General features: G+C 71.6%; 46 protein-coding genes (1 of these 46 only partly in view). 30 read left to right on the top strand and 16 right to left on the bottom strand.

Annotated features, from left to right (window positions below; translation table 11 throughout):
- The first annotated feature begins 7 nt into the window (after positions 1 to 7).
- Positions 8 to 955 (top strand): hypothetical protein, encoded by a 948-nt coding sequence (locus FS882_RS08660; RefSeq protein ID WP_158372665.1) that lies wholly within the window; start codon positions 8 to 10, stop codon positions 953 to 955.
- A 22-nt stretch (positions 956 to 977) separates the two neighbouring features.
- Here FS882_RS08660 and FS882_RS08655 read toward each other — a convergent pair whose 3' ends face one another.
- From FS882_RS08655 to FS882_RS08645, 3 genes are all read right to left on the bottom strand, one after another.
- Positions 978 to 3,083, bottom strand: coding sequence for a serine hydrolase domain-containing protein (locus FS882_RS08655; protein ID WP_262348162.1), 2,106 nt, complete (start codon positions 3,081 to 3,083; stop codon positions 978 to 980).
- Positions 3,084 to 3,330: 247 nt separating this feature from the next.
- Positions 3,331 to 3,756 carry a cytotoxic translational repressor of toxin-antitoxin stability system gene (locus FS882_RS08650; protein WP_158372663.1) on the bottom strand — a complete coding sequence of 142 codons (426 nt, stop codon included), beginning with the start codon at positions 3,754 to 3,756 and terminating at the stop codon, positions 3,331 to 3,333.
- Entirely contained in the window at positions 3,749 to 4,162 is a 414-nt protein-coding gene (locus FS882_RS08645) for a prevent-host-death protein (RefSeq protein WP_158372662.1), read from the bottom strand. Before FS882_RS08645 ends, FS882_RS08650 begins: the two co-directional genes overlap by 8 nt.
- A 290-nt stretch (positions 4,163 to 4,452) precedes the next feature.
- On the opposite strand from FS882_RS08645, the gene FS882_RS20945 reads away from it, so the two are divergent.
- The gene (locus FS882_RS20945; RefSeq protein ID WP_168216978.1) at positions 4,453 to 4,605 is read left to right on the top strand and encodes a hypothetical protein; all 153 of its coding nucleotides are present in this window, start codon (positions 4,453 to 4,455) and stop codon (positions 4,603 to 4,605) included.
- A gap of 29 nt (positions 4,606 to 4,634) precedes the next feature.
- Here FS882_RS20945 and FS882_RS08640 read toward each other — a convergent pair whose 3' ends face one another.
- The 3 genes from FS882_RS08640 to FS882_RS20940 all read right to left on the bottom strand — a co-directional run bounded on the left by FS882_RS08640 (position 4,635) and on the right by FS882_RS20940 (position 7,309).
- Positions 4,635 to 5,009, bottom strand: a complete 375-nt coding sequence (locus tag FS882_RS08640; RefSeq protein WP_158372661.1) for a hypothetical protein — start codon at positions 5,007 to 5,009, stop codon at positions 4,635 to 4,637.
- Positions 5,010 to 5,115: 106 nt separating this feature from the next.
- Positions 5,116 to 6,633 carry an alpha-N-arabinofuranosidase gene (locus FS882_RS08635; protein ID WP_158372660.1) on the bottom strand — a complete coding sequence of 506 codons (1,518 nt, stop codon included), beginning with the start codon at positions 6,631 to 6,633 and terminating at the stop codon, positions 5,116 to 5,118.
- A 232-nt stretch (positions 6,634 to 6,865) separates the two neighbouring features.
- Entirely contained in the window at positions 6,866 to 7,309 is a 444-nt protein-coding gene (locus FS882_RS20940; protein ID WP_187365225.1) for a hypothetical protein, read from the bottom strand.
- Between the two features lie 501 nt (positions 7,310 to 7,810).
- Between FS882_RS20940 and FS882_RS08625 the strand changes: the two genes are divergently transcribed.
- The 14 genes from FS882_RS08625 (at position 7,811) to FS882_RS08560 (ending at position 25,679) form a co-directional block, all read left to right on the top strand.
- Positions 7,811 to 8,527, top strand: a complete 717-nt coding sequence (locus FS882_RS08625) for a LytR/AlgR family response regulator transcription factor (RefSeq protein ID WP_187365224.1) — start codon at positions 7,811 to 7,813, stop codon at positions 8,525 to 8,527.
- 260 nt (positions 8,528 to 8,787) lie between these two features.
- A complete protein-coding gene (locus FS882_RS08620) occupies positions 8,788 to 11,169 on the top strand; it encodes a glycoside hydrolase family 3 N-terminal domain-containing protein (protein WP_158372658.1) in 2,382 nt (793 codons plus the stop codon).
- A 95-nt stretch (positions 11,170 to 11,264) separates the two neighbouring features.
- Complete coding sequence (locus tag FS882_RS20935; protein ID WP_187365223.1) at positions 11,265 to 11,675, top strand: hypothetical protein; 411 nt, start codon at positions 11,265 to 11,267, stop codon at positions 11,673 to 11,675.
- Entirely contained in the window at positions 11,672 to 14,623 is a 2,952-nt protein-coding gene (locus FS882_RS08610) for a glycoside hydrolase family 3 C-terminal domain-containing protein (RefSeq protein WP_262348159.1), read from the top strand. The genes FS882_RS20935 and FS882_RS08610 overlap by 4 nt, the downstream gene beginning before the upstream one ends.
- A complete protein-coding gene (locus FS882_RS08605) occupies positions 14,620 to 17,031 on the top strand; it encodes a glycoside hydrolase family 3 C-terminal domain-containing protein (RefSeq protein WP_158372657.1) in 2,412 nt (803 codons plus the stop codon). Before FS882_RS08610 ends, FS882_RS08605 begins: the two co-directional genes overlap by 4 nt.
- A gap of 64 nt (positions 17,032 to 17,095) precedes the next feature.
- Positions 17,096 to 17,749: a hypothetical protein gene (locus FS882_RS08600; RefSeq protein ID WP_262348158.1), complete on the top strand. Its 654-nt coding sequence runs from the start codon at positions 17,096 to 17,098 to the stop codon at positions 17,747 to 17,749.
- Entirely contained in the window at positions 17,746 to 18,774 is a 1,029-nt protein-coding gene (locus FS882_RS08595) for a glycosyltransferase family 2 protein (protein WP_158372656.1), read from the top strand. The genes FS882_RS08600 and FS882_RS08595 overlap by 4 nt, the downstream gene beginning before the upstream one ends.
- 121 nt (positions 18,775 to 18,895) lie before the next feature.
- Complete coding sequence (locus tag FS882_RS08590) at positions 18,896 to 19,678, top strand: ABC transporter ATP-binding protein (protein ID WP_158372655.1); 783 nt, start codon at positions 18,896 to 18,898, stop codon at positions 19,676 to 19,678.
- The gene (locus tag FS882_RS08585) at positions 19,675 to 21,606 is read left to right on the top strand and encodes an FtsX-like permease family protein (protein ID WP_158372654.1); all 1,932 of its coding nucleotides are present in this window, start codon (positions 19,675 to 19,677) and stop codon (positions 21,604 to 21,606) included. Before FS882_RS08590 ends, FS882_RS08585 begins: the two co-directional genes overlap by 4 nt.
- A 125-nt stretch (positions 21,607 to 21,731) precedes the next feature.
- A complete protein-coding gene (locus tag FS882_RS08580; RefSeq protein ID WP_158372653.1) occupies positions 21,732 to 22,952 on the top strand; it encodes a low temperature requirement protein A in 1,221 nt (406 codons plus the stop codon).
- Positions 22,953 to 23,078: 126 nt separating this feature from the next.
- Positions 23,079 to 23,342 (top strand): SAV_915 family protein, encoded by a 264-nt coding sequence (locus tag FS882_RS08575; RefSeq protein ID WP_158372652.1) that lies wholly within the window; start codon positions 23,079 to 23,081, stop codon positions 23,340 to 23,342.
- Entirely contained in the window at positions 23,339 to 23,626 is a 288-nt protein-coding gene (locus FS882_RS08570) for a hypothetical protein (RefSeq protein ID WP_158372651.1), read from the top strand. The genes FS882_RS08575 and FS882_RS08570 overlap by 4 nt, the downstream gene beginning before the upstream one ends.
- A complete protein-coding gene (locus FS882_RS08565) occupies positions 23,623 to 24,852 on the top strand; it encodes a hypothetical protein (RefSeq protein WP_158372650.1) in 1,230 nt (409 codons plus the stop codon). The genes FS882_RS08570 and FS882_RS08565 overlap by 4 nt, the downstream gene beginning before the upstream one ends.
- Positions 24,849 to 25,679, top strand: a complete 831-nt coding sequence (locus tag FS882_RS08560; protein ID WP_158372649.1) for a hypothetical protein — start codon at positions 24,849 to 24,851, stop codon at positions 25,677 to 25,679. Before FS882_RS08565 ends, FS882_RS08560 begins: the two co-directional genes overlap by 4 nt.
- A gap of 42 nt (positions 25,680 to 25,721) precedes the next feature.
- Here FS882_RS08560 and FS882_RS08555 read toward each other — a convergent pair whose 3' ends face one another.
- Positions 25,722 to 26,348, bottom strand: a complete 627-nt coding sequence (locus FS882_RS08555; protein ID WP_158372648.1) for a hypothetical protein — start codon at positions 26,346 to 26,348, stop codon at positions 25,722 to 25,724.
- 180 nt (positions 26,349 to 26,528) lie between these two features.
- Between FS882_RS08555 and FS882_RS21360 the strand changes: the two genes are divergently transcribed.
- Positions 26,529 to 27,161, top strand: a complete 633-nt coding sequence (locus tag FS882_RS21360; protein ID WP_222848174.1) for a helix-turn-helix domain-containing protein — start codon at positions 26,529 to 26,531, stop codon at positions 27,159 to 27,161.
- Complete coding sequence (locus FS882_RS08545) at positions 27,158 to 27,880, top strand: hypothetical protein (protein WP_187365222.1); 723 nt, start codon at positions 27,158 to 27,160, stop codon at positions 27,878 to 27,880. Before FS882_RS21360 ends, FS882_RS08545 begins: the two co-directional genes overlap by 4 nt.
- Positions 27,881 to 27,950: 70 nt before the next feature.
- Here the strand turns inward: FS882_RS08545 and FS882_RS08540 are convergent, their stop codons facing one another.
- The 6 genes from FS882_RS08540 to FS882_RS08515 all read right to left on the bottom strand — a co-directional run bounded on the left by FS882_RS08540 (position 27,951) and on the right by FS882_RS08515 (position 35,699).
- The gene (locus FS882_RS08540) at positions 27,951 to 29,060 is read right to left on the bottom strand and encodes a sugar-binding protein (protein ID WP_158372646.1); all 1,110 of its coding nucleotides are present in this window, start codon (positions 29,058 to 29,060) and stop codon (positions 27,951 to 27,953) included.
- 111 nt (positions 29,061 to 29,171) lie between these two features.
- Positions 29,172 to 30,467 (bottom strand): multiple monosaccharide ABC transporter permease, encoded by a 1,296-nt coding sequence (gene mmsB, locus FS882_RS08535; RefSeq protein ID WP_158372645.1) that lies wholly within the window; start codon positions 30,465 to 30,467, stop codon positions 29,172 to 29,174.
- Between the two features lie 22 nt (positions 30,468 to 30,489).
- Positions 30,490 to 32,040 (bottom strand): multiple monosaccharide ABC transporter ATP-binding protein, encoded by a 1,551-nt coding sequence (gene mmsA / locus FS882_RS08530; RefSeq protein ID WP_158372644.1) that lies wholly within the window; start codon positions 32,038 to 32,040, stop codon positions 30,490 to 30,492.
- A gap of 257 nt (positions 32,041 to 32,297) precedes the next feature.
- Positions 32,298 to 33,104 (bottom strand): ATP-binding cassette domain-containing protein, encoded by an 807-nt coding sequence (locus FS882_RS08525; RefSeq protein ID WP_158372774.1) that lies wholly within the window; start codon positions 33,102 to 33,104, stop codon positions 32,298 to 32,300.
- A gap of 16 nt (positions 33,105 to 33,120) precedes the next feature.
- On the bottom strand, positions 33,121 to 34,296 hold the full coding sequence (locus FS882_RS08520; RefSeq protein ID WP_158372643.1) for an ROK family transcriptional regulator: 1,176 nt from the start codon (positions 34,294 to 34,296) through the stop codon (positions 33,121 to 33,123).
- A gap of 146 nt (positions 34,297 to 34,442) precedes the next feature.
- On the bottom strand, positions 34,443 to 35,699 hold the full coding sequence (locus FS882_RS08515) for a phospholipase D family protein (protein ID WP_158372642.1): 1,257 nt from the start codon (positions 35,697 to 35,699) through the stop codon (positions 34,443 to 34,445).
- A gap of 475 nt (positions 35,700 to 36,174) precedes the next feature.
- On the opposite strand from FS882_RS08515, the gene FS882_RS08510 reads away from it, so the two are divergent.
- The 7 genes from FS882_RS08510 to FS882_RS08480 all read left to right on the top strand — a co-directional run bounded on the left by FS882_RS08510 (position 36,175) and on the right by FS882_RS08480 (position 46,637).
- Positions 36,175 to 37,467: an Eco57I restriction-modification methylase domain-containing protein gene (locus FS882_RS08510; RefSeq protein ID WP_158372641.1), complete on the top strand. Its 1,293-nt coding sequence runs from the start codon at positions 36,175 to 36,177 to the stop codon at positions 37,465 to 37,467.
- A gap of 414 nt (positions 37,468 to 37,881) precedes the next feature.
- Complete coding sequence (locus tag FS882_RS08505) at positions 37,882 to 39,108, top strand: aldose epimerase family protein (RefSeq protein WP_222848173.1); 1,227 nt, start codon at positions 37,882 to 37,884, stop codon at positions 39,106 to 39,108.
- A 348-nt stretch (positions 39,109 to 39,456) separates the two neighbouring features.
- Positions 39,457 to 42,084, top strand: a complete 2,628-nt coding sequence (locus FS882_RS08500) for a Z1 domain-containing protein (protein ID WP_158372640.1) — start codon at positions 39,457 to 39,459, stop codon at positions 42,082 to 42,084.
- Positions 42,081 to 43,094, top strand: a complete 1,014-nt coding sequence (locus tag FS882_RS08495) for a PD-(D/E)XK motif protein (RefSeq protein WP_158372639.1) — start codon at positions 42,081 to 42,083, stop codon at positions 43,092 to 43,094. The genes FS882_RS08500 and FS882_RS08495 overlap by 4 nt, the downstream gene beginning before the upstream one ends.
- Positions 43,091 to 44,980 (top strand): hypothetical protein, encoded by a 1,890-nt coding sequence (locus FS882_RS08490; RefSeq protein ID WP_158372638.1) that lies wholly within the window; start codon positions 43,091 to 43,093, stop codon positions 44,978 to 44,980. The genes FS882_RS08495 and FS882_RS08490 overlap by 4 nt, the downstream gene beginning before the upstream one ends.
- The gene (locus tag FS882_RS08485; RefSeq protein ID WP_187365220.1) at positions 44,977 to 45,876 is read left to right on the top strand and encodes a hypothetical protein; all 900 of its coding nucleotides are present in this window, start codon (positions 44,977 to 44,979) and stop codon (positions 45,874 to 45,876) included. Before FS882_RS08490 ends, FS882_RS08485 begins: the two co-directional genes overlap by 4 nt.
- Positions 45,873 to 46,637 (top strand): DUF6339 family protein, encoded by a 765-nt coding sequence (locus FS882_RS08480; protein ID WP_158372636.1) that lies wholly within the window; start codon positions 45,873 to 45,875, stop codon positions 46,635 to 46,637. The genes FS882_RS08485 and FS882_RS08480 overlap by 4 nt, the downstream gene beginning before the upstream one ends.
- Here the strand turns inward: FS882_RS08480 and FS882_RS08475 are convergent.
- Positions 46,582 to 47,100 (bottom strand): very short patch repair endonuclease, encoded by a 519-nt coding sequence (locus FS882_RS08475; RefSeq protein ID WP_262348157.1) that lies wholly within the window; start codon positions 47,098 to 47,100, stop codon positions 46,582 to 46,584. The genes FS882_RS08480 and FS882_RS08475 overlap by 56 nt on opposite strands.
- 79 nt (positions 47,101 to 47,179) lie before the next feature.
- Between FS882_RS08475 and FS882_RS08470 the strand changes: the two genes are divergently transcribed.
- The 3 genes from FS882_RS08470 to FS882_RS08460 all read left to right on the top strand — a co-directional run bounded on the left by FS882_RS08470 (position 47,180) and on the right by FS882_RS08460 (position 50,663).
- The gene (locus FS882_RS08470; protein ID WP_262348156.1) at positions 47,180 to 48,301 is read left to right on the top strand and encodes a DNA cytosine methyltransferase; all 1,122 of its coding nucleotides are present in this window, start codon (positions 47,180 to 47,182) and stop codon (positions 48,299 to 48,301) included.
- Between the two features lie 56 nt (positions 48,302 to 48,357).
- Positions 48,358 to 49,452: a DNA cytosine methyltransferase gene (locus FS882_RS08465; protein ID WP_158372635.1), complete on the top strand. Its 1,095-nt coding sequence runs from the start codon at positions 48,358 to 48,360 to the stop codon at positions 49,450 to 49,452.
- 182 nt (positions 49,453 to 49,634) lie between these two features.
- Entirely contained in the window at positions 49,635 to 50,663 is a 1,029-nt protein-coding gene (locus tag FS882_RS08460) for a protein NO VEIN domain-containing protein (RefSeq protein WP_187365219.1), read from the top strand.
- A gap of 65 nt (positions 50,664 to 50,728) precedes the next feature.
- On the opposite strand, the gene FS882_RS08455 is transcribed toward FS882_RS08460, so the two are convergent.
- Both FS882_RS08455 and FS882_RS08450 read right to left on the bottom strand, forming a co-directional pair.
- Complete coding sequence (locus FS882_RS08455) at positions 50,729 to 51,583, bottom strand: PRD domain-containing protein (protein WP_187365218.1); 855 nt, start codon at positions 51,581 to 51,583, stop codon at positions 50,729 to 50,731.
- Positions 51,584 to 51,663: 80 nt separating this feature from the next.
- Complete coding sequence (locus FS882_RS08450) at positions 51,664 to 53,556, bottom strand: beta-glucoside-specific PTS transporter subunit IIABC (protein WP_158372632.1); 1,893 nt, start codon at positions 53,554 to 53,556, stop codon at positions 51,664 to 51,666.
- Positions 53,557 to 54,002: 446 nt separating this feature from the next.
- Between FS882_RS08450 and FS882_RS08445 the strand changes: the two genes are divergently transcribed.
- A complete protein-coding gene (locus tag FS882_RS08445; RefSeq protein ID WP_158372631.1) occupies positions 54,003 to 55,421 on the top strand; it encodes a glycoside hydrolase family 1 protein in 1,419 nt (472 codons plus the stop codon).
- 611 nt (positions 55,422 to 56,032) lie between these two features.
- Positions 56,033 to 57,671 carry the 5' portion of an alpha/beta hydrolase gene (locus FS882_RS08440; protein WP_158372630.1) on the top strand. Its footprint extends 44 nt past the window's final position, so 1,639 of the gene's 1,683 nt are visible here — the first part of the coding sequence; it begins with the start codon at positions 56,033 to 56,035; its stop codon lies off the right edge, out of view.

Genomic DNA, 57,671 nt, shown 5'->3' with positions numbered 1-57,671 from the left:
TGCGCTTGTGCGGTCGATCCCGGAGAAGACGCTGGAGCACTGGGCGTCGATCTATGCGACGTACCGGTACCGGTCGTGGGCGGGGCTGTGGTGGCCGAGCTTCGACGAGGACATCTCCGTGGGAGATCTTGCCACGCGGTGGCCGGGAAAGGTCTTCAACCTCGAGCTGAAGACGACCGAATCGTACGGCGGAGCACACCGCGCCAAGGTCAGGGTGTCGCAGCTGCTGAAGTACCTTTCCAGCCCTGTGCCGACCTACTACGTGTTCCCCACCCCGCGATGGGACGGACCGATCCACGAGGCGGCTGCCGCCGTGTGGTTGGGCGGCACAGATAAGACGGAACTCGGATTCACGAGGTCGGCAGGCCAGTGGTTCGGCGAGTGGACGCGGGTCGTACCCGACTACGCACTCTACGGGGCGCTGGCGTCGACGTACTCGATCGGCACATCCGTTCCGTACCGTGTCCAGGAGAATCTGTTCACGTTCGATGCGGCTGCGGACACGATGACCTTGACCGGGCGCTATGCCGGCACGACGTTGCCGTGGTTGGGTTGGCGGGAGTTCTGGGACTCGATGGACTCCTGCGGTGGACCTAGTTCGCTGCCGTCGATGTTCGCCGTTCCCCAGGGAAATCATGGCCAGCGCGCGCGCCGTTCCGACTTGGTCGAGGACGTGCTGGCGTCCGGCCGCTCTGCCCGTTCCTCGCGTGCCGATCGGGAGATCGCCGACATGCCCCAGGAGCCGCAGACCTCTGTACGGGATGTCGACTTCTACGCTCCTGCGGACAGGACGGCAAGCCCGGAGGTGCGCCAGGAGTACGTCCGCGTTGACGAGTCGCTGCCGGCAGTCGCCCGACAGGAGCGCGCCGATGAGGACGTCGAGGACGCGCCGCGGGTCTCCACGGTGTACATCTCTGCCGAGAGGGTGGCCGACTTCCGGGACCGCGGGGCCTGACGGGTATCACGACGCCATCCGGTCAGTACGACAGGCTCGGCGCGACCAGCCGGTACGTCACCGCGAACCACGCCACGACGCCCAGCGCGAGCAGCACCAGCACCCCGCCGGCCAACCGCCACCCGCCGGCGCGGCGCCGGACGTCGCCGACCACGCGGACCGTCGCCGGCACCAGCCCGAGGATCCCCACGCCCTGCAGCACCTGCAGCACCCGGAGGCCGCCCTCGGGCAGGTCGACCAGCCCCATGATCGTCGTGATCGCGACGGCCCAGCCGGCGACGGCGAGCACGGCGCTCGCCGCGGCGACCCGGGTCAGCACCCGGGCCGTGCGCCCGGCGGCGTCGCGCGGGGTGCGGTGCCGGACCCGGCGGACCAGCGCGGCCACCGGCCCGGCCAGCGCGCCCACCAGCAGCACCGCGGTGGCGACGCCCAGCGCCGGCAGCGCCACGGCCGTCGCCGCGCCCGCGGGCAGCAGCGTGAACGCGGAGTCGTACCCGATGGCCGTGACCCGGCCGTCCTCGGCGCGCGCGGCGATGGTCCGCTGGCCGCCGACCTCCTGCCACACCCACGGCTCGACCTCCTCGTACAGGACCGGGCGGTCCGTCAGCGGGCCGGGCGCCACCAGCACGCGGCCGTCGTCCTCGGCGGTGACGTGCGTGACCGCGAGCAGCTCGGTGGCGTGCAGGAACGTGCTGCGCATCGCCCGGGAGTCGGTGTACGCGCCGGCGAGGGCCGCCGCGTGCTCGCGGGCGGTGTCGGCGTCGACGGCGGTGCCGGTTGCGGTGGCGGCGGCCGCGTCGGCGGCGTCTGCCGGCGGGAAGTAGCGGTCCGCGAAGCCCTGCATCAGCTGTTCGCGCAGCTCCAGGCTGTCGAGCGCGCCCGCGCCCGAGCCGTTCACGCTGACGAAGACGCCCGTGCGCTCGTCCGGGTAGAGCTGCAGGTGGGAGTGGAACGCGTTCGTGTCGCCGCCGTGGCCGACGACCCGGTGCCCGTTGCGGTCCTCCTGGAAGAAGCCGAGCCCCATCCGGAGCCCGCCGGCGAGCGTGCCGAGGTCGTCCTCGTCGAGCGCGGGTGCCTGCATCAGGGCGAGCGTGTCCGCGTCCAGCACCTGCTCGCCGGTCGGGGGCTCGCCGAGCAGTGCGAGCATGAACCGCGCCATGTCCGCGGCCGAGGCGGACAGCGCACCGGCGGGCGCGACGCCGACGACCTCGAACCCCGTCGACGGCCCGGACGCCGTGCCGTACCCGAGCGCGAGCCGGTCGCGCAGGTCGGCGGGCACCGGCTGGCCGAACGTCGCCGTCGTCATCCCGGCGGGCTCGAGGACGTGCTCCCTGACGTACTGCTCGAACGGCTCGCCGCTCACCCGCTCGACCACGTAGCCCGCCAGCGCGTTGCCGTAGTTCGAGTACGCGGGCACGGTCCCGGGCCGGTAGACCTGCTCGGGCGGGTCAATGGCGAGCGCGGCGCGCAGGTCGACCGGCGTGCCCTCCGCCCCGATCAGCCCGCGGATCCGCTCCTCGAACCCGGCGGTGTGCGTGAGCAGGTGGCGCAGCGTGATCGGGTCGTCGAACGACCGCGGGACGTCGATGTCCACGTACGCCGACACGTCGGTGTCCAGGTCGACGTCGCCGGCCTCCACGAGCTGCATGACCGCGGTCGCGGTGACGAGCTTCGACACGGACCCGGGCCGGAACAGCGTGCGGTCGGGGTCGACGGGGACCGCCTCGCCGGACTCCGTCCCGGTGTCGGCCCAGCCGTAGCCGCGGGTCGTGACGACCTGGCCGTCGTGCACGACCGCGACGGCCGCGCCCGGGATGTCGGTGCGGTCGAGCGCGGCGGGCAGGAAGCCGTCGAGCCACGCGTCGACGTCGGTCCGGCTGAGCGCAGGCACGGTGGCCGGGTCGGTGGAGGCGTCCTCTCCGCCGGTCGTGGCGCCCGCGCCGGCGACCGGGGCCGGGCGCTCCGGGGCGGGCGTCGGCGCCGCCGCGGCGGGTGCGCAGGCGGCGAGCCCGGCGAGCAGCGCGACCGCGGCGATCGCGCGGGGTGCGCGCCGGGCCGTCCGGGGTCCGCGCGTGGTGGACGGGTCGGCGTCCCGGTCGGGTGCGGTCGCGCGGGGGATGGTGCGCACGGCGGCCTCCTCGCGGCCGGGCGGTGTCCGGGCGATCCCGGTGGCGGCACCCCTGGCCTGCACCTCCAGCCTCGTGAGCGGGTCGCCGCGGCACATCGGACGTGAGGCGGGACCGGGAGGTTGCGCCTTTGGACGCAACGCTGCGTCGGAGGGGGGAGGGGATCGCGGTCACCTGCGCGGAGGCGCCTCACGAGGGCGACGACGCGTCCGGTGAGCAGCTGACCACTCGCTGCGCGGCGCCCGGGGCTCAGCCGGGCGGCTCTGCCCAGTGCTCGTCGAGCCGCGCGACGAGGACGTCCCGGCTCATCCCGGCGAGCTCGGCGTCCGTGAGACCGAGCTCGCGCCGGGCGAGGAACACGAGCCGCGCCGGCAGGGTCGCGGCGGGCGGGGCGGGTGCCCCTCGGCGGGGGACGGCACCGTCGCGCACGCACGCCCAGAACTCGACCGGCGTCACCTGGAGCTGGTCCCGGAGGATGTGCGACCACAGAGAAGGCCCGTACACGGTGGCGTCGACCGGGCGAGAGATCCGGGTCCGGAGGGTCCGCCCGTCCGGAAGCGGCAGCTCGTACGTGGCGTGGTGCCGCACGCGCCCGCCGCGGGCGCTCCGTACCGGGGACCAGCCCTCCGTGATGCAGAACTGCTCGTGGTCGTCCCGGGTCGCCGGTCTAGCCATGGGCGCCCGTGAGCCAGTCGCGCAGCTCCTCGTCCGTCGACAGCTCGACGAGCTGGACGAGCGCCCACGCGTCCTTGTGGTTCGGCGCGTGCCGGAGGTGGTCGGTCCAGTCCTCGGCGTACTCCTGCAGCGCCGCGACCAGGTCGTCGACCGCCTCGTCGGTGGTGAGGCCCGTGCCCGAGAGCGGGGTGCCCGGCATGAAGGCTGCCCACTCGCCGGCCTCGTGCGCGAGCTGGACGTCGGGGCGGAGCGTGTGCGCGAGCGTCGCCCGCAGGAGGACGGCGTCGACCAGCGCGACGCGCCGGCCGGCGCGGACGATCGTCGTGGGCACGCCGGCGTCGGCGGCGTCGAGCACCGACTTGAGCTGCTCGCGGGCTCGGGCGACGGGCAGGTCGACGACGGACATGGGGCACCTCGGCGGGTCTCGGCGGCTACATGTACACGATGTACATCGTGTGTCGAGCGTACGAGGTGCGGCGCGGGCCGTCCAGGGCTCTTCGCGGCGCGCGAGCAGCGTGCAGGCGGTCGCCGGGTCGTAGAGCCCTGTGCCGGCCTCGCGGGCCTCCGCCTCGACGGCCCGGACCGCGCCGTAGATGGGTCGAAGTGGAGTGAGTCGGGTGGGGGCGGCTCTCACCGGGCGCCCTGACGCAGAGCGGGTTACGGTCGCCGCTCCCCTCGAACGATCGGAGGCACGACATGGGATACGTCGGCAAGCTGCTGAAGAGCGCGGTCGTGGCCAAGGCGGCGCAGGTCGCGATCCGGGAGATGTCGAAGCCCGAGAACCAGCGCAAGGCCAAGGAGCTGCTGGGCCGGGTCACGAAGCGGGGCGGCGCCGCGGGCCGCGCCTGACCGGCTGACCCGGCCCAGGGCCTGGCAGGTCAGGCGTCGTACACGTGCGCGTCGCCCGCGAACGGGCGCAGCGTGTCCGGCGTCGGGAACGGCAGCGTCCAGGTCGCCGCGCCCGGGAGCACCGCGCCCCACTGCTCCGCGACGACCACCACCCGCTCCGGGCTGACCTCCGCGAACCGCACGCGCTGCTCGGTGCCGTCGTCGAGGGTCAGCGACCACCGCTCGGCGAGCCACCGCAACCCCCGCTCGTCGAGGGCCGCCTCGGCGGCGAGCCAGTCGACGGGGCCGGTGACGTCGCGCCCGAGCCGGTCGACCGCGACGAACTCCTCGCCCGCCGGGCGGATCCAGCCCAGCAGCTCGCGGTCGTCGGCGCGCCGGTGCTCGATCCAGTCCGCGGGCAGCATCGCGCCAGGGTAGCGGCGGGGTCGCGCGGTCTCCTACGGTTTCCGGCCCGGCCGCACGAGATCGGCGTGGGCCGGGCCGGAAACCGCAGGCGGGAGTGCGCGGCCGTCAGGCGCCCGCGCCGCGCAGGCGGAGCACCGACCAGGACACCGCCGGCAGCTCGACCGTCAGCACGCCGTCCGCACCGACCTCGGCGCTCGCGTTCGCGCGCGGCAGCACCGTCTCCGCGTCCTCCTGCGTCGCGCGCCAGTGGACGTCGTCGTGCGCGTAGGTCAGCGCCTCCACGACCTCGACCGCCCCGACGCCCCGCAGGTCGACCCGCAGCGTGGTCGGCGCGTCGATGGCCCGGTTCACCGCGAACAGCGCCACGTCCCCGGTCGACGCGTCGTACGTCGCCACCGCGTCCACCAGCGCCGACTCCCCGAACCGCGCGTTGGCGTACGTCGGCGCGTCCACGGCCACCCGCAGCACCTCGCCCCGCGCGTACTTCGCGGTCAGCGCGAACGGGTGGAACGTCGTCTGCCGCCAGGCCGGGCCGCCGGGCTCGGTCATGATCGGCGCGAGCGCGTTGACCAGCTGCGCCTGGCTCGCGGAGTGCACCCGGTCCGAGTTCCGCAGCAGCGAGATGAGCAGGTTCCCGACGACCACCGCGTCGGCGACCGTGTAGACGTCCTCCTCGAGCCGCGGGGCGATCGGCCAGTCCTCGCCCTTGGGGAGCTTGTCGTCGTTCTCGTGGTACCAGACGTTCCACTCGTCGAACGAGATGTTGATCCGCTTGTCGGTCTTGCGCGCCGCGCCCACCGCGTCCGCCGTCGCCGCGACGGTCGCCACGAAGTGGTCCATGTCCTGCGCCGACGCGAGGAACGAGCCGAGGTCGCCGTCCTGCTCGTGGTAGTACGCGTGCGCCGAGATGAGGTCGACCTGGTCGTAGCACTCCTCGAGCACCTCGCGCTCCCAGGTGCCGAACGTCGGCATGCCCGAGCCCGACGACCCGCAGGCGACCAGCGTCAGGTCGGGGAACATCTGCCGCATGCCGCGGCCGGTCTCCGCGGCGAGGCGGCCGTACTCGCGGGCGGTCTTGTGGCCGAGCTGCCAGGGGCCGTCCATCTCGTTGCCGAGGCACCAGAACGAGATGCCGAACGGCTCGTCGGCACCGTTGGCGCGGCGCTGCTCGGCGCGGGCGGAGCCGCGGCGCTGGTTCGCGTACTCCAGCAGCTCGAGCGCCTCGGGCAGCCCCCGGGTGCCGAGGTTGACGGCCATCATCGGCTCGGCGCCGGCGGCCTTGGTCCAGGCCATGAACTCGTGCAGCCCGAAGGCGTTCGTCTCGGTCGAGTGCCACGCGAGGTCGAGCCGCTCCGGGCGGTCCTCGACCGGCCCGACGCCGTCCTCCCAGTTGTAGCCCGACACGAAGTTGCCGCCCGGGTAACGGACGGTCGAGATGCCCATCTCGCGGGCGAGCGCGAGCACGTCGCCGCGGAACCCGTTCGCGTCGGCGGTGGGGTGGCCGGGCTCGAAGATGCCCGTGTAGACGCACCGACCCAGGTGCTCGACGAACGTGCCGAAGGTGCCGCGGCGGACCGGGGCGACCGTGAAGGCGGGGTCGATGACGACGGTGGCGGAGTGCATGGGGGAGACCCTTCGTCGAGGTGCGTTCAGCGTTGAACTACGGCGGCGACGCCCACTGTAGTCCATCGTTGAACTGAGCCCCGATCTGGTGCAGTGGCGCGCCGTTCGGAAGCCGTCTCGGGCGCCCTACGACGAGCCGGTGGCGACCGTGGCTCCGACTCTGTCCCGGCAGCGCGGGCCGTCCGCGTCGAGCGGGCGGACGTCGGCTCATCACTCGACGCGGACGGACCAGCTAGCTGTGCACGGTTGCGCAGGGCTTGCCGGACACCCCCACCCAGGTGTTGCACAGCACCGTCCCGTTCGGGAACGAGCGCGGCATGCCGGCCTTGGCCGACTGCGCGACGTCCCCCACCTCCCCGCAGATCGTCCCTGAGGTAGAGAGCACGGTGGAGCCCTGCCAGTAGCTCGCGAACGTGCAGTCGGCTGACGTGAACGTCGCCTGCGTGATCCACTGCTGCATGGTCAGACCCGTCCCGACCAGCATCAGACAGACCTTCCCATCGCACTTGGTCGCCGAGCGGCCACCGGGCGAGGGGTCCACGAGCGCGATCCCGTCGTCGTCGTGGTCCGCCCCGGCCATGTTGGGCACGAGTCCGATGGCCGCGAGGTCCTCGATCGACATCTCGTCGAGGTCCTGCGGGAGCACGACGCGGTCGCCCGTCGGAAGCGTGATCACGGAGCCGGCGGACGGGCTCGTCGCGAGCTCCGACGTGGACTCCGTGGGCCCTGGGGCGGCCGCCGTAGTCGCGACCATGACAGCGAGTGCCGCTCCCGCGACGAGCGAGCGGCGGAGTGGGTGGCGAGATGTCACAAGAGCCTCCGGGGCCTCAGGCGGCGCCACAGAGGGCGCCTGCCGGTAGGGATGATCTGGACGGTGGCCCCGTCCCCGAGCGACGGGATGATCCCCACCTCAGCGAGCTCGGATGTGCTGTAGGCCGAGAACGGTCGGTCGAGGGTGACGTGCCGACCGTCGGGGAGCTCCACACGCGGGGCACCGGGCCTCGCGGCTGAGTGTCGACCCGGCGTTCGTATCGTCGGCCCCTGGCGCGGAAGGTCCGCCACCAAGAAGCCGGGGCTCGGGGAACCGACGCAGCGCAGCCAGCCCGGGTCCGTCGGCTTCCGCGCCCCGCGCCGGACACCGACGACCCGGTGCGCCCCCACGGCGCGAGAGGCCCCCGTGTTCCACATCGGCATCGTCGACGACGACGACCGCAGCACCGAGGTGGTGCACCGCCACCTGCAGCGCTACCAGCACGAGCATGGCCTGACCTTCGACACCCGGACGTTCGCCGACGGCTGGGACCTGGTCCGCGGCTACCGGTCGGACTTCGACATCCTGTTCCTCGACGTCGAGATGACCACGCTGGGCGGGTTCGACACGGCCCGTGCCGTGCGGGAGCTGGACCGACGGGTGGTGATCGTGTTCGTGACGCGCATGGCGCAGCTCGCGATCAGGGGGTACGAGGTCGACGCGCTGAGCTACCTGGTGAAGCCGGTGGCGTACGCCGCGTTCGCCGCGGAGCTGACGCGGGCCCTGAAGCGGGCGGGCAGCGCCGGTCGGCACCTGCACCTCATGCTGCCGACCACCCGCGGCACGGCCCGGGTCGACACGTCGGACATCACGCACGTGGCGGCGGCGAAGCACCACATCACGGTGCACACCACCGGCGCGGAGTTCGCCTTCACCGGCACGCTCAAGGCGGTGGAGGACCAGCTGGCGGGTCGGGGGTTCTTCCGGTGCAGCAAGAGCTTCCTGGTGAACCTGCGGCACGTGGTGGCGATCCAGACGGCGTCGTGCGTGGTGCTCGGCGGCCACGAGGTGCCGGTCAGCCGGTCGTGCAAGCGCGAGTTCCTGGCGGCAGTCACCGACCACCTCGGCGGCCGGGTCTGGTAACGGCTCGATCACAGGCCGGTCACGACGGGGCGTCCGCGGGACCTGTCGTGCGCGGGATGCGACGGGACGTGTCATCTTCCCGGACACGCCGCCGGACCCGTCGTTACGGTCGCGGCTCGACTCCGGGACGTCGACGTCCGGGAGTCGTGAGGGGTCACCGGAGTGCGCGACGGAGCGTACGGACGGGCGGCCGGCTCTCCGCGCCGCGGCGTGGCGGCCGCGGCCCGCCGGGGCGCCGCCGGACGACTGAGGGAGTGTCGATGACGACGACGAGGACAACCAGACGGAGCCGCGCCGGGTCGGTGGGCGCGACGGGAACGGCGGCCCTCGTCGGGCTCGCCCTGGCGCTCACCGGGTGTTCGAGCGGCGACGGGGACGGCGAGGACGACGCGAGCGGCGGGTACACGACGCGGGAGGTCACGGACGGCAGGACGACGTTCGTGGTCGTCGAGAACCCGGGCGACGGCGCCACGCTGTCCTACAGCCCGGACAGCGGCGTCGAGCTGCTCACCGAGGAGATCGACGGTGAGCAGAACGCCTTCAAGGACATGAACGGCAACGGCGAGCTGGACGTCTGGGAGGACTGGCGCGAGGACGCGCAGACCCGGGCGGCGGCGCTCGCCGAGGAGCTGACGATCGAGCAGGTTGCCGGCCTGATGCTGTTCAGCTCGCACGAGCTGTCCCCGGCGGACGGCCTCACCGACGCGCAGCGGACCTACCTGGAGGACTCGCACCTGCGGAACGTGCTGAACGCCGGCCCCAACGACGTGGACGCGAACGTCACGTGGTCCAACGCGATGCAGGCGCACGCCGAGTCGCTGGCGAGCACGGACCTGCCGTACGTGCCGGTGAACTTCAGCTCGGACCCGCGGTCGACGGCGGGATCGGGCGGGTACAACGCGTCCGGCGAGGACATCTCGCGCTGGCCGTCGAACCTCGGCCTCGCGGCGACGGCCGACGTCGAGCACATGGATGCGTTCGCGACGATGTCGTCGGCGGAGTACCGCGCGCTCGGCATCGCGACGGCGCTGAGCCCGCAGATCGACCTGGCGACGGAGCCGCGCTGGCTGCGGGTCGACGGGACGTTCGGCGAGAACGTCGACCTGAACAACCGCCTCGCGGCGGCGTACGTCGACGGGTTCCAGAGCACGACCGGCGAGGCCGGCTGGGGCTCGGAGTCGGTCAACGCGATGATCAAGCACTGGGCCGGGGACGGCCCTGGCGAGGGCGGCCGGGAGTCGCACACGAACGCCGGCAAGTACGGCGTGTACCCCGGGGACAACTTCGACGACCACACGCAGGCGTTCCTCGGGGCGCTGGACTCCGCGGCGGTCATGACCTCGTACTCGATCGCGCTCGACGGCGACGGCGAGCCGCTGACCTCCGACCGGATGGGCACCGCGTACGACACCGACCGGATGGCGCTGCTCCGGCAGAACTTCGACGGCGTCGTCGTCACGGACTGGGGCGTCACGGCGGACCCGGCGTCCGGGTTCGGCATGGCCTGGGGCGCCGAGGACCTGACGGTCGACGAGCGGCACTACGCGATCCTGCGTACCGGCCACGACATGTTCGGCGGCAACAACGACGTCGAGCCGGTCCTGGGGGCGTTCGACCTGTGGCAGGCGGACTACGAGGCGGGCGAGAACGACGTCGACGCCGACACCCGGTTCCGGGAGACGGGCGCGCGCGTGCTGGCCATGCTGTTCCGACCCGGCCTGTACGAGGACCCGTACCTGGACCTCGACGAGTCCCGGGCGGTCGTCGCCAGCGAGGACAAGGTCGAGGCCGGCTACGCCGCGCAGCTCGACTCCGTGGTCCTGGCGAAGAACGCTGACGGGACGGTGGCGGCCGCCGACGCCTCGGACTGGTCGGACAAGACCGCGTACATCCCGCGCACGTTCGACACCGGCTTCGCGGGGCCGTTCGGCCCGGCGGAGCACGTCGAGGGCCCGGGGCTGGACGTCGAGGTCGCCGAGGACTTCTTCGGGACGGTGGTCACGGACGAGGCCGTCACCGACGCCGACGGCATGGTCACCGAGTACACCGCGCCGGACCTCAGCGAGGTCGACGTGGTCCTGGTGGGCATGAGCAGCCCGGTCAACGGCAGCAACTTCAGCAACGCGGGCCACGACACCGAGACCGGCGAGTGGTACCCGCTGTCCCTGCAGTACCGGCCGTACACCGCCGACGGCGAGCACGTGCGGCAGGTGTCGATCTCCGGCGACCTGCTGGACGACGGGAGCAGGGAGAACCGGTCGTACTACGGGAGCACGTCGCGGATCTCGAACGAGGCGGATCTGGACGCGTTCGAGCGGGCCGTGGCCGCGGTCGAGGCCAGCGGCCGGGACATCCCGGTGATCACGGTGCTCAAGGCGAACAACCCGACGGTGCCGACCGAGTTCGAGGCGGCCTCCGACGCGGTGGTCGTCGGGTTCGGGACCAGCGACCGGGCGCTGCTCGAGGTGGCGCTCGGCCTGCACGAGCCGCAGGGTCGGCTGCCGATCGCGTTCCCCGCGTCGATGGACGCGGTCGAGGCGCAGCTCGAGGACGTCGGTGAGGACACCGACCCGTACGTCGACGCCGCCGGCAACGCGTGGGTCTTCGGCTTCGGGCTCGGTCACTCCGGGCCGCTGGGCTGACCGACGCCCCGGGCGGCCGACGGCGCGCGTCGCCGGCCGCCCGGGCCCCCGAACCGCGGGACGGGCCCGCGACCACGATCCACGAAGGAGCAGACATGAAGCGGAACAGGATGGTGAGCACGGGCCTCGGGCTGGTGCTCGCCGCGACGGGCGCGCTCGGCCTCGCGGCGTGCGGCAGCGACGGCGGCGGCTCCGGGGGCGGTGCGTCCGACGCCGCCGAGCAGGACGTCGACGTCGCCGAGGACCTGGAGAACGCCCGGCAGGCGGTGCTGGAGGCGCTGGAGGACGACGACTGGGACCAGGTGATGCTGGCCAGCGACGTCAGCGCGCCGACGGTGAAGTACGGCCTGCTGGTCATGCCGTACACGTACTCCGACGCCGCGTCCCGGGTGCAGGGCACGATCGCGGTCTCGGACGGGAAGTTCACCATCGAGGCCGACTCCGCCGAGACCGAGCGGACCTGGCAGATCGACCAGGACGGCAGCATCACCGAGGTGACGGGGTGAGCCGCGACGCGACCCGGCCCGCCGGCGGCAGGCCGCCGATGTCGAACCGGAAGCTGCTGGGGATCTGGGTCCCCGTGCTGGCAGTCGTCACCGCGCTGGCCGTGGTGGTGAACGTCGCCCTCGTCGTCGCCGGCGGCTGGGTCGCGTCGCAGCTCGGCTCCGGCACCTACACGTTCACGAACTCCGACGAGTCGGCGGACTGGGACACGGAGTACTACACGTCGCGGTTCGCCTCCCTCGAGGACGTCGACGCCGCGGCCCGGGACCTGGTCGAGCAGATCGCCGCCGGCGGCATCGTCCTGGCGAAGAACGACGCCGCGACGCTGCCTCTCGCCACGGGCGCCCGGGTCACGATGCTCGGCCGGGCCGCGGCGGACCCGGTGTTCGGCGGGTCGGGCTCCGGCTCGGTCGACACGAACTCCGCGGTCACGGCGCGTGCCGGCCTGGAGAACGCCGGCTTCGAGGTCAACGACGCCGTCTACGGGGCGATCGAGGCCTACGCCGCGGAGCAGCCGCGCGGGTTCATCGAGATGGACCGCCCGGACATCTCGACCTACTTCATTGGCGAGCTGCCGGTCGGCGAGTACGCCGCGCAGGCCGCCACCTTCGACCGGTACGGCGACGCGGCCCTGGTCTTCCTCGGCCGCCCCGGCGGCGAGGGCGGCGACCTCACGCAGGACATGACGGGCTGGGACGATCACGCGGTCCCGGGCCAGCACCAGCTCCAGCTCAACCAGGACGAGCGAGACCTGATCGCGCTCGCGACGGAGTCCTTCGACACCGTGGTCGTCGTGGTCAACGCCTCGACGACGATGGAGCTCGGCGCGCTGCACGACGACCCGGACGTGGCCGCGATCCTGCTCGCGGGCTCGCCCGGTGCGACCGGTTTCGACGCGCTCGGTGCGGTCCTGGCCGGCGAGGTCAACCCGTCCGGCCGCACCGCCGACGTGTGGGCCGCGGACTTCGCCGCCGACCCGACCTACCCGAACGTCGGCGATTTCGTCTACGAGAACCTGGAGGTGTCGTACCCGGTCCCGGCCGTCGAGCGGGCGACGTCGAACGCCACGGTCACCGGCGACGCGCCGTTCGTGCACTACGCCGAGGGCATCTACATCGGCTACCGCTACTACGAGACGGCCGCCGCCGAGGACTTCATCGACTACGAGGACGCGGTGGTCTACCCGTTCGGCCACGGCCTGGCGTACACGACGTTCGACCAGCGCGTGACGGACACCGACCTCGGCGCCGTCGACGGCTCGATCACCGTCGACGTCGAGGTCACGAACACCGGCGACGTCGCCGGCCGGGAGGTCGTGCAGCTCTACGCCAGCGCGCCGTACACGCCGGGGGGGATCGAGAAGGCCGAGGTCGTGCTGGTGGCCTTCGACAAGACCTCCGAGCTCGCGCCGGGGGCGTCCGAGACGGTGACGCTGGAGGTCGCCGTCGAGGACCTGGCGTCCTACGACCACATCGGCCACGAGGCCTACGTCCTGGAGGCGGGCACCTACCTGCTGAGCGTCCGCAGCGACTCGCACACCCTCGCGGCGGGCACCGAGCCGATCCGCTACGTCGTCGACGTCGACGTGGTCTACGCCGGCGAGGACCACCGGGCCTCGGACCACGCGCCCGTGACCAACCAGTTCGACGACGTGTCGGAGCAGTTCAGCGCGACACCGACCGGCGGCAAGGTCCTGTCGATGTCCCGCGCGGACTTCGCCGGGACCTTCCCGACGGCGCCGACCCCGGACCTGTACGTCGCGAGCGACGCCGTGGCCGAGGGCTTCGCCGCCTGGGACCACGAGGCCGCCGCGGCGGACTACGACGGCGAGAACCCCACGACCGACGCCCGGTCCGAGATCGCGCTGGTCGACCTGCGCGGGCTGCCGAAGGACGACCCGCAGTGGGAGGAGCTGCTCGACTCGCTGAGCGTCGGCGACATGACCGACATGCTGCTCAACGGCGCGTACCAGACGTCGGCGATCGGCTCGATCGCGAAGCCGCAGACTACCGAGCCCGACGGGCCCGCCGGGTTCTCCTCGTTCATCAACTCCTCGATCAACGGCGTCGCCTACCCCTCCGAGGCGCTCATCGCGCAGACCTGGGACATCGAGCTCGGCGCCGAGATGGGACGGATGCTCGGCGAGGAGGCGCTGCACAAGGACATCAACGGCTGGTACGCGCCGGCCGTGAACCTGCACCGCTCGCCGTTCGGCGGCCGGAACTTCGAGTACTACTCGGAGGACCCGCACCTGTCCGGCGCGCTCCTGACGGCTGTCGCGAACGGCGCGGCTGAGCAGGGCGTCTACACGATGCTCAAGCACTACGCGCTGAACGAGCAGGAGACGAACCGGGTCAACAACGGCATCGCGACCTGGGCGACCGAGCAGACGATCCGGGAGCTCTACCTCAAGCCGTTCGAGATGGCCGTCAAGAACATCTCGATGGAGGTGCCGTTCCTCGCGGACGACGAGGGCACACCCGCCCGGACGACGATCGGCGCCGGCGGCGTGATGAGCTCGTTCAACCGCATCGGCGCGACCTGGGCCGGCGGGTCCGAGGCCCTGATGGGCACAGTGCTCCGGGACGAGTGGGGCTTCGAGGGCTTCGCGATCTCCGACTTCAACCTGTACCCGTACATGAACCCGAACGAGGGCATCCACGCGGGTACGGACCTGACGCTGACCTTCCAGCCGTCGAAGTCGTTCAACGACACCACCTCGGCCAAGGCCCGCGCCGACATCCGGGCGGCGACGCACAACATCCTGTTCACCGTCGCCAACTCGAACGCCATGAACGGGCTCGCGCCGGGGGCCACGGTGTCCTACACGCCGCCGGCCTGGGTGCTCGGCCAGGTCATCGGGACCGCGGTGCTCGGGCTGCTCGTGGCGGCCGGGGTGCTGCTCCTGGTCCGGCGGGTGCGCCGCACCGGTCGGGCGGGGACGCCGTGATCGAGGACCTGACGGTGCTGGAGAGGGCCGCGCTGCTCACCGGCAGCACGGTCTGGGAGACGCGGGACCTGCCGCGGCACGGGGTCCGGTCGTTGTGGCTGGCGGACGGCCCGCACGGGGTGCGCAAGCAGACCGGCGCCGCCGACCACCTCGGTCTGGCGGAGTCGCTCCCCGCGACCTGCTTCCCGACGGCGGCGGCGGTGGCGAACACCTGGGACCCGGAGCTGGCCGAGGAGGTCGGGCGGGCGCTGGGTGCGGAGGCCGCGGCGCAGGACGTGGACGTGCTGCTGGGCCCGGGGCTGAACATCAAGCGCTCGCCGCTGGGCGGGCGGAACTTCGAGTACTTCTCCGAGGACCCGCTGCTGGCGGGGCGGATGGCCGCCGGGTACGTGCGAGGGATCCAGTCCGCGGGCGTGGCGGCGTGCCCGAAGCACTTCGCGGCGAACTCCCAGGAGCTGCGCCGGATGGCGTCGGACTCGGTGGTCGACGAGCGGACGCTGCGGGAGATCTACCTGGCGGCGTTCGGCATCGTGGTCGTGGAGGGTCGGCCGCGCACGATCATGTCCGCGTACAACCGGGTCAACGGCACGTACGCGCACGAGGACCCGTTCCTGCTCCGGCAGGTGCTCCGCGAGGAGTGGGGCTTCGACGGCGTCGTGGTGTCCGACTGGGGCGGGTCGAACGACGTGGTCGCCGCCGCGGCCGCGGGCGGGACGCTCGAGATGCCGGCGGCTGGCCTGGACTCCGTGCGCCAGCTCGTCGCGGCCGTCGCCGACGGCCGCCTGGCGGAGACGGTCCTGGACGCGCGCGCCGCCGAGGTGCTGCGGCTGGTGGCCGATGCCCGGGAGCCCGGTACGGCGCCGCCGGTCGACGCCGACGCCCACCACGCGCTGGCCCGGCGGGTCGCCGCCCGGTCGGCCGTGCTGCTCAAGAACGAGGACGCCCTGCTGCCGCTGGCGCCCGGCACCCGGGTCGCGGTGATCGGCGACTTCGCGGAGACGCCGCGCTACCAGGGGGCGGGGTCCTCGGCGGTGAACCCGACCCGGCTCGACACGGTCCTCGACCTCGTGGGGGACTCGGGGCTGGAGATGACCGCGTTCGCCCGTGGCTTCCGGCGGGACGGCGTCCGGGACTGCGCACTGCGCGACGAGGCCGTGGAGGCGGCCCGCGGTGCCGACGTCGCGCTGCTGCTCCTCGGGCTGGACGAGGTCGCCGAGTCGGAAGGGCTGGACCGGTCGACGCTGGCGCTGAGCGCGGTGCAGACCGAGCTGCTCGCCGCGGTGGCCGCCGTGAACCCGCGGACCGTCGTCGTGCTGGCGGCCGGCGGCGTGGTCGAGATGCCGTGGCTGGGCTCCGCGCGGGCGCTCGTGCACGGCTACCTGTCCGGGCAGGCCGGTGCCGGCGGGCTGCTCGACGTGCTGACCGGCGCGGTGAACCCGTCCGGGCACCTCGCCGAGACGGTGCCGGTGGCGCTCGCGGACACCCCGACCGCCGCGACCTTCCCCGGCGAGCAGCGGACGGCCGAGTACCGGGAGGGTCCGTACGTGGGCTACCGGTACTACGCGACGGCCGGTGTGCCGGTGACGTTCCCGTTCGGCTTCGGGCTCTCGTACACCACCTTCGAGCACAAGGACCTGGTGGTGACGCCCCGCTCCGCGACCGTCACCGTGGTCAACACGGGCACCGTGCCCGGGGACGACGTGGTGCAGGTGTACGTCCACCGGGAGTCGGCCCTGGTGCCCCGCCCGCACCGCACGCTCGCCGGGTTCAGCCGTGTCTCGCTCGCGCCCGGGGAATCGCGCGCGGTGACCGTGCCGCTCGGCGACTCCGCCTTCCGGCACTGGGACGTCGGCTCGGGCGCCTGGGTCGTCGAGGGCGGGGCCTGGACCGTGCTCGCGGGGGGACACGTCGACGACCTGCCGCTGGCCCAGCCGGTGGAGGTCGTCGGCTCCGGCCGGGTGACGGCTGCCGAGGGACGCGCGCCCGTGCCGGCGCGGTACGCGCGTGCCGACGTGCGCGACGTCCCCGACGCGGACTTCGCCGCGCTGCTCGGCCGTCCCGTCCCACCCGCGGCCTGGTCGGGCCCGCTCGGTCCGAACGACGCGCTCGCGCGGATGGCCGACGCGCCGTCCCCGCTCGCCCGGTTCGCCCACCGGGTGCTGGCCCGGCGCCGTGACCGAGCCGAGGCCCGCGGCGAGCCCGACCTGAACACCCTGTTCCTGCTCAACATGCCGTTCCGGGCCATCGGGAAGATGACGAACGGCATGGTCGACGGCGCGATGGTCGACGGCATCGTCCGCGTCGTGAACGGGCACCTCTGGACCGGCCTCGGCGCCACGCTGCGCGCGTTCGTCCGGAACCGGCGCGCCGACCGCCGCACGGCGCGCGAGCTGCGCGGGCCGTGGTGACCCGCCGCGAGGGCGCCCGGCCGGTGCCCGCCGACCCGCACGCCGACGAGGAGGCACGACCCGCATGCTCACCCGCCTGAAGGACGCCTGGGGCCGGTTCGCCACCGCCCGCCCCGGGCTCGCGCAGTTCGTCGTGTTCTTCCTCATCAGCAACGGCGTGACCGTCCTGCAGCTCGCCCTCATGCCGTTCATCAAGTGGCTGTTCGGGATGACGTCCCTGATCGACACGTCGTTCCAGGTGTGGCCCGTCGGCTCGAACCCCGACGGTTCGCAGTACTTCGTCTTCGACTACGCGGAGGGCGCGCTGCCCGGCGGCGGGGGCGGCCTCGCGTACTTCCTGGCCGTGCAGATCACGCTGCTGATCGCCCAGGTGATCAACTTCTTCGCGCAGCGGAACATCACGTTCAAGTCGAACTCCTCGGTCGCGAAGGCCGCCATGTGGTACGCCATCGCGTACGTGATCATCACGCTGTTCGCCGCCGCCGCGCAGGGTTGGTACAAGGCGCCGATCTACGACCTGTTCATCGAGTCCTGGGGTCTCGGGGGGACCGGGGAGACGCTGGCCGACTTCGTCACGATGATCATCAACGCGGCGATCTCGTTCTGGGTGTTCTTCCCGATCTTCAAGGTGATCTTCAAGCAGGTGCCGGGAGCGCCACCTGCCGCCCCCGGCGACGGGTCCGCCGACGCCGACGACGCGGAGGTGCGCTCGACGTGATCCCCGCCGGCCCGGTCCTGACGGTCGTCGTGCCGGCGTACGACGCGGCGGGGTACCTCGGGCGCGCGCTGGACTCCGTCGTCGGCTTCGGGACGGACGTCGAGATCCTGGTCGTCGACGACGGGTCCACCGACGGCACGGCCGCTCTGGCCGCCGGCTACGTCGCGGCGCACCCCGGCACGGTGCGGCTGCTGCGCCAGGCGAACGGCGGGCACGGCGCGGCGATCAACACCGGCCTCGCGGCCGCGCGCGGTGCCTACCTCAAGGTGGTGGACGCGGACGACTGGGTCGAGCCCGAGGCGTTCCGGGCCGTCCTGAGGACGCTGCGCGGATGGGTCGCGGAGGACCGGCCGGTCGACCTGCTCGTGACGAACTTCGTCTACGAGAAGGTGGGCAAGCGGACCAAGGCCGCCGTCCGGTACGGCGGAGCGCTGCCACCGGGGCGGGTGCTGCGCTGGGCGGACACCGGCCGGTTCGCCAACCGCCAGTACCTGATGATGCACGCGCTGACCTACCGGACCGCCGTGGTGCGCGAGTCCGGGCTCCGGCTGCCCGAGCACACGTTCTACGTGGACAACCTGTTCGCCCTCGTGCCGCTGGCCCGGGTGCGGTCGCTGTACTACCTCGACGTCGACCTGTACCGGTACTTCATCGGGCGGATCGACCAGTCCGTGCAGGAGCAGGTGATGATCCGGCGGCTCGACCAGCAGCTCCGGGTCACCCGGCTGCTCCTGGCGCACGTGGCCGGGATCCGGGTGGGGGAGCCGCAGCTGCACCGGTACCGGCTGCACCACCTCGCGATCACCTGCGCGGTGTCGTCGATCCTCGCCGTGCGGGCCGGGACGGAGGCGGCCCTCGCGGAGCGGGACCGGCTGTGGACCGAGCTCCGGGCGACCGACCCGTGGCTGTACCGGCGCGTGCGGTGGTCGGCGGTCGGGCAGCTGTCGAACCTGCCGGGGCGTGTGGGGCGGCGGGTGTCGGTGCTGGCGTACCGGGTGGCGCGGCGGAGGATCGGGTTCAGCTGAGCGGCGTGAGCGCGGGTTGTGCGTGTGCGATTGCGTGACCTAGCGTCGATCCGCAGCCGCTGACCAACCCCATTGAGGTGCGCCGGGGCGCGCCTCGTGCCCGACGGAGGGAACGCGGCTCATGGGACTGCGCGCGACTCGGCCCGACCGACGGGGCCTTCGGCCGCCGAGCACCGAGGACGTCGTCCTCTCCCTCGACGGCGTCACGCACGTCTTCGAGACGAAGGCCGCTCCGGTCCGCGCCGTCGACGACGTGACCGCCGAGTTCCGCCGCGGCACCTGGACCGCGATCATGGGCCCGTCCGGCTCCGGCAAGTCGACGCTGCTGTACTGCGCAGCCGGCCTCGTCCGCGCCACCGCGGGCCGCATCCTCCTGGACGGCGTCGACGTCCGCACCGCGTCGGAGCGCCGACTCACGGAGCTCCGACGTCGGCAGCTCGGATTCGTCTTCCAGGACTTCAACCTCATCCCCGCGCTGACGGCCGAGCAGAACGTCGGCCTGCCGGCCCGCTTCGACGGTCACCCCGCCGCGGACGACGCCGTCCGCGCCTCGCTCGAGCGTGTCGGCCTCGGTGACAAGCTGCAGTCGCGGCCCGACGCGCTCTCCGGAGGCCAGCGGCAGCGCGTCGCGATCGCGCGGGCGCTGCTCACCCGGCCGGCGGTCGTCATCGCCGACGAGCCGACCGGCGCCCTCGACTCCCGCTCCGGGGAGGTGGTGCTCCGCGAGCTCACGGCGCTCACCGACGAGGGGTCGGCGGTGGTGATGGTCACGCACGACCCGGTGGTCGCGGCGCACGCCGACCGCACGCTGTTCCTGATCGACGGGCGGCTGGTGGACGAGGTCGCCGGCGGCTCGCCCGCCACGATCGCCCGGACGCTCGCGGACCTGGACACGCGCGCATGAGCGCTCGGACCCCGCTGACACCGGCGTTCCTGCGCGAGCACCGCTGGGCCTACGCCGGGCTCGTCGTGGTCGTCGCGGCAGCGTCGGCGCTGTCGACCGCGTCGATCGGGCTGCTCGCCGCCGCGGGAGACGGGGACGGGCTGACGCTCGCGAGCGAGGCGCCGCGCGCTGCGGCGGAGGCGCGGGTCGCGCTGGAGTCGGTGCAGTACGTCACCGGGCTGATCGCGGGCGTGTGCCTGTTCTTCGCCGTGTTCCTCGTCGGGTCTGCGACGGGGTTCGCCGTCGAGGGGCGTCGGCGTGAGCTGGCGATGCTGCGGCTGGCGGGCGCGACCCCGGGGCGGGTGACGCGTCTCGTGCTCGGCGAGGCGGCAGTCGTCAGCGTGATCGCCTCCGCCGGCGCGGCGGTGGCCGGGATGGTCCTGCTCGCGCCGTACGCCGCGCTGCTCGTGCGGCTCGACCTGGCTCCTCGCGGGTTCGAGCCGTCCGCGCGGCCGGCGCTCGCCGTGGTGTGCGCCGGTGGAGTCGCCGTCGTCGCGGTCCTCGGTGCGCTCGCACCCGCTCGACGTGTGGGGCGGGTTCGGCCGATCGAGGCGCTCGCCCAGGGCGACGCGGTGCGCACGCTGCTCGGGCGAGGCCGACTCGTGCGGGGTGTGCTCGGCGCTCTGGCGGTCCTTGCTCTTCTCGTCCTGCCGCCGTCGGTCGGCGAGGTGCAGGCGGTGACGCTGCTCCTCGCGGGGGCGAGCGTGATCGCGCTGTCGGCGTTCGCCCCGGTCGTGATCCCCGCCGTCGCTCGGTTCGTGGGCGCAGTCGCCGTGCGCGTGGCGCCCGGGGCGGGACTCGTGGCGCGGGAGCACGCGGCGTGGGACGTGCGGCGGACGGCGGCGCTCGGCAACCCGGTCCTGCTGCTCGTCGCCCTCGCGACCGCGCTGTTCATGGTGGCGCAGACCGGGCAGGCGATCGGGTTGCTCGAGTGGCGGGACCAGATCCGCGCCGACGTCATGGCGACGAGTGTGCGGGCGGTCGACGCGGAGGACGTGGGAATCGGCACCGCCGAGGCGGAACGGCCGGACCTGGACCTCGGGGCGTCGGCGGTCCGGTACGAGACCAGCAACCGGTGGGCCTGGCCCGAGGGGCGACCCGGGTTGCCGACGGTCGCCTGGACGGATCCGGAAGCGTTGACCTCGATGGTGGACGCCGCGGTCGTCGCCGGTCGGCTGTCCGACGTGCACGGCGACGCGGTCGCGACCACCGATCGGTCGGCGCACGTCGGAGACGCCCTCGCGATCATCGCGCCGGACGGGTCGCTGCGGGAGCTGACCGTCGCGGCCGTCGTCGTGTCGACGGCGTTCGTGCAGGACGACGTGCTGGCCGCCGACGACGCGCTGCGCGAGCCCGGCGACGTCGTCGACTCGCGGTGGTTCGTCACGGCGGCGCCCGGTGTGGATGCGGCGACGGTGGTCGCGGACGTCCGCCGGGCCCTCCCCGCCGCCGACGTCGTGACGGTGCCGGAGTGGGTCGAAGCGCGGATCCGAGCCGGCCGGGTCGCGCAGACGCAGGGGCTGTCCGCCCTGGTCGGGGGCGCGGGGATCCTCGCGCTGTGCGCGGTTGCGCAGTCGGTCGGCACGTCGATGCGGGAGCGTCGCGGAGAGCTGCGGCTGCTGCTGCGGGTCGGTGCCGGTCGGCGGTCGGTCGTCGGGACCGCCGTGCTGGAGGTGGTGGTCGTGCTCGCGACGGCGGCGGCGCTCGCCGCGGCCGCCGCCGCGGCGTTGTACGGACGGATGGCGTCCTACCTGCGGCACGACGGGGTGGACCTCATGCCCTCGGTGCCGGCCGGGGTGCTCGCGGTCGTCCTCGCGAGTGCCGTGGTCGTGGCGGTGGCGAGCGCCGCGGCAGGTGCGTGGTCGGCGACGAGCGAGCGGAGCGCGTGACCTCGAGCGAGTGGCACGAGCAGGATAGCTGACGGCGCCGCTCGCGGGCGCGTGGCACGATCCGTCGGGTGACGAGGCCAGCTGCACCGATCGCGCGATCCCGCGTCGCCCCCCTGCGCATCCGCATGACCGGCCGCGACCCCCGCGAGGAGCGCCGCGCCGCCACCCCGCTCGAGCTGCTGTTCGACCTCACCTTCGTCATCGCCTTCGGCCGCACCGCGGAGGAGCTCGCCGTCCTGGTCGCAGACGGCCACGTCGGCCCGGCGATCGTCGGGTTCTCCTTCGCGACGTTCGCCGTGTCCTGGGCCTGGATCAACTTCACGTGGTTCGCCTCGGCCTACGACACCGACGACTGGCTGTTCCGGCTCACCACGATGGTGCAGATGGTCGGCGTGCTGATCCTGGCGCTGGGTGTGCCGCCGATGTTCGAGTCGCTCGCGGCGGGGGAGCACCTGGACAACCGGGTGCTGGTGCTCGGGTACGTCGTCATGCGCGTGCCGATGGTGCTGCAGTGGGCGCGCGCCGCGGTCGCCGACCCCGCCCGCCGACCGAGCGTCGCCGTGTTCATCACGACCCTGCTCGCGGCGCAAATGGGGTGGGTGACGCTCGCCCTGCTCGACCTGCCGACCACGACGACGTTCGCCCTCGTCGTCCCGCTGGTGCTGCTGGAGCTCGTCGGGCCGGTCGTCGCCGAGCGCGTGCACGGCGGGACCCCGTGGCACCCGCACCACATCGCCGAGCGGTACGGGCTGGTGGTGATCATCGCCGTGGGCGAGGGGCTGACCGGCACGACGTTCGCGCTCGCGGCGATCATCGAGGAGTCGGGCTGGACGGTCGAGACCGCGCTGCTCGGGCTGGCGGGCGTCGCGCTGACGTTCGGGCTGTGGTGGGCGTACGACGTCATGCCGAGCGGCGAGCTGCTGGCCGCCCGTCGCCGACGCTCGTTCTCGTGGGGGTACGGGCACATCGTGCTGTTCGGGGCGATCATCGCGATCGGCGGCGGGCTGCACGCGGGGGCGTACTACCTGCTCGGGGAGAGCACGCTGTCCGCCGTGGGCACGGCGCTGACCGTCGCGGTGCCGGTGGCCGTGTACGTCGGGACGTTCTACGCGCTGTTCGCCGTGCTGACCCGGGCGCACGACCGGTTCCACGTGGTGCTCGTCGGGGTGTCGGTGGGGGTGGTGGCGGCGAGCGTGGCGCTCGCGGCCGCCGGGGTGCCGTTGGTGTGGTGCCTGCTCGTGCTCGCGGCGACGCCGTGGGTGACCGTCGTCGGGCACGGGCTGGCGGGGCGGACGGCGTCGGGCGCGTTGCCCGGTCGCGGCACCACTGCAGGAGCCGTCGACTGACTGGCGGCCCGCCGCGAGCCTCCATCGCGGTCCTGTGGACGACGGGGAGTCCTCGCCCGCAGCCACGGGCCCGTTGCTAGGCTCGCGCAGGTCAAGTCACCCGAGCCCGCACTGGAGATCGTGCCGATGAACGAGGTGCAGCCCGCCTACTACGTCCCGTGCGTCTCCGACGCAGACGGGCAGCTGCGGGTCGCTCTCCGCACGACCAGCGACGGCCGGACCGCCCTGCTCGTGTACTCCGCGCTCGACCGTCTCCGGGCGGGTGCGGGTGAGGTGCCGTGGGCGCTCCTCACGCTCGCAGACCTGCAGCGGGTCAAGGACGAGACGCCGTATGACGTCATCTACCAGGACCTACGGATCCCCGACGAGCACCGCGGGGTCCCGGCGTGAGTGAGGTCGTCGTCGACTACGAGGTGATCGACGACCTCGCGAGTCGGCTGCAGTCGGCTGCCGCAGGTCTCGGGTCGTGGGGTGGCTCGATGCCGGCGCTGCCCGGGGCCGGTGCCGGTTCTGCGCAGGCGGCCGCGATGGCCGGGCACCTGCTCGAGCAGCTGGCCCACCTGACGCTCGCACTGGAGTCCGCGGCTGAGGCGTTGGGCGAGACGCGCGCCGCGTACGCGGCCGCCGACGACCACGCCCGTTCGCGAGGCACCGGGCTGATGGTGGCGATGTGAGCGATCTCGACACGACGCTGGAGGCCGACCCGGCAGGTCTGCGGGCCATCGCCGCCTGGCTCCGAGCCGGCTCGGGGGACAGCATCGCGTACGCCGCGAGCACCCTCGGCAGCGCACGCGAGGACAGCGGCGACTGGACCGGGGACTCTGCGACGGCGTTCCGGGGCCGCATGGGCTCGGTGCTGGCTACCACCGACTCGGCCAGATCGTCCATCGACGAGGCTGCGGGAGGGCTGGAGCGGTTCGCGGACGCTGTCGCTGGCCTGCAGTTGCGGGTGGCGTCCCTTCGCGAGACGGCGACGGGCCGCGGGCTCGGTCTGACGACGACGACGGTGCTTCGGCCGGCGGAGCCGGGACCGACGCCGACGCGACCCGGCGACGACGCCACCCCCGCGGACACCCGTGCCTACCAGCAGGCGTCGACCGCCCATGCTGCTGCCGTGAGCCGGCAGGCGGCGTTCCAGCAGGCGTCCACCGAGATGGCGTCGGTGCGAGCCGACCTCACCGCGGCGGAGCTGGACCTCGAGAGGGTCGGGGCCGCGGTGCAGACGCTGCTCGTCCCAGCGCTCGACTTCCTCACGGGCGCCGGGATCCAGGCGGTGACGGATCAGGCGACGGCGGCCATGCGCGGGCACGCCGCCATGCTGCGGAACCAGGCGGCGAGCGCGCTCGCCGAGGCCGCGCGCCCGGGCGCGGGGCGGTTCCCCGCGTCGTTCTACGACGACGTCGACTTCGCGCGGGGGAGCGGCGCGCAGGCTGCCGCCCTGACCGACGACGCGGCTCGGCTCGCTCGCGCCGGCAAGGCAGCAGGTGCGGTGGTCGGCGGGGTCCTCACCGGGGTCTCGATCTACACGGACATCCAAGCCGGTGAGTCGGTGGGCCAGGCGGCCGTGTCGAACGTCGTCGGCTGGGGCGCCTCCGTCGCCGCAGGAGCCGCGATCGGTACGGCGATCGGCACGGTCATCCCCGGGGCGGGCAATGTCGTCGGTCTCGTCGTGGGCGGTGTGGTCGGCGGCGCGGTCGGCATCTTCACCTCCGGGGCGATCGACGGTCTCTGGGAGAACAACTGGGACGTCGGTGCTGCGTTCGAGAACGGCGTGCGCGACCTGGCCGACACGGGGAAGGCTGTCGTCGATCTCGCCGAGCAGGGCGCCGCCGCGGTCGGGGACGCCGTCTCCGCGGTGGGCGACGGACTCTCTGACGCATGGGACTCGATCTTCGGATGAGCAGTTACCCACCCCCGGCGACTCCTGACCGCGGCTCCCTCGGCCCGGGCGCCCACGAGGACCCGTGGCTGCGCTCTGCGCGGCGTCGCGAGCTGCCCGTCCTGATCGGCGTCGTCGCGTTCGGTGCGCTTCTCGTGGTGGTGGGTCTCGCTTCCGCACCCGTCGTCGTGCTGGGCCTGTGGATCATCGGCGTGGGTGCCCTGCTCCTCGTCGCGCGCGGCGTCCGCGACCGGCAGGAGCGCGGCCAGGGTCCCCGAGGGGCGATCACGCTCGCGACGCTCGACGGGCAGCCCGCAACGCTGCTCGGCGAGCACCGCGCGCGAGGCCTGCTGACCGCAGGCCTGACCGCGTCGCCGGGCGTGCTGTTCCTCGCCGCCTCGGGATTCGGTGCGGGCGGTGCCACGTCGACCGGCCTGGCGGTCGTCGGCTGGCTCGTGGGCCTCGCGTTCGTCGTGGCCGGCGTCCGGCAGGCGGGCCGAACCCGTCGGCTCGGCGTGTGGCTCACCTCGTCCGGCCTGACGGTGCGTGATCGAGACCACGCGTACCACGTCGGGTGGCAGGATGTCGCCGCGGTGACCGAGCCGTCGCGGAGCACCGACCTCGTCGTCGTGCTCGCCCGGGACTCCTCTGCGGTGACGGTCACCGGGCGGGAGCGCAGGAGCTTCCCGCGCGGGCCCCGGGGCGAGATCCCGGTGCGCACCGAGGCATCTGCACTCGATGCCCGGGCCCTTGCACGGGTGCTCGATCGCATCCGCGTCGAACCTGACCGCGGGTGGCTCGGGACACAAGCGAGCCGCGAGACGGTCGTCCGCATCGCGCAAGGCTGAGTTCGCCGGCCGCTCCGCGCGGACTCGGGGGTCGGACCGGCGTCACTCCTCCGCCGCACCCCGGTCCACCAGGGTGAACACGCTCGCCGGGCTCGACGGGTCCGGGTCGAGCGCGAGCCCGCCCTCCTGGTCCGCCACCACGACGCCCGCGGCCGACGAGATGTTGACCTGCTCCGGCTGGTCCAGCGTCGCGACGTCGAGCTGCTGGTCGGGCGCGGCCGGGTCGCACGGCGCCACGGTGATGACGTCGTCGCCGGGCAGGCTCAGGCAGGACGGCTGGCCGTCGGTGGTGGCGGTCGTCCGGACCTGGAAGGTCTCGCCGGTGGGCTCGAACACCCACGTGGTCGGGACGCCGCCGGCCTCGGCGGGGTCGGCGACGGTGGTGACTCCGCCCTCGGTGGTCGTGGTGACCCACTCGCCGCCGTAGGTCTGGATGTCGACCTGGTGGGTGCCGACCAGCAGATCGCCGCCCGCCGTGGCGTCGTCGCCCGCCCCGGTGTCGGACGTCGTCGTGACCGGGTCCGGCGCGGGCGCGGTGTCGGTGGTGTCCTCGGCCTCCGCAGTGCCGCCGGTGCACGCCGACGTCCCGACGACGAGGGCGCCGGCCGCGAGGGCGAGCGCGAACGTCCGGGCGTGGGTGCGCGGGCGGCGGGTGGGGGTCGTGATCACGGTGGTCCTCCAGCGGGTCGGCCCGACCGCTGCTCGATCGGTGGTAGCCGCGAGGGGCGCTTCCGCACGTCCCTCACCTCGAACGTAACGAGACCTGGGGAGGGTGCAACCGGGTCACGACCGGCGCACGCCCGGAAGTGACCCTGCCACTCATCTTCCGGGATCGGTAGGCTTGTGCGCATGGAGGTGTCCGTCCGCGAAGCAGCCGACGCGCTGGGCGTGAGCGACCGCCGCGTGCGCCAGCTCATCGAGGCCGGCCGGATCCGCGCCCGCCGTGTCGGGTCGCAGTGGCTCGTCGACGGCGCCTCGCTCCCGACCGCCCCGCGTCGCAGCCGACCGCTCAGCCCGACCGAGGCGTGGCTGCTGCTGGCGACGGAGGAGGCGCCCCGTGGTCGCCCGGGTCGGTGGCGCGCGCGCCGGGACCGGCTCCGGAGCGACCCGTCGCCGGCGTCGCTCCTGGCGTCGTGGACCGCAGCGCGCGGGGACCGGCTCCTGTTCACGACCCGCGAGCCCGCGGGCGTGCTGGCGGATCCCGCCGTCGTCCGCTCCGGCGTCTCCGACCCGCGCTCCGGCATCGGTGCCGCCGTCCTCGCCGAGGGCTACGTCCGCCGCGACGACCTCGACGCGGTGCGCCGTCGACACCTGCTGCGCCCCGCGGTCGGTCCGCCCGACGTCATCCTGCACGTCGTCGCGGCGCTCCCGGCCGACCCGGTGCCGCCGCTGGTGCTCGCCGCCGACCTGGCGGAGCACGAGGGTCCGCGCGAGCTCGCGCGCGCCGGCGAGCTGATCGCCCAGGTGGTGCGCGCCGCATGACGATCGCGCTGCCACCCATGACCCACGCCCAGACCGCCGGGTGGCACGCGCTCCTCGACGTGCACGAGCGCCTGCCCCGGAGCCGGACGCTCGTCGGCGGGCAGATGGTGCACCTGCACTGCGCCGAGCGGGGCGCCGCCCCGGCGCGGCCGACCGACGACCTCGACGCGGTGCTGGATGTCCGGGCCGACGGCCGGATCCTGCACCGGTTCACCAGCGCGCTGGTCGACCTGGGCTTCACCTCGGGCGGCACGAGCCCGGCCGGGCACCAGCACCGCTGGACGCGCGGGCCGGCGCAGATCGACGTGCTCATCCCGCGCCGCGTGGGGGAGCGGGCGGCCGGGCGCCGCGGGGTGCACGGCGGCACGACGCTGGAGACGCCCGCCGCGCAGCAGGCGCTCGACCGGAGCGCCGTCGTCGAGGTGACGGCGGCCGGCGTCGACGGCCGGGTCCGGCGGCCGAACCTGCTCGGCGCCCTCGTCGCCAAGTCGGCGGCGCACACGGTGGTGCTCGATCCGGGCCGCGCGCGGCACCGCGCGGACTTCGCGGTCCTGACGACGCTGATCGCGCCGTCGGACCGGATCGAGGAGGCGGGGCCGCGGGACCGCCGCTACCTGCGCGGCATGCTCGCGGCGCTCGCGGACGACCGGCGCACGCTGCTCCGGGTCGACGGGGCCGGGGACGGCGTCGCCACGCTGCGGGAGATCCTGGACGCGTAGCCGGCGAGGGGCGGACCCACCCACCGGCCCGCCCCCTCGCCTCGACCGCCCTACCGGACGCCGCTCGCCGTCACCCCTGCGTCAGCGGCGCCAGCGTGTCGTCGTTCTTGTACACGTCGGCCGCGTTCTCCTTCGTCACGATCACGGGCGTGAGCAGGAACGACGGCACGACCTTGACCCCGTTGTCGTACGACTCGGTGTCGTTGATCTCCGGCTCCTCGCCCTTCTGCAGCGCCTGGATCTCCTTGATCGTCTGCGCCACGAGCTCGCGGGTGTCCTTGTAGATCGTCGAGTACTGCTCGCCCGCCATGATCGACTTCACCGACTCGACCTCGGAGTCCTGGCCGGTGACGACCGGGGTCTCCTTGCCGGCCTGCGCCACGGAGGTGAGCGCCGCGCGGCCGAGGGTGTCGTTCGGCGACAGGACGCCGTCGAGCTCCTCGGAGCCGTACGAGCCGGCGAGGATCGTGTCCATGCGCTTCTGCGCGTTCTCGGCCTTCCAGCCCTGCGTCGCGACCTGCTCGAACGACGTCTGGCCGGAGACGACGACCAGGGTGCCGTCGTCGATCTTCGGCTGCAGGACGCTCATCGCGCCCTCGAAGAACGGCGTGGAGTTGGCGTCGTCGGGGGAGCCGGCGATGAGCTCGATGTTGTACGGGCCCTCGCCCTTGCGCTCGGCCAGGCCGTCGAGCAGCGCCTGCCCCTGCAGGACGCCGACCTGGTAGTTGTCGAACGCCACGTACATGTCGACGGCGTCGGTGTTCTTCACCAGGCGGTCGTAGGCGATGACGTGGGCGCCGGAGTCGACCGCCGCCTCGAGCTGGGAGCCCAGCTGCGAGCCGTCGATCGCGCCCACGACGATCACGCTGGCGCCCTGCTCGGTCATGGCCTGGATCTGGTTCTGCTGCTCGGTGACGCCGCTGTTCGCGAACTGCACGATCGGGTCGTACCCGGCCTCGGTCAGCCCGTCCTTGAACAGCTGCTCGGCGAGCACCCAGTTCTCCGACGTCTTCTGCGGCAGGGCGACGCCGATGGTGGCGTCGGCCGCGAAGCCGCCGCCGCTCTCGGACGACCCGGCGGTCTCCTCGGTGGACGACCCGCCACGCTCGGACGAGCAGCCGGACAGGAGCAGTGCTCCGGCGGCCCCGGCGGCGACCAGCGCCGCAGTCAGCTTCTTCATGGGTGGTGTCACTCTTCCTGGTTGGGCACCCGTCGTTGGGTGCGGTCGAGCGTCGTGCCGGGGGTCGGCACGATGGAGTGCGGGTGTGGGGTCGGGGGAAGGCGCCGGCCGTCAGCTGCGCGCGAGCGTCTCGTTCTGCGACACCGGCACCGCGCCGGTCCCGGCGGTGCTGTCGTCCGGTCCGGGGTCGGCGGGTCGGCCGCGCCGGGCGCCCTTCATCAGCAGCCCGACGATCGACGGCCGGCCCTGGACCTTGTTGTAGACGTCGAAGGCGACCGCGGCGAGCAGCACCAGGCCCTTGATCATCTGGGTGCTGTCGGACCCGACGCCCATGAGCTGCAGGCCGTTGTTCAGCACCGCCATGACCAGGCCGCCGATGAGCGACCCGACGACGGTGCCGACGCCGCCGGAGACCGCCGCGCCGCCGATGAACACCGCGGCGATCGCGTCGAGCTCCCAGTTGGTGCCGTCGAACGGCCCGGAGGCGGTGGACCGGCCGATGAAGACGATGCCGGCCAGCGCCGCCAGCACGGACATGTTCATCATGACGAAGAAGTTGGTGCGGCGGATGTTGACGCCGGACAGCGCCGCCGCGACCTTGTTGCCGCCGACCGCGTAGACGTGCCGGCCGGTGATCGTGCGGCTCGAGACGAAGCCGTACACCAGGACCAGGACCCCGAGGATGACGCCGGAGACCGGGAACGAGGTGCCGACGCGGCCGCTGCCGAACAGCACCGTGGCGTAGGCGATGACGGCGCCGAGGGCGACCATCCGCGTGATCGACGCCCACAGCGGGACCGGGGTGCCGCCGAGGCGGCGGGCGGAGCGGCGCTTGCGGAGCTCGCCGTAGACGACGCCCGCGATCGCGAGGATGCCGAGCAGCAGCGTCCAGTTGTTCAGGCCGGTGTTCGGCCCCCACTCGGGCAGGTAGCCGGCGCCGAGCGTCTGGATCTCCTCGGGGACCGGGACGGTGTTCGACTTGCCGATGTACTGGTTCGCGCCGCGGAAGAACATCATCCCGGCGAGCGTGGTGATGAAGCCCGGGATGCCGACGTAGGCGACCCAGAACCCCTGCCAGGCGCCGATCACCGCCCCGACGGCCAGGCCGAGCAGGATGCCCGCCCACCAGGGGATGCCCCAGTCGCGGATCGCCAGCGCCACGATGATGCCGACCACCGCGGCCACCGACCCGACCGACAGGTCGATGTGCCCGGCGATGATCACCAGCACCATGCCGATCGCCAGGATCAGCACGTACGAGTTGCCGTTGATGATGTTCTGCGCGTTGGTCGGCGTGAGCACCTTCCCGCCGGTGGCGATCTGGAAGATGATCACCAGCGCGATCAGCGCGAACACCATGCCGAACTGGCGGGCGCCGCCGCCGAACAGCTGCTTGAGAGACGTCATCGTCCGGTCGTCCTTCGCTGGATCAGGGGGTGGTGAGGGCGGGGCTGGTGCCGGTCATCAGCCGCATCAGGGACTCCTGGTCGGCCTGCTCCCGGTCGAGGACGCCGGTGACCCGGCCCTCGAAGATCGTGTAGATCCGGTCGCACAGGCCGAGCAGCTCCGGCAGCTCGGAGGAGATGACGACGACGCCCTTGCCCGCGTCGGCGAGGCGCTGCACGAGGCCGTAGATCTCGTACTTCGCGCCGACGTCGACGCCGCGGGTCGGCTCGTCGAGGATGAGCAGGTCCGGCTCCGGGAACATCCACTTCCCGAGCAGCGCCTTCTGCTGGTTGCCGCCCGACAGCTTGGCGACGCCCTGCCGGACCGACGGCGTCCGGATGTTCAGCGACTTCCGGTAGTGCTCGGAGGCCAGGAACGCCAGGTCGGTGTCGAGGACCCGGCGCTTGGTGATCCGCCGCAGGTCGGCCGACACGATGGTGTCGAGGATGCTGTCCAGCAGGTTGAGGCCCTGGACCTTCCGGTCCTCCGGGACGTAGGCGATCTTGTGGTCGATGGCCTGCTGGACGGTGTGCAGCTCGACGGGCTGCCCGTCGATGAGGATCTCCCCGCCGCGGAACCGCCCGTACGACCGGCCGAAGATCGACCGCGCGAGCTCGGTGCGGCCGGCTCCCATGATCCCGGCGAAGCCGACGATCTCGCCGTGCCGGACCTCGAACGCCGACCCCTTGCAGACCATCCGGTCCGCGACCGTCGGGTGCTCGACCCACCAGTCCCGCACCTCGAAGAACGTCTCGCCGATGTGCGGGGTGTGGTCCGGGAACCGGTGGTCGAGCGACCGGCCGACCATGCCGCGGATGATCCGGTCCTCGTCGACCTCGCCCGCACCGGCGTCCAGGGTCTCGACGGTCTTGCCGTCCCGGATGATCGTGATCGAGTCGGCGATGGCGGCGATCTCGTTGAGCTTGTGGCTGATCATGATGCTGGTCATGCCCTTGGCGCGGAGGTCGCGCAGCAGGTCCAGCAGGTGCGCGGAGTCCTCCTCGTTCAGCGCCGACGTCGGCTCGTCGAGGATCAGCAGCTTGACGTCCTTGGCCAGCGCCCGGGCGATCTCCACGAGCTGCTGCTGGCCGACGCCGATGTTCTTGACCTGCTCGTCGGGGGAGATGGTCAGGTCGACCCGGGCCAGGAGCTCCGCCGCCTTCTCGCGGGTGGCGTCCCAGTCGATGCCGAGCGGCCCGGCGACCTCGTTGCCGAGGAAGATGTTCTCCGCGATCGACAGCTCGGGGATGAGCGCCAGCTCCTGGTGGATGATCACGATGCCGGCGCGCTCGCTGGACTTGATGTCCTTGAACCGGACCTCCTCGCCCTGGTAGACGATCTCGCCCTCGTAGGTGCCGTGCGGGTAGACGCCCGACAGGATCTTCATCAGCGTCGACTTGCCGGCGCCGTTCTCGCCGCAGATCGCGTGGATCTCGCGCTCGCGCACCGTCATCCGGACCTGGTCCAGCGCCTTCACGCCGGGGAAGGTCTTGGTGATCGACCTCATCTCGAGGACGACGGGGGTGTCCAGCATCGTGCCTGCTCCCTGTGCCGCGCTGCACGGCCGGCGTCGGTGCCGGTCTGTCGAGCTCGCGGTGGACGCTAGGACCGCCGCGGGCTTCGCGTCAACCTCTGAACGCAAGCGGAGTCTGACGCGTGATGCAATCGTGACAAACCCCGAGTGGGTCAGTAGGTAACTCGGGCAGAGCGGGGCGATGCAGGCACCTGACCGGACAGGGTGAGCCGGTTGTCCACAACTTCTAAAGACAACCGTCGTGGTGATTGACGCGGTCAGCGCGTCGCCCACGCCGGGCGGACGGCCCGGGTCGCTCCGGCTATGGCCCCGATGATCTCCTCCGGCGCCGACGTCGCCGCGTCGAACGACCCGTTGTTGCGGCCGTGCCGCAGCACCTCGATCCGGTCGGACACCGCACGCAGGTCGGCCAGATTGTGGCTGATGATGACGACGCCGAGGCCCATCTCGCGCAGCCGCTCGACCAGCATCAGCACCTCGGCGGTCTGCACGACGGACAGCGCGGCGGTGGGCTCGTCGAGCACGAGGATCCGGGGCCGGGTCGTCAGCGTCCGGGCGATGGCGACCGCCTGGCGCTGCCCGCCGGACAGCTCGCGCACCGGCGTGCGGACCGACGGCACGGTGATCGTCAGGTCCCGGAGGATCTGCGCGGAGGCCAGCTCCATGCCGTCGATGTCCATCGGGCTGCGCTTCGACGCGCGCAGCTCGCGGCCGAGGAAGATGTTCGCCGCGACGCTGAGGTTCTCGCACAGGGCGAGGTCCTGGAACACCGTCGAGATGCCGAGGGCGTGCGCGCCGGCGGGGTTGGGGATGGCGACGGGGTCGCCGTCGATCTCGATGGTGCCGCTGTCGGGTTGGAGCACGCCGGAGATGATCTTGGCGAGCGTCGACTTCCCAGCGCCGTTGTCGCCGACCAGCGCGACGACCTCGTGCGCGTGCACGGTGAGGTCCGCGTCCGTCAGCGCCTCGACGGCGCCGAACCGCTTGGTGACCGTGCGCAGGGCGAGCAGGGGCGGGCCGCCGGGCCTGGATCGGCCCTGCTGCTGCGTCGTCGTCCACTCCACGTCGAGTGCCACGGTCTCAGTCTCCGTCCGGCCGGGCGTATGTGGGGAGGGTCGTGCGGGTGTTTTCCAGCGCGAGCAGCACCGCGCCCATGACCTCGGCGTTCGGGCCGAGCTCCGCGGCGACTACCTCGAGCGGCGCGATGTGGTTGAGCGGCACCCGGCGGCGGATGGCCTCGCGCATCGGGCCGATCAGCAGCTCGCCGGTCTCCGCGAGCTCGCCGCCGACCACCACGCACTGCGGGTTCACGGCGATGGCCAGGCCCGCGACCACCGCGCCGATCGTGGCGCCGGCGTCCTCGACGACCTGCCGGCAGCCGGGGTCGCCGTCGTTGGCGAGGGCGACGATGTCTCTGAGCGTGAGGCTGCCGCGGGAGGCGCGGAGGACTTCGATGAGGGCGGGTGCGCCGACGACGGTGTTGAGGCAGCCGCGGCTCCCGCACAGGCAGACCTGGCCCTGGGCGTCGACCTGGACGTGGCCGATCTCGCCCGCCGTGCCGGCGAAGCCGCGGTGCAGGTTCTGGTGCAGGGAGATGCCGGCGCCGGTGCCGTGGGAGGCGCGGACGTAGACGGAGTCCTGGAAGTGCCGGCTCGCGCCGAGGCGGCTCTCGGCGAGGGCGCCGAGGTTGGCGTCGTTGTCGACGAACACCGGGACTCCGAGGCGCTTCGACATCACCTGGGCGACGGGGGCGTCGTCCCAGCCGCGGAGGATGCCGGGGACGGAGACGGTGCCAGTCGCGGCGTCCACCGGGGCGGGCAGGCCGATGCCGATGCCCAGGAGCTCGTCGAGTCCGGAGCCGACGCGCTCGAGGATCTCGACGATGAGGAGGGCGGCGCGGTCGAGGCTGGTGTCGGCGCGGTGCTCGTGGGGGAGGGGGAGGGCCTGCTCGACGAGGACCTGGTGGGCCGAGTCGGTGAGGGTGATGCTCATGTGGCGGGTGCCGACGTGGACGCCCGCGGCTAGGCCCGTGCGGTGGACCATCGTGACGAGCATGGCGCGGCGGCCGTTGTGGATCGTGGCGCGGACGTCGACCTCGCCGGCCTGCTGGAGCTCGCGGACGATGTTGCTGACCGTGGCGGCGCTCAGGCCCGTGGTGGAGGCGAGCTCGACCTGGGTGAGGCCGCCGTAGCGGCGGATGGTGTCGACGACGGTGGCGCGGTTGGCCTCGCGCAGGGCGGTCTGGGAGCCGGCCATGTGGGTGTGGGCCTCCCGTGCGCTTGCGTCGATGCTGGTCGGGGGCAGGGTACTGCTCGAGGGCGCGAGGCTCGGTCCCAAGAGCCGAGAGACCCCTGCGTTCGCCAGAGCAGCCCAGGCATTGCTAGGCCGTCGTGAGGCCGAAGTCAGTTCGGTACGGACGTCTCGCTGACGGAACCGATCGGGTCATCGAAGAATCCCTCAAGAGGAGCGTCCGCGGTGACCGTCAAGTGGAGCGAACCGTCCTCGCGTAGTTCGACGCTGATCCAGTCATCGACGCTCATATCTTGTCGCACCCCCGGTGGGAGCAGCGCCCACTTCAGGTCGGTCGTGAAGTTGTTTTGAGAGGACTCCCGGCGGCCGTCGTGCTTGAGAACTAACTGGTAGAGCCCGTGCGCGTTCCCATGGATCGTCACCTCGAATTGAGAGACAACCATTTCGCGACCCGAGTAGCGAGGGTCGGGTTGCCACGGCAGATGACCGAACAGCCTATGGCGCGGCCAAACGGCCTGGTCAATCGGCTGCTGCGCCTTCGTGAACCGGAGTGCGCCAGTCGTGTGCGAATTCGGATTGGGCCGCCCACAGTCGGACTTGGTCATCTGCTTGTTCCAGCGCCTGATGACTCGTTCGGGGCGTTCACCCTCACCGGCAAGGGTGGCCGATGGACCACTGCCCGAGGCGGGCACCCGAAACGCAGGCGACACCACGCCTCCGTCGGCCGATGTCGCAGGCTGCGCCGCCGGGTCGCGCCTCTTGGGAAAAAGAGAGGGCTCGAAGATTGACGCGATCCCATCGTTTGCAGGGCCCGGTGCCGCGTTTTCCCGCGCTCGATCACTCTCTTCGTCCCCGATCCGGTACCGCGGGTCTCGAATGAGGGTGTCGACGAGCGCTTCGTCGAGAACCTTACAGACGCCAGCGTCCGCCTCGAGTCGCTCGAAGTACTCAATCACGCTGGCTAGGACTGATTCATCCCCTGCATCGGAGCGATCCAGTTCCAGAATCACCCCCGCCTCGTAGTTGAAATAGGTACCTCCAGCGGTGAGATTGTGACTCCCCACGAACAGGCGCGCGCGCGTGGGTCCAAAAGCCAGGAAAACCTTGGGGTGGAACGTCCGCCCCGAAGGGTCGTGAAACACGCGCGCGGAATCGGCCGCCTCCCATGCGAGGCGCAGGCCCTGCGCCGTCCCGCCGCCTTCGTCGATTCCCAAAATGATCTCGAACCGTCCGCCGCGGTCTTGAACGGCAGCGATGCAGGATCTGATGCGCCTGATGCCCGACCTCTTCGCCCACGCCACCGCGACGCGCACATCCGTGAACGCAGGGTCGGAGGCAACCCCGGTCAGGAAGTCGTGGAGATCGGAGCTACTGTCGGTGTAGGGCTGATGCACGAAGCGCGCGGTCACATACCTAGGGTGCCCGCTGGCTAGGCTCTCGTGGCAGGCGACACGCCGTACCTCAGGCGTGCGGCGCCGGCTCGACACGCCACGACCTGGTCGCAGGCAGCTGTGTCAGATCTGCGGCCTACACTCTGCTCGGAGCTAGGTCTGGAGGACTGTGAAGACTGCCGCTGACGTCTCCTCGGACAAGCTACGAGGGGGCTTTTACTCTCCCGCTGCGTTAGTGGACCTATGTCTGGACCGTGTGGACCGGCTGCTGGTCGATCGAACTGGACTGAAACTTCTCGAGCCGAGCGCCGGGGACGGCGCCTTTATTCGCGGCGTAGGTCGACACAACATTCGGTCTCGCATTGCGTCTGTTACGGCCATCGAGATCAATCCCGGCGAGGCGCGTAAGTGCGCTGTGGCGGCAGACGAGTCGTCGGTGCAAGCAACGACCATAACTGGATCGGTTCTAGGCGGAGCCCGGGAATCATTGGGCATGTACGACGTTGCTGTCGGAAACCCACCCTTTGTTCGCTTTCAGTTCGTGAGCGAGGCGGACCGGCGCGGCGCGCGTCTCGTCGGCGAAGAGTCGGGGTGTGTGCTGACCGGGGTATCGAACCTCTGGTTGCCCGTTTTCCTGACGGCACTGAACCGTATTCGGATCGGCGGGGCTTTCGCATTCATCGTACCAACGGAGTGCTTCACGGGCATCAGTGCGCGCGCAATTCGGTCCTGGCTCTTGAGAAACTGCAGAGACCTACAGGTCGACTTATTTCCCGTTGGCTCATTCCCTGGCGCACTTCAGGAGGTCATCGTCCTCAGCGGGACCAGGGGAGTTGGAGACGGAAATCTGAATGTGGTGGAGCACTTCGCTGTGACTCAGCGGGCGTGGAGCCACCATATATCCGGTGATGTGGAGACATGGACGAGGTTTCTCTTAACTCCGGGTGAAGTCGCGGCATTCGAGGAGGCGAGATCACTTTCGGGTGTTTCTTCACTTAATGATCTTGCTCGTTTTAGGGTCGCGACCGTCACGGGTGCGAACGACTTTTTCTCGCTGAGCGAAGCCTCTGTCGAGGAGCACGGCCTCCGCCGTTGGAGTCGCCCACTCTTGCCCCGCATCCGCCACGCCGAAGGACTGGTATTCACAGAGCGAGACCACGCTCACCTCCGTTCAACGGAAGAGCGGTCCTGGATGCTGGACTTCCGGGCGCACCGGGGCGACCCGCTGGTCGGCGCCGCGCCGCGTTCCTACATCGAGGCCGGCGAGGCGGGAGGCCTGCATCTCCGGTACAAGACGCGTATTCGAAATCCTTGGTTTCAGGTGCCCGTGGTCGCTCCGGGTCAGATCCTCCTCTCCAAGCGCTCGCATCGCTTTGCGCGAATGGTAGTCAATGAGGCTGCGGTCGTTACGACTGACACGATATACCAGGGCAGCATTAGGTCAGAATCGGGAGTGACTCCTCAGGATTTTGTCGCGGCATTTCACAACAGCCTGACTTTGCTCTCCTCAGAGATCGAGGGGCGTAGTTTCGGCGGCGGCGTTCTGGAACTGGTTCCTAGTGAGGTCGCGCGCCTGGTTGTGGCAGTGCCCCCAGGCTTCGGTGATGAGCTGAGCAGGCTCGATGCCATCGCCCGCGGCCGAGGAGGCGATTCCGATGACCTTGTGGATGAAACGGACCGCCTGCTCGACAAATACTCTCCGGGCTTCTCGCCGGCACTTTTCGAGACGCTGAGGGGGGCCTACGAGAGTCTCCGCCGGCGACGTTTGGCCAGGTCAGACGGCTAGGCGCGAAGTGCGGGTGCGCGGGATTTTCGCGCGTAACCTGAATTGTTCCATCGTCGCGTTCGATGCCCTGTTGAAGGGCGGCGTGACCATGGCATTCTTGAGCGAGATCGAGTCGGTCGCTGCGCTCAGGTGTGATTTTCGGCAGAGCTACCGCAAATCGACCGCGGCGTCTGTGGAATCGCATGTTCCCTCTGCTAGGTGGCGGAAGCTAGGGGTTCTTCTTGGTTGATGGAGTTGACATGTGGGCGCCGGTGAGCCGTTGACCTCCGCGGTGCGCCGGGCCTAGCGTCGATCCCGACCGCCCCGCCCCTCCGGGCCCCCGACCCCCTCCACGTCACGCGCCAGGGTCGCCGCGCCGCGGGACACCGACGTCCCAGGGGGCGGCGCCGGCCGACGTGGACAAGGGGGAGTCACATGCGCATGCGTCAACTCCGTCGCGGGCTCGTGGGCGTCGTAGTCCCGCTCGCGGTCGCCGCACTGCTCGTCTCGGGCGGTCCCGCCGCTCTGGGGGCCGATGACACCACCGACCGTTGGGGCGGGGACAAGGGTGGCGGCCACCACGACACCGCCACCATCACGTCCGAGCCGTGGGGCGCCACCGAGGACGGCACCGCCGTCGAGCGGTACACGCTCAGCAACCGCGGCATGACCGTCCGGATCCTCACGTACGGCGGCATCATCCAGTCGCTCGAGGTCCCGAACGGCCGCAAGGATCCGGTGAACGTCGTCCTGGGTTTCGCCGATCTGCAGGGCTACCTCGACAACAACAACCCGGGCCCGTACTTCGGCGCCCTCATCGGCCGGTACGGCAACCGCATCGCCAACGGCCAGTTCGAGCTCGACGGCTCTACGTACCAGCTGCCGATCAACAACGACCCGAACAGCCTGCACGGCGGGTTCAACGGCTTCGACACGAAGGTCTGGACCGCCACGCCGATCCAGAGCAACGGCACGGTCGGCCTGCAGCTCAACTACCTCAGCCCCGACGGCGAGGAGGGCTACCCGGGCAACCTCGACGTCCAGGTCACCTACACGCTGACCCGCGACCAGAAGCTCGAGATCCACTACACCGCAACGACGGACGCGCCGACGGTCGTGAACCTGACGAACCACACCTACTGGAACCTCCAGGGCGAAGGCACGTCGTCGATCCTCGACCACGAGCTCACGCTGCCGGCCAGCGGCTACACGCCGGTCGACTCGACCCTGATCCCGACCGGCGAGATCGCCGACGTGTCCGGCACGCCGATGGACTTCCGGTCGGCGACGCCGATCGGCGAGCGCATCCGCGAGCCGTTCGAGCAGCTGCTGTTCGGACAGGGCTACGACCACAACTGGGTGCTCGACCGGCCAGACGACGGCAGCCTGCAGCTGGCGGCGAAGCTCCGTGACCCGGACTCCGGGCGGACGCTGAAGATGTGGACGACCGAGCCGGGCATCCAGTTCTACTCGGGCAACTTCCTGGACGCGACGCTCGTCGGCACCGGCGGGCACGTGTACCGGCAGTCCGACGGGCTGGCGCTCGAGACGCAGCACTTCCCGGACTCGCCGAACCAGCCGCAGTTCCCGAGCACGACGCTGCGACCGGGGGAGACGTACGACACGACCACGGTGTTCGATCTGTCGCGCGGGCGGCGCTGAGTTGTTGCAACGCCGGTCCCCCGTTCCTCCGGGGGACCGGCGTTGTCGTGTTGACGCCCAACTTCCTGCGCGATTCAAGGACGGGGAGCCGTGTGCACGCCTATCGTGCCGACGTAGCCGATTCGGACGAGTCACCGCGGCCGTGGGATCGAGAACGATCGGTAGCGAACTCATCACTCGACTGGAGCATCCGGCGGGCGACACGACTCACAGGTCGGAGCACATCGCCGATCGAGTGTCGTCGCGCCGTTAGTGTGCCGTCGCGATCGGTGAAGTCGGTTGTTCGATTCCGGAGCACGCAGAGGTAGGTCCGCGCCGACGCGGGGTCGCTCGACAGGGGAGAAGAGCATGAGTGGTGGCGGTGTCGCTGAGGACGCGGCGTGGAAGGCGTTCCAGGCGCTCGCCTCGCAGTCGCAGCCGCACGAGGCGATCCAGAACCTTCGGGTGATGGGTCTGCCCGAGGACAGGCTGGAGGCCCTGCTCACCCGCCACGACCTCGAGGCGCAGCAGATCGTCCAGCTGCGCGAGCCGCTCGGGCTGTCACGCGAGGGTCGGGTCCCCTGGTACACCGGGCCGCGACCGGACGACGTGAACTGGCCGCCGCTCGAGAAGCGGCTGGCGCGCAAGATCGGCGAGGAGTCGGCGGCCAAGATCGACAGGGCGTCGAGCAAGGTGGTCGCGATGCTCGACCACCCGGCGACGCCGGCGTTCTCCTCGAAGGGCCTGGTCGTCGGGCACGTCCAGTCGGGCAAGACCTCCAACTACACCGCGGTCGTCTGCAAGGCGGCCGACCGCGGCTACCGGATGTTCATCGTGCTGTCGGGCATCCACAACGCGCTGAGGACGCAGACGCAGCTCCGCCTCGTCTCGGACATCGTGTCGACGAACCCCACGGTGTGGCACCAGCTCACGAGCCCGGAGCGGGACTTCGTCCCGCCGGCCTATGCAGCGTCCCTCCTCGCCGGCAACGACCAGGCGCTGCTGCTGGTCGTGAAGAAGAACGCGGTGGTCCTGCGCAAGCTGCGCAAGTGGCTCCGGAGCGCATCGGAGCACCTGGCGAACGTGCCGACGCTGATCATCGACGACGAGGCGGATCAGGCGACCGTCGCGACCAAGACCATCAACCCGCTGATCGCCGACATCATGGAGAGCCTGCCGAAGGCCTGCTACGTCGGCTACACCGCGACGCCCTTCGCCAACCTCCTCATCGACCCGGCGGACATCAAGGACTTCTACCCGCGCGACTTCATCCTGAGCCTCGAGCGCACGTCGGCCTACCAGGGCCCGGAGACCCTGTTCGGACGCGACCCCGTGGACGGAGAGGACCCGGCGGACGTACCGGGCGGGCTCGATCTGGTCCGGGACGTCCCTGCGGAAGAGCTTCCGGAGCTGCGTCCGAGAAACCGATCCGAGGCAACGACATTTGCGCCGGAGATCACGGACTCGCTGCGGCGTGCTGTGTTCTGGTTCTGGCTCGCGACCGCCGCGCGTCGAGTGCGCGACGGGGACGTCCGGCACTCGTCGATGCTGGTCCACGCCCATTCGGACACGAGCGTCCACGACTCCTTCGCGGCGCCGCTGCGCGGACTGCGTCGTGACGTCCTCGCCGAGCTCAGTGCCGGGACCAGCGAGCTGACGACGGAGTTGCGTGAGCTCTGGACCGCTGAGACGCGACGCGTGGTCGCGGACGACCTCGACGAAACCCCCGTCACGTTCGACGAGCTGGAGGCGTATCTCCCCGCAGTGGTCTCGGACACGAAGGTGATCCTCGACCACTACCGGAGTCAGGACCGCCTGAACTACGACAACGGGCCGCAGACGGTGATCGCGGTCGGTGGCAACACGCTCTCTCGTGGACTCACGCTCGAAGGGCTGGTCGTCAGCTTCTTCGTCCGCTCCGCCGACGTCTACGACACCCTCCTGCAGATGGGGCGGTGGTTCGGCTACCGGCCGGGCTACTCGGACCTGCCGCGCATCTGGATGCCCTCGCAGGTCCGGGAGTGGTTCATGCACCTCGCCACGGTCGAGGCCGAGATGCGCAAGGAGATCGACCGGTACCTGGTCGAGCACAAGTCGCCGCTCGACATGGCGGTACGGATCCGCTCGCACCCGAAGATGAAGGTCACCGCGCCGATCAAGATGGCGTCCGCGGTCCGCGCTGCCGCTGCATATGGCGGGCAGCTCGTCGAGTCGCGGTACTTCCCCGTCGAACCGCGCGCGGAGGCTGCGAGGTGGCTCTCCGAGAACGACCGTGCGGTCCGCTCGTTCCTCGAGATCTGCGGCGACACCGTCCCCGCGGAAGTCGGTGGCCAGGCCGAGGGCGCCGCCAAGCTCCTCTGGCGGGGACTGCCCTCGAGCGCTGTGCGCGCGTTCATCCGCGAGTACCGGTTCCACGAGAAGTCCGTCGAGGCGGACCCCGAGCTGATCGACCAGTACATCGACGTCCGCGTTCGCGCGGGCGGACTGCACCGGTGGAACGTCGCGGTGATGGGAACCGCGCCGGCGAAGGCGGAGAAGACGATCGTGCTTCCGGACGGCCGCACTGTCGGCATGGTTCGACGTTCGCGCCTGGAGAACACGAAGGACCTCGATCACGCCGACATCAAGACCCTGAGCGGTCCGCGTGACGAAGCGGTCGACCTGGACGTCCCGGCCGACTGGGACGGGACGGGTCGTACTGCCTACTCCCGCCTGCGTGTGGATCGGGCGCCCGAGACCGGCCTCGTCATGCTGTACCCGATCGACCCGGTGTCGAAGCCGAGCGCGCAGTACCGCGTGAAGCTCGACGCACCCGCGGACGTCGTGTGGGGCGTCGCCCTCGTCTTCCCTCAGCCGTCGGTCGGTGTCGACCTGACGGTGGAGTACGACTTCGTCGCCGCGGACCTGTCCAAGGTCTTCCCGGGCGCGATCGCCGACCCGGAGACCGACATCACCGTCCTCTCGGAGGACCTGGACGAGGCGGGGATCGACTCGTGACGGGTTCGAGCAACGTCGAGACGGAGCTCCGCCGGACCTTGGAGCACTACTGGGGCCAGCTGCCGGCGCCGTCGGGGCCGAGCATCTCGTCGACGGACATCGCCATCTCGCTCGGCGGCGGAACGGTCCGCCTCGGCGTCGACTCCGACCGGCACCGGCACCTGCTGGTCCCCATCGCGGACGGCGCCCCGGAGGTCTCGGACCGCACGAGCAGCGGCGTCCGCCTGACGACGCGCCCGCTGTCGTCAGGTGACGGGAGTCGGCGGTACGCCGACCTCGAGTGCGCGCGGCCCGATCTCAGCGGCGTCTTCACCGGACTGGCAGCGGACGTCTGCCTGGCGCTGCTGGCGGGACCGGTGGATCCCGGTGCAGCGGTCGCGACGCACCTCGACGACTGGCGCGCGCTGCTCGGCGCGGGCTCCCGTCCGTGGACGACACCGCGTCTCGGTGGGCTGACAGCGGAGCTCCTCGTGCTCGACCAGCTGCTCGATCTCGACGGCCAGGCGGCGTCGTACTGGTCCGGCCCCCTGGGCGAGGCGCAGGACTTCCGGTCCTCCCGGCACGCCATCGAGGTGAAGGCGAGCCTCACCAAGGAGGGGCGTCTGATCCGGATCCACGGCACGGACCAGCTGGAGCCCCCGGCGGGCGGGGCCCTGGGCCTCGTCTGGTTCCGGCTCCGTGCGGTCGGTGCGGGCGAGGGGATCGGTCTGGTCGAGCTGATCGAGCGCTGCCTCGAGCGCGGCGGGGCGGCGGCGGTCTTCGACCGCCTGGACCGGCTCGGTCTCCCTGCGACATCCGAGCCGGACATCGCAGCCGCGCGGTTCGAGGTCGTCGAACAGCGGTGGTACCGCGTCGACGACGCCTTCCCCGCGATCCACCCCGGCCGGTTCCAGGGCCACGCCGTGCCGGCGGGCGTCGGCGCCGTCGAGTACCTGGTGGACCTCGACGTCGTGGCCGCGGAGCCCGATCCGGTCGAGGATCTCCTCACGGCATTCCTGGAGCAGCGATGACCGAGCCCTCGTGGTTCTCCCAGCCGTTCTCGCCGGCGGGTGGCATCACCGCGGAAGGCCTCCGCAACCAGCTCGGCCGGCCCGAGCTGTCCGTCCTGACGGTTCTGGTCCGGGAGGCGGCGCAGAACTCGTGGGACGCTAAGGAGTCGCGCCGGGTCCGCTTCTCACTCGACCTCCGCGCTGTCGGCCCGTCGCACATGCCGGCCTGGCGCGAGCTGCTGCGAGGGGCGCCGCGCGAGGCTGGCGCACTGCTCAGCCTGAACGAGGTGCTCCGCCGTCCGACGATCCGCTACCTCGCCGTCGTCGACCGCGGCACGAGCGGCCTGGGCGGGCCGACGCGGTCCGACCGGTTCGCAGAGCCGGGTCACCGGGGTTGGCTCTCGTTCGTGCTGAACTCCGGGGAGAAGCAGGACACCGACGGCGGTGGTGGGACCTACGGGTACGGCAAAGGGGCGTTCTTCCTCGCGAGCCGCGTCGGCACGGTGCTCATCCACACCCGGTTCAAGGACGAGTCGGGCATCCTCCGGACCCGGCTCATCGGGTCGTCCCTGCTCGCGTCGTACAACGACGACCAGCGGCCGTTCACCGGCCGGCACTGGTGGGGCGACGCGCAGGTGGACCACTGCGAGCCGCTGACGGACGAGGACGCGATCCGGATGGCCGATCGCCTCGGGCTGCCTGCGTTCGACGACGGTGCGACCGGGACGACGGTCGTCGTGCTGGAACCGGATCTGCGCGACCCGTCGCACGACGAGGACAAGGCGCCCGAGCTCTCGATGCACGAGGCCGGGGAGTTCCTGGCCGACGCCGCGGCGTGGAACCTGTGGCCCCTCACCCTCGAGGACCGCTCGCCGCGCATGGACGTCTCGGTCGCGGTGAACGGTGAACGCGTGCCGGTCCCCGACGAGTCCACCAACGCGACGCTCGCGCACTTCGCCACCGCCTACCGTCGAGCAGCCGGCCACGGGGCCGACACAGAGATCCTGTGCAAGAACCCGCGCCGGCTCCTCGGGCACTTCGCGGCCGAGACCACGCTCGGTGCTCGGGTGCGGAGCCGAGCGGCGGAGGAGCTTGGACTGGAACGCGACACGGCGCCGCACCACATCGCCCTGATGCGACGACCCGACCTGGTCGTCGGCTACTACCAGGGCCAGGCCAAGCCCCACCCGGAGCTGGGGTACGCAGGAGTCTTCAAGGTGGACGACGCGCTGGACACGGTGTTCTCGCGGTCCGAGCCCCCGACGCACGACGCCTGGGTCGACGCGCAGCTGGCGGGGTACGAGGCGACGTTCGTCCGGGTGGCCCGGCGGAGGGTCGGAGAGCGGTGTGCCGAGCTCGCGGGGCCGAAGCACGCGCCGAGGGTCGTCGAGAGCACCCCGGTCGGTGCGGTGTCCCAGCGGCTCGGGTTCCTGTTGGCCGGCGTCGGATCCGGGGCCCCGCTGGAGGGCGAGGACGGTTCCGCGACGCCCCCCACTGCGCCGCCGGCGCCGGGTCCCGGCGGGCGGAGCGGTTCGGGCGGTGGCGGCGCCGCCACCGGAGGACCGTCGGAGCCGCCGGCCCGGCGCGGCAGGGCCCGTCGTCCGCAGCTCCTCGAGAGCCCGCGGTTCGAGAACCTGGACGGGACCTGGCTGCTCGTCCAGCGCGTCCGCACCGCTTCAGCCGGTCGGGTCCGCGGCCTGATCGGGGTCGTCACGGGCGAGGGCGTGGAGACGTCGGCGCCTGCATCCTCCGGGCAGCCGGAGGTCGTCGGCTGGCGGCGTGAGGACGGGTCCGTGATCAGCGGCAGCGAGATCGACGTCGTCGCGGAGGAGATCGAGCTCCTCGCGCGTCCCGTCGAGGACACCGCGGTGGAGATCGACGTCGAGTGGGCGGAGAGCGTGTCGTGAGAGCTCTGCCCTATCCCGTACCGAGCTCGTCGGTCGCGCCGGAGTCGTGGACCTTGAGTGGATCACCGGTCACCACGGTGCTGCCCGGGTGGGACTACGAGTCGCTGCTGCAGTTCGAGCGCGTCGTCCGCGTCGACGTCCTGAAGACGGTCAAGGACGCGGGACTGGACCCGGAGGTGCCGCTCGCGCTGCACGTCCGCTACTGGGCGACCGGGTCGTACGTCCGGCGGTCCGCGGTGCTCGAGCCGCTGGTACCGGACGCCACCACGGGCTGGGCGCAGGTCCTGCTCGTGGCGCCGGTGGACGGGCGTGAGCTCGCCGGGGACCTGGTCCTGGAGACGACGCTCGTGCGCGTCGACGAGGCGGAGGTCGGCGGCTTCACCGCTCGACGCGCGGGAAGCGTCCTGTGGAACGACACCACGAAGCTGGCGCTCGAGGGCAGCGGCGGGTTGCTGCCCATCGCCCCGGTCCGGTTCTCCGAACAGGGCCTTCCGGCGGCGGCCGCCTGGTACGTGAGCCTCGACGGGTCCGACTGGGCAGCGCCCGCGATGGGCAACCTCCTCGTCCTGCTCAACGTGGACAACCGCGCCGTCGCCGACGCGCTCGACCCGGGCAACACGGCTGCCGCGTCCCTCTGGGACACGCTCACGGTCGACGTGGTGTGCGACCTCGTCGGTCGCGCGCTCGACGACGAGGAGTACGAGCCCACCCAGGACGACGCTGGCGAGCTGTCCACGGGGGAGCTCGTCACCAACCTGATCCGATCGTTCCTGAGCCTTCCCGGAGAGGGTGTCACCGACGCCGTGCTCAGGCTCCGTGACGAGCGTCGGCACGACCCGTCCCGGGTCCGTGCGCAGGCGCAGAGCTCTCTCCGTTTCCCGAGGACGTCATCGTGAGCACTCTCTACCCTCGTCTGCTCCCCGCGGACACCGAGGCGCTCTTCACGCGCCTCCCCGAGACCTCGGCGGGCGCCGCGGAGCCGCCGGAGGCGCTGACGACGGCGCGGGCCGTCTACGCAGCGTCGGGAGGGATGCGGGTCCACCGCGACGAGCTGCTGGTCCTGCGCGACGAGGTGCGCCGCGCCGCGGTCGAGCACGGCTTCCCGGAGCGACCCGGTCTCGAGGCGCGCAACGGGTTCGACCGTCGCGTCGCGCGGATCCTGCACGCCCGGATGGGGCTGACAGCGGGCGAGGCCTCGCAACGCCAGGTGTGGGCCTACCTGGCGCTGGTGCTGCTTCCCGACGTCTGCGTCTGGCGCTTCCCGCCGAATGACGACGGCAGGTACGTGGCCGACCGGTACAAGGGCACCGACCTGACGCGGCACGCGCTCGCCCGGCTCTGGTGGCGCGCGCACGTGCTGCGGGACGGCACGCGGCACGACGACCCCTACTGGATGTTGGAGGCGCTGGGGGAGGCCGATCTCGACCAGGTGATGGCTCGCCGGCGGTCGGTCGCGGCGACGCCGTCGCTCGTCCGCACCGTGGTGCGCGTGACCGCCGAGTCGACCGACGCCGTCGGGCGGGACGTCCTTCGAGACCTGCTGAAGCGGCTGCTGCGCCTGACCGCGTTCCTGGACCTCGACTGGCTGGATGACGAGCAGCTCAGGGCGCTGGTGCTGCGGGAGCGCGCGGTGTCGATCGCGAACCTGACGGGCTGAGGCCGGCGTCGCCTCGCCGCCGCCTCCAGGTGTCCTCCACCGTGTCGGCGGCGGCGCGCATGTCGGCGTGCTCCCAGAAGCGCAGCACACACCACCCCTGCTCGGTGAGGCGGGCGTCGGTGTCGCGGTCACGCGCGACATTGGCCTTCAGCTTCTCGCCCCACCAGGGGGCGTTCGCCGCGGGCTGCGTGGCGTGCTCGGGACAGGCGTGCCAGAAGCACCCGTCCACGAACACCGCGAGGCGGACGGCAGTGAACACGACATCGGCGCGTCGCCGAGGCATGCCCGGCAGGGGATGGTCGACCCGGTATCTGAGGCCGAGGCGGTGCAGCTCGCGGCGGAGCGCGAGCTCGGGGACGGTGTCACGACGACCCTGACGCGACATCCGGGCGGATACGCTCGCGGAGCTCGGGACCGCGACGTGGCGCGTGGGAGCCGGGATGTCGGCCGAGTCTCCCGTCACCGAGCGCTGACCTCCTGGTACGCGGCGGTGGCCGGCGAGTCTGTCGGCCGTGTCAGTGGCTCAAACGTATCCTTCCTCCATGACCGTCATGCAGGATCGCGACAACTCGGTCCTGCCGGAGGGCCGTACGCGCGCGCTGACCGTGCTGGACCTCTTCGCCGGGGCCGGAGGCATCACCACCGGGCTCCACGAGGTCGGGGGCTTCACCACGGTCGCGGCGGTCGAGATGGATCCCGCGGCGGCGGCCACCTACGCGGCCAACCACCCCGAGACCCAGGTGCACGTCAAGGCGATCCAGGACTGGGTCCAGGACGAGGGCGTGCCCGAGGTCGACGTGATCGTCGGCGGCCCGCCCTGCCAAGGCTTCTCCACGCTCGGGAAGCAGGACGTCGAGGACGACCGGAACGCGCTCTGGATGGAGTACGCGAAGACGATCGTCAAGGCGCGACCGAAGTACTTCGTGGTGGAGAACGTGGCCGCGTTCATGAAGTCGCCCCAGTACCGGCAGTTCATCGCAGCCTGCTCGCCGGGCGGCATGCTGGCGGACTACCGCTTCGAGGCCCGCGTGCTGAACGCTGCCGACTACGGCGCGTTCCAGGCTCGGAAGCGTGCGGTCCTTATCGGGCACCGCGCTGAGCTCGACTTCCCGGGCTGGCCCGAGCCGACGCACGTCGGGAGGCACCGGACGGTCGCGCAGGCGTTCGCCGACGTGGAGGGGGAACCCGAGACGACCGAGCTGCCGGGGCGCACCACGCTGACAGCGGTCGGAGCGGCGATGCCCGGTCCGTTCGAGTCGACCGAGCTGCACATCGGGCGCGACTACCGGCCCATCTCCCTCAAGCGCTTCGCTGCGATCCCGGTCGGTGGAAACCGGTTCGACCTCCCGGACGAGCTCAAGGCGAAGTGCTGGATCGGCCACACGTCCGGCTCGGGAGACGTCATGGGGCGGCTCCACTGGGACAAGCCGGCCGTCACGATCCGGACCGAGTTCTTCAAGCCGGAGAAGGGCCGGTACCTCCACCCGGTACGGCCTCGCGCGATCACGCACTTCGAGGCCGCCATCCTGCAGGGGTTCCCGAAGGACTACCGGTGGATCGGGTCCAAGACAGCGATCGCCAGGCAGATCGGTAATGCGGTGCCCATCCCGCTCGCAGCGGCGATCGGGCGCAGGCTCCTGAGTGCAGCCGAGGCCATGGACTAGCCACGGGAACGCAGCGCGGCGTCCCGAAGTCGCTTCTGCCCGCCTACGATCGCGAGATGCTGAACTTGCTCCCGCCGTCGGACGGCGACCGGTCGTCGGGGAACGGGATCGGGGTGCTGGATCTATTCGCCGGCGCAGGTGGATTAAGCCTGGGATTTCACCACGGCAGCAACCGCTACGCGACGGTGCGTGCGGTCGAGATGGACGTGGCTGCGGCGGCCACCTACGCGCAGAACTTCGGTCCCGTCGTCTATGCCGGTGACATCCGGCGATGGCTCCAGGACGAGCCGACGCCGGAAGCGGACCTCGTGCTCGGCGGTCCGCCGTGCCAAGGGTTCTCCACCCTCGGGAAACGCGACCCGTCGGATTTGCGCAACACATTGTGGCGTCCCTACGCCGAGGTCGTCCGGCGTGCGATGCCCCGGGCCTTCGTCATGGAGAACGTCCCGGCCTTCCTCAAGTCCGGTGAGTACGCGGCGTTCGTCGAGGCGTTCGCAGGCGGCGAGCTCGCGGACTACGACATCCGTGCCGCGGTGCTCAACGCGGCGGACTTCGGAGCTCCGCAGGTCCGCAAGCGGGTGATCGTGATCGGGGTCCGGCGCGACGTCGCGCACCCGGGCCACCCGACGGCAGCGGTCGGCAACCGCGCGACGGTCCGTGATGCCTTTGAAGGCATACGGCCCTTCGCCGGCGATCTGTCGCTGCCGCCCCGCCGGACTCCGTTCGGGGGGGCGTGGCTGCCCGGCCCCTTCAAGGGGCAGGACCTGCACATCACCCGCGACTGGAGTCCGCTGTACCAACAGCGGTTCCGGGCGGTGCCCTACGGCGGTAGCCGACTGGATCTCCCCGACGAGCTGAGCATGGACTGCTGGCGGAACAACCCCCGCAGTGCGAGCGACGTAATGGGGCGGCTGGATTGGGAGAAGCCGTCGGTCACCGTCCGGACCGAGTTCTTCAAGCCCGAGAAGGGCCGCTTCCTGCACCCGACACAGCATCGCGCGATCACGCACTGGGAGGCGGCTCGACTCCAGGGTTTCCCGGACGACTACCGCTGGGTCGGGGACCGCACCCAGATCGCGCGGCAGATCGGGAACGCCGTGCCGGTTCGGCTCGGTGCGGCGCTCGGCACGCATCTGGCGCAGGTGCTTTAGCCGGGTCGCAAGCCCTACACGCAGAAAGTCACGGAGGCGCGTCTTGGTACGGGCGAGCCGTGCGCACGTTGACCGCCAGGCGCTCATCACCGATCCGTCGATGTCGGGTTGATTCACCCAGGTGGCTCAAGCACGGGAGCCGGTTATGGACCCGATTGCGACGAAGGTCCAGTATGTCGCGCGTGGCACTCAACGCATGGTGGACGAAGGACCCGAATCAGCGGTATTGGATGGAGATCTCCGCCCGTCCCGACGTGGGCGGACCGCTGGAGAGCCCGAAGCTCGAGCGTCTGACGTGGGGCTACGACCTGGTCAGCCAGGTTCAGCCCGGCGACCGGGTGCTTCATTGGTCCACCATCGGTACGACGTCGGCGCTGGTGGGGTGGTCCGAAGTCGTCGCCTACCCGGTCGTCGTCCCCGAGTACACGTGGACTCCGCGTCATGGCGAGGAGCGGACCACAGCCGGCTGGAGGGCCGAACTCGGAGGGCTTCATCGCTTCCCTCCCATCACGGCTGCGCAGCTGCTGCCCTTGCTGGACGAGATCACCACGGTCGACGAGGCGCTCGGCAACCTGCATCCGGGGACCTTGTACTTCCCTTTCACTCGCTACGGCGCCGAGCGGCCCATTGAGTCCCAGGAGATCCGGGCGACCCAGGCCTACTTCGTCAAGTTCCCCGTGCAGCTCTTCGATGTCATCCCAGGGGCGGCCGGTGCTCGTATCGATGGCGCCGTCGAACCGCTCAGTGTCACGGTGGCGGAGGATTTCCAGAAGCCCGGGACGCGGGCCGCCAGCGGCCGCGTCACCCGAGCTTCGGACCCGAAGCTGCGCCTGGTAATGGAGCGCAGATCGCTCGACGTCGCACGTGAGTACTACGAAGCGCTCGGCGGAACGGAGTATCGCGAGGTAGGGGCGCCGTACGACATCGAGGTAGTCGTCGACGGGGTCGTGCGTCACTGCGAGGTGAAGGGCAGTTCACTCACCATCGACACCGTCGAGCTCACGATCAACGAGGTGATCCACGCCGGAGATTTCCCGGTGGTCGACCTGATCGTGGTGGACGGCATCGTCCCGGTGCGCGACGGGTCGAACGAGGTCGTCGATGCCGTTGGAGGGCGGCTCCGGGTATGGACGAACTGGTCTCCGGTCGAAGACGCGCTGAAGGCAATGAAGTTTGCGTACTCACTTCCCGGGAGCAGCGAGACCGCCTGACCGCTCGCGGCGGAATGCTGCAACGAGGTCTCGGAGAGTACAGACCGCTCGTCCTGCCGCGGTGGTCACCCCACCGCTCCCGTCAACCGCGCCACATGCAGCGCCAGGTACAGCTCCTCCTCCCCGCCCACGCTCCACCCGAACCGCTCCCGCAGCAGCGCGCCGATCGCCGAGGCCGAGGCGAACGCCTTCGGATGCTCCCCCCGCACCGCCTCCCGCAGCACCGCCCCCGAACCCCCGCCGGGCACCGCCTCCCCCCGCGCCTGCCGCACGAACAGGTACCGCAGGTGCGTCACGAACCGCGCCACCTCCAGCGACTCCTCGTCCAGCACGCACCCGTGCAGCGCCCGCACGATCCCGAGCGCCGCCGCGAACGCCTCGGTCATCTCGAACGTCCGCGCCATCTCCCCGCCGTCCTCGCCCCCGAGCTGCGCGTTCACGAAGTGCAGCGCCAACGGCACCGCCTCCAGGTCGGGCAGCCGGACCCCGGTCGAGGACGCCACCTCCGCGAGGCACCGCCGCGCGAACGCCACCTCCCTCGGGTATAGGTGCAGCACCTCCCACTGCAGCGGGTACGCGATCTCCGTCCCCGCGCGCGCCCGGCGCAGCGCGTACGAGAGGTGGTCCGCGAGCGGCATCAGCACGTGCGCGGTGATGTGCGGCCCGAGCTCGGCCCGCGCCTCGTCGACGATCCGCTGCGCCAGGTCGAGGTCCGACGGGGGGATGTCCTCGAGCAGCGCCGCGATGTGCTCGGGCGTGGTCGACCCGCCGGCGACGAACGTGCGCTCGACGTCGTCCTCCCGGACGGCGTCACCGGGCCTGGCCTGGAACCCGATGCCCCGGCCCATCAGCACGACCTCCGCGCCCGTGCCGTCGTCGGCCAGCAGGACGTTGTTGTTGAAGACCCGCACCACGCGCATGCGTCCTCCTCGACGCGGTCCGTCCCCGGGAGGCCCGGGTGGCGGTTCACCACCGCCACCCGGGCCGTCGGCTCGTCGGCTCATCCGATCCGCAGCAGCACGTCGGCCGCGCCGACCGAGCCGTGGCCGGCCGCCGTCACGGCGACCCCGTCCGGCGATCGCGTCACCACGACGACCGTGCTGGGGTCGTAGCCGGCAGCCACCACGGCGGCGAGGTCGAACTCGCCCAGCAGCTCGCCGGCGACCACCTGCGACCCGGGCGCGACCCCCGGGGCGAACCCCTCGCCCGCCATCCGGACGGTGTCGAGGCCGACGTGCACGAGCACCTCGACGCCGTCGACGGTCCGCAGCCCGTACGCGTGCGGCAGGACGGTGAGCACCTCGCCGTCGACCGGTGCGACCACGCGTCCAGCGGACGGCACCACCGCGGCGCCCGGCCCGAGCGCGCCGGACGAGAACACCGCGTCCGGCACCGCGTCGAGCGCGATCACCCGTCCGGCGACCGGTGCCAGCACGACCCGCGTCCGGAGCGCCGTCGCGACGTCGCCGCCGGCCGCGTGCGGCGGCTCCGGCGTCTCGGCGGCGGGCGCGTTCGGGATGTCGGTGAACCCGAGCGTCATGGTCAGCGCGAACGCGATGACGATCGCCAGCCCGGTGCCGATCAGCTGCATCGTGAAGTTGCCGATGCCCATCGTCGCGGTCACCGTGATCGCGCCCGGCAGGATGAAGCCCTCGGCCGCGGACCCGCCCGCCGCGGCGATCGACCCGCCGACCGCACCGCCGATGCACGCGTAGATGAACGGCTTCTTCAGCCGCAGCGTGACGCCGTAGATCGCCGGCTCGGTGATGCCGGCGAGGAACGCCGAGATCGTCGCGGGTCCGGCCACGCCCTTGAGGTCGCGGTTGCGCGTCTTGATCAGCACGGCGGCCGCGGCACCGGCCTGGGCGAGGACGGCGGGGAACAGGGGTCCGGTCAGCAGCGAGTACCCCTGCGTGACCATGTCCTGCAGCATCACCGGCGTCAGACCCCAGTGGACGCCGAAGATGACGAACACCTGCCACAGCGCGCCCATGAGCGCGCCGCCCACCGCCGGGCTCAGGTCCCACATCGTGTTGATGCCGCTCGACAGCCCGCGGCCGACGATGTCGGACACCGGTCCGATCGCGAGGAACGTGACCGGGACGATGACGGCCAGCGTGACCATCGGGGTGACGAAGTTCCGCAGCGCGTCGGGCACGAACCGGGCGAGCAGCCGCTCCAGGTGGGACTGCGCGTAGACCGCGAGGATCGTCGGGATGACCGCGGACAGGTAGCTGATCATGACGACCGGGATGCCGAGGAACGTGAGCTCGCCGCCACCCGCCGCGAAGGCGTCGAGCGTCAGCTCGGTGCCGTCGGCGCCGGGGATCACCGGGAGGGTCGCCGAGTAGATCAGCGCGCAGGCGATCGCCACCGACGTGTAGACGTTGGCCTTGAACCGCTTGGCCGCGGTCATCGCGAGCAGGATCGGCAGGAACTGGAAGATCGCGTCGGCCGCGGTGAACCAGATCGCGTACGTCGACGACTCGCCCCACTCGGGGGAGATCCGCGCGCCGACGGCGAGGAACGCCTTGATCAGGCCCGTCCCGGCGAGCACCCAGAGAAACGGCGTGAAGATGCTCGTCACGAGGTCGATGGCCCGCGCGAGGAACCCGCCGGAGGACGCCGCCTCCGTCGCGACGCCGCTGGCGGCGACGGCCTCGAACACGCTGTTGACCGTATTGCCGATGACCACCTGGAACTGCCCGCCGGCCTCGACGACGGTGATGACGCCGCGGGTCGCCTCGACGGCGGCCTTGTCGGCGCGCTCGCGGTCCTTGAGGCGGAACCTCAGCCGGGTGGCGCAGTGCGTCACGGAGACGACGTTCTCGACTCCGCCCACCGCGCGCAGGACGTCGTCCGCGATCGTCTGGTACTTGCTGGCCGTTGCCACGATTCCTCCTCGAACCGGTCGCAGCGCGCAGCGTCGGGGCGATTCTGGGCACGAAAAAACCCCGAGCCGGTGGCAGGCGGAAACAATGCTCCGACCAGCCTCGGCTCGGGTTTTGCCTGTCGCCAGTAACAACCCCGGACCTGCACGAGCCGCCGTCGAGCGGCGACTGCGGCGAACCTAGCAGCGCCGCTTGAGCGCCTGTCAACACCGGGTGTCCACAGACTGATGAGTAGCACCCGCGGCGGGGCGAAGAGGGGCTTGACGGCCTCTCGGGGCAACGGTAGGAATGGCGACGTCGACCAGGATTGTGACTGACCAGATCAGGCAAGACCTGCCGCGTCCGAGGCCTTCTGCGCCCGGTTCGCGCAGGTCTTTTTTCATGCCCGGAGACGGTCCATCCGCGACATCAGCCGCGCCCCCTTCCCCGATCGCAGAGAGGCGCCATCGTGACCACCACCGACACCCACTTCCCGCCCGGGTTCCTCTGGGGCGGGGCCACCGCCGCCAACCAGTGCGAGGGCGCGTACGACGAGGGCGGCAAGGGCCTGTCCATCCAGGACGTCATGCCCCGCGGCATCATGGGACCGCCCACCGACGAGCCGACGCCGGACAACCTCAAGCTGGTGGGCATCGACTTCTACCACCGGTACGCCGAGGACATCGCGCTGCTGGCGGAGATGGGCTTCCGGACGTTCCGGTTCTCGATCGCGTGGGCGCGGATCTTCCCGAACGGCGACGAGGCCGAGCCGAACGAGGAGGGCCTGGCGTTCTACGACCGGGTGCTCGACGAGTGCGAGAAGCACGGCATGGAGCCGCTGGTCACCATCTCCCACTACGAGACCCCGCTGGCGCTGGCGCGGAGGTACGACGGCTGGGTCAGCCGGGAGATGATCGGCCACTTCGCGACGTACGCGCGGACGCTGTTCGAGCGGTACGGGTCGCGCGTCAGGTACTGGCTGACGTTCAACGAGATCAACGCCGTGCTGCACGCCCCGCTGCTGAGCGGCGCGATCCTCACGCCCAAGGACGAGCTGTCGCCGGCCGACCTCTACCAGGCGATCCACCACGAGCTCGTGGCCAGCGCGCTCGCCACGAAGATCGCCCGTGAGGTCGCCCCTGACGCGCAGGTCGGCTGCATGCTCATCGCGGTGCCCGCGTACCCGCTGACGCCGTCGCCGGCCGACGCGCTCGCCGTGCTGCGGACGCAGCACCAGACGCTGGCGTTCGGCGACGTGCACTGCCGGGGCGAGTACCCCGGGTACCTGCTGCGGCACCTCCGTGAGCTCGGCGTCGAGCTCGACATCACCGACGACGACCGCGAGACGCTGACGCACACGGTCGACTTCGTGTCGTTCTCCTACTACTCGAGCATCTGCGAGACGGCCGACCCCGGGGCTCTCGAGGGCCAGAGCAACATGATGGGCGGCGTGCCGAATCCGACGCTGGTGGCCAGCGAGTGGGGCTGGCAGATCGACCCCGTCGGGCTGCGCATCGTGATGAACCAGTTCTGGGACCGGTGGCGCAAGCCGCTGTTCATCGTCGAGAACGGGCTCGGGGCCGTCGACGAGCTGGTCGAGGTGGACGGGGCGCGGACCGTGGTCGACGACTACCGGATCGCGTACCTCAACGAGCACCTCGTGCAGGTGGAGGAGGCGCTGCGCGACGGGGTCGACGTGCTCGGCTACACGACGTGGGGCTGCATCGACCTGGTGTCGGCGGGGACGGCGCAGATGAGCAAGCGGTACGGGTTCGTCTACGTCGACCGGCACGACGACGGGTCGGGGACGCTGGAGCGGTACCGGAAGAGGTCGTTCGACTGGTACGCCGAGGTGATCCGGACGAACGGGGGGAGCCTGGAGCGGTAGCGCGCGGGGCGCTCTGTACTCGGGCGAGGAGCGGGCCCCTTCGTGGCGAAGGGGCCCGCTCCTGGGCGTACCGACTCATCTGGGTCTGGGGCCCACGGGCAGCCGTCGACGCGCCCGGGCCCTCCGCCCTCAGCCGTCGAGCGCGGTCCGGACCGGGTCACCTTGGCGGACCCGTCGGCACCCACGTGGCGTCCTGCCTCGGGGTGGGAACGTCGCGTCGAAGTCGAGGGTGTCGACCGGCCATCTCCCCCTAGAGTGTGCCCTGGTCAGGCAGGCTGCAGATCTCAGGGGGAGACGGTGGCGGACGTTCAGCTGGTCCCGGCCGACGTGCGTGCGTCGGCCGGCCGGATCGCCGAGGCGGGTGACGCGGTGCGTTCAGCGACCTACCCGGAGCGTGCCGTCGACGTCGGGGCGGCAGTGCCGGGCAGCCTGAGCGCCGGGCCCGCTGAGCGGGTGCACGGGCGTTGGTCGGCCCAGACGACGGCCTGGTCGCGAGCAGCAGCCGACCAAGCCGGTCGGATGTCGACTGCCGTCGCTGACACCGAGGCCAACGACGCCGCGGTCTCCGCGACCATGCAGCGTCTGACGACCCGGCTGGGGGCGGCACCGCGATGACGGGCATCGCCACGGTGCTCGGTTGGGACCCGGACGCGCTGACCCGCGCCGCGGACGCGCTGGTCGCGGAGCGGTCCCGGCTCGTCGGGCTCCAGGACGAGCTCGACGCCGGCGCGCCTCCGGCGAGCTGGATCAGCGCGGCGCGGACTGCCGCGTTCGCCGCGCACCGGGCCCTCGCTGACGGGCTCGCGCAGGCCGTGACGGAGGTGTCGGCTGTCGCCACGGCCGTCGACGAGGCGGCCGCCTCGATCCGTGCGGCCAAGGCTGAGCTCTCCGGGGTCCTCGACTGGGCACAGCGCAACGGGTTCGCGGTGGACCGTGCGACCGGGCGGGTCAGCGACACGGCCTGCTACACGGACGAGGTCGCCGCGGACCGCGCGCTCGCCGCGACGGAGCTCGTCGAGCGCCTGCGGCAGACGGTCCTGACCGCCGAGCACGCCGACGCGCAGCTGGCCGCGGTGCTCGACCGGGTCGGGTCGGGCGCGCTCACGGCCCCCGGCGGCTCGCTCGCCGACGCGGCCGCGGAAGGCGCCGCCAGCGGGTCGCTCGAGGTGCGGCCCGCTCCGCTCGGCGGCACCCCCGCGGAGGCCAGCGCCTGGTGGCAGTCGCTCACCGATGACGAGCGCGCCGAGGTGCTGGCCGAGCACCCGGAGTGGCTCGGCAACACCGACGGCATCCCGGCGGGCGTGCGCGACCAGGCCAACCGCGCGCTCATCCCGGTCTACCGGGCGGAGCTGGAGGCGGAGGCGGCCCGCCTGCAGGCCGCGCTGGACGACAACTTCTTCGGCGGGGCGTTCACGAGCGACGACGCCCGGCTCGAGGTGATCCGGGAGAAGCTCGCGGGGCTGGACCGCGTCGAGCAGGTCCTCGCGCGGGGCTCGCGTCAGCTTCTGACGCTCGACATCCACGGTGAGCGTCAGCTCATGGCTGCCGTCGCGGTCGGCGACGTGGACACCGCGGACCACGTCGCCGTCTTCACACCCGGCTTTACGACGACGGTCGCGGGCAGCCTCGCGAACTACGACCAGTCGATGGCCGAGCTGCGCTCGGTCGCGCGCTCCGAGTCCCTGAAGTACGGCGACGGCGGAACGGTCGCGACCGTCTCGTGGCTCGGGTACGAGGCGCCGCAGTGGGACGAGTGGTACGACCTCGGCGGCAAGTTCGTCACCAGCGACTCGTCCGCGCAGGCAGGGGCGGCCTCGCTCGCGGACTTCTACCGGGGCGTCGACGCCTCGCGGGCGGACGACCCGCACCTGACCGCACTCGGGCACTCGTACGGGTCGACGACCACCGGCATCGCGCTGCAGCAGCAGACAGGGGTGGACTCGGCGGTCGTGTTCGGGTCGCCCGGGCTGGGAACCTCCCACGTCGAGGACCTCCACGTGCCCGACGGACAGATGTTCCGCATCGAGGCGCGTCGGGATCCCGTCGCCGACCTGGGGAATTTCGGTATCGACCCGACCTACATCGACGGCATCACCGGCCTCTCCGCCCGGGAAGCTACGGTCGACGGGACGGCGTATGGCGAATCGACCGGGCACAGCGCCTACCTGTCGGACGACACGACCAGCCAGCACAACATCGCGGCGGTGGTCGCCGGGGCGCCGGACCGGATGGTGCTCGACGGCGGACGCG

The sequence above is a fragment of the Cellulosimicrobium cellulans genome (genome assembly GCF_007679345.1).
GTDB classification, from domain to species: Bacteria; Actinomycetota; Actinomycetes; order Actinomycetales; family Cellulomonadaceae; genus Cellulomonas; species Cellulomonas cellulans_A.
The sequence above is the reverse complement of the archived record's forward strand: the minus strand, read 5'-3'. Positions and strand labels throughout refer to the sequence as shown.

Coding starts and splice junctions, on each gene's coding strand:
- FS882_RS08650 (WP_158372663.1), bottom strand. CDS start 3,756: ATGGCTAGACCGGCGACCCGGGACGACCACGAGCAGTTCTGCATCACG.
- FS882_RS08575 (WP_158372652.1), top strand. CDS start 23,079: ATGAACGAGGTGCAGCCCGCCTACTACGTCCCGTGCGTCTCCGACGCA.
- FS882_RS08465 (WP_158372635.1), top strand. CDS start 48,358: ATGCTGAACTTGCTCCCGCCGTCGGACGGCGACCGGTCGTCGGGGAAC.
- mmsA (WP_158372644.1), bottom strand. CDS start 32,040: ATGCTGGACACCCCCGTCGTCCTCGAGATGAGGTCGATCACCAAGACC.
- FS882_RS08540 (WP_158372646.1), bottom strand. CDS start 29,060: ATGAAGAAGCTGACTGCGGCGCTGGTCGCCGCCGGGGCCGCCGGAGCA.
- FS882_RS08510 (WP_158372641.1), top strand. CDS start 36,175: ATGTACGACGTTGCTGTCGGAAACCCACCCTTTGTTCGCTTTCAGTTC.
- FS882_RS08505 (WP_222848173.1), top strand. CDS start 37,882: ATGCGCATGCGTCAACTCCGTCGCGGGCTCGTGGGCGTCGTAGTCCCG.
- FS882_RS08470 (WP_262348156.1), top strand. CDS start 47,180: ATGACCGTCATGCAGGATCGCGACAACTCGGTCCTGCCGGAGGGCCGT.
- FS882_RS08635 (WP_158372660.1), bottom strand. CDS start 6,633: ATGCACTCCGCCACCGTCGTCATCGACCCCGCCTTCACGGTCGCCCCG.
- FS882_RS08455 (WP_187365218.1), bottom strand. CDS start 51,583: ATGCGCGTGGTGCGGGTCTTCAACAACAACGTCCTGCTGGCCGACGAC.
- FS882_RS08580 (WP_158372653.1), top strand. CDS start 21,732: ATGACCGGCCGCGACCCCCGCGAGGAGCGCCGCGCCGCCACCCCGCTC.
- FS882_RS08500 (WP_158372640.1), top strand. CDS start 39,457: ATGAGTGGTGGCGGTGTCGCTGAGGACGCGGCGTGGAAGGCGTTCCAG.
- FS882_RS08490 (WP_158372638.1), top strand. CDS start 43,091: ATGACCGAGCCCTCGTGGTTCTCCCAGCCGTTCTCGCCGGCGGGTGGC.
- FS882_RS08590 (WP_158372655.1), top strand. CDS start 18,896: ATGGGACTGCGCGCGACTCGGCCCGACCGACGGGGCCTTCGGCCGCCG.
- FS882_RS08620 (WP_158372658.1), top strand. CDS start 8,788: ATGACGACGACGAGGACAACCAGACGGAGCCGCGCCGGGTCGGTGGGC.
- FS882_RS08645 (WP_158372662.1), bottom strand. CDS start 4,162: ATGTCCGTCGTCGACCTGCCCGTCGCCCGAGCCCGCGAGCAGCTCAAG.
- FS882_RS08560 (WP_158372649.1), top strand. CDS start 24,849: ATGAGCAGTTACCCACCCCCGGCGACTCCTGACCGCGGCTCCCTCGGC.
- FS882_RS08520 (WP_158372643.1), bottom strand. CDS start 34,296: ATGGCCGGCTCCCAGACCGCCCTGCGCGAGGCCAACCGCGCCACCGTC.
- FS882_RS08545 (WP_187365222.1), top strand. CDS start 27,158: ATGACGATCGCGCTGCCACCCATGACCCACGCCCAGACCGCCGGGTGG.
- FS882_RS08585 (WP_158372654.1), top strand. CDS start 19,675: ATGAGCGCTCGGACCCCGCTGACACCGGCGTTCCTGCGCGAGCACCGC.
- FS882_RS20935 (WP_187365223.1), top strand. CDS start 11,265: ATGAAGCGGAACAGGATGGTGAGCACGGGCCTCGGGCTGGTGCTCGCC.
- FS882_RS20945 (WP_168216978.1), top strand. CDS start 4,453: ATGGGATACGTCGGCAAGCTGCTGAAGAGCGCGGTCGTGGCCAAGGCG.
- FS882_RS21360 (WP_222848174.1), top strand. CDS start 26,529: ATGGAGGTGTCCGTCCGCGAAGCAGCCGACGCGCTGGGCGTGAGCGAC.
- mmsB (WP_158372645.1), bottom strand. CDS start 30,467: ATGACGTCTCTCAAGCAGCTGTTCGGCGGCGGCGCCCGCCAGTTCGGC.
- FS882_RS08640 (WP_158372661.1), bottom strand. CDS start 5,009: ATGCTGCCCGCGGACTGGATCGAGCACCGGCGCGCCGACGACCGCGAG.
- FS882_RS08600 (WP_262348158.1), top strand. CDS start 17,096: ATGCTCACCCGCCTGAAGGACGCCTGGGGCCGGTTCGCCACCGCCCGC.